Origin of the sequence: Candidatus Accumulibacter meliphilus (genome assembly GCF_036625345.1) — a bacterium.
Lineage (GTDB): Bacteria > Pseudomonadota > Gammaproteobacteria > Burkholderiales > Rhodocyclaceae > Accumulibacter > Accumulibacter meliphilus.
In genome coordinates, this window is record NZ_JAZKTZ010000014.1 from 1 (window position 1) to 57,671 (window position 57,671).

General features: G+C 60.3%; 49 protein-coding genes and 1 pseudogene (1 of these 50 running past the window's edge). 47 read left to right on the plus strand and 3 right to left on the minus strand.

The genetic code is table 11. The features are described 5' to 3' along the window. Nucleotides 1–209 precede the first annotated feature (209 nt). The 7 genes from V5B40_RS21780 (at nucleotide 210) to V5B40_RS21810 (ending at nucleotide 5,273) form a co-directional block, all read left to right on the plus strand. Nucleotides 210–1,382 (plus strand): aspartate aminotransferase family protein, encoded by a 1,173-nt coding sequence (locus tag V5B40_RS21780; RefSeq protein WP_332356521.1) that lies wholly within the window; start codon nucleotides 210–212, stop codon nucleotides 1,380–1,382. A gap of 12 nt (nucleotides 1,383–1,394) precedes the next feature. Beyond that, complete coding sequence (gene argF / locus V5B40_RS21785; protein ID WP_332356522.1) at nucleotides 1,395–2,330, plus strand: ornithine carbamoyltransferase; 936 nt, start codon at nucleotides 1,395–1,397, stop codon at nucleotides 2,328–2,330. A 95-nt stretch (nucleotides 2,331–2,425) separates the two neighbouring features. Next, nucleotides 2,426–3,655: an argininosuccinate synthase gene (locus V5B40_RS21790; protein WP_332356523.1), complete on the plus strand. Its 1,230-nt coding sequence runs from the start codon at nucleotides 2,426–2,428 to the stop codon at nucleotides 3,653–3,655. A gap of 18 nt (nucleotides 3,656–3,673) precedes the next feature. Continuing rightward, nucleotides 3,674–3,883 carry a DUF2788 domain-containing protein gene (locus V5B40_RS21795; protein ID WP_169067089.1) on the plus strand — a complete coding sequence of 70 codons (210 nt, stop codon included), beginning with the start codon at nucleotides 3,674–3,676 and terminating at the stop codon, nucleotides 3,881–3,883. Continuing rightward, the gene (locus tag V5B40_RS21800; protein ID WP_332356524.1) at nucleotides 3,880–4,197 is read left to right on the plus strand and encodes a pyrimidine/purine nucleoside phosphorylase; all 318 of its coding nucleotides are present in this window, start codon (nucleotides 3,880–3,882) and stop codon (nucleotides 4,195–4,197) included. Before V5B40_RS21795 ends, V5B40_RS21800 begins: the two co-directional genes overlap by 4 nt. Nucleotides 4,198–4,450: 253 nt before the next feature. Beyond that, nucleotides 4,451–5,035: a cysteine hydrolase family protein gene (locus V5B40_RS21805; RefSeq protein WP_332356525.1), complete on the plus strand. Its 585-nt coding sequence runs from the start codon at nucleotides 4,451–4,453 to the stop codon at nucleotides 5,033–5,035. Continuing rightward, a complete protein-coding gene (locus V5B40_RS21810; RefSeq protein ID WP_332356526.1) occupies nucleotides 5,028–5,273 on the plus strand; it encodes a DUF1272 domain-containing protein in 246 nt (81 codons plus the stop codon). The genes V5B40_RS21805 and V5B40_RS21810 overlap by 8 nt, the downstream gene beginning before the upstream one ends. Before the next feature lie 107 nt (nucleotides 5,274–5,380). Here V5B40_RS21810 and V5B40_RS21815 read toward each other — a convergent pair whose 3' ends face one another. Next, nucleotides 5,381–6,136, minus strand: coding sequence for an SIR2 family NAD-dependent protein deacylase (locus tag V5B40_RS21815; protein WP_332356527.1), 756 nt, complete (start codon nucleotides 6,134–6,136; stop codon nucleotides 5,381–5,383). Between the two features lie 390 nt (nucleotides 6,137–6,526). Here V5B40_RS21815 and V5B40_RS21820 point away from each other — a divergent pair, with 390 nt between their 5' ends. The 8 genes from V5B40_RS21820 to V5B40_RS21855 all read left to right on the plus strand — a co-directional run bounded on the left by V5B40_RS21820 (nucleotide 6,527) and on the right by V5B40_RS21855 (nucleotide 12,638). Then, nucleotides 6,527–7,174, plus strand: coding sequence for an OmpA family protein (locus tag V5B40_RS21820; protein ID WP_332356528.1), 648 nt, complete (start codon nucleotides 6,527–6,529; stop codon nucleotides 7,172–7,174). Nucleotides 7,175–7,256: 82 nt separating this feature from the next. Then, nucleotides 7,257–8,570 carry a TRZ/ATZ family hydrolase gene (locus V5B40_RS21825; protein ID WP_332356529.1) on the plus strand — a complete coding sequence of 438 codons (1,314 nt, stop codon included), beginning with the start codon at nucleotides 7,257–7,259 and terminating at the stop codon, nucleotides 8,568–8,570. A gap of 76 nt (nucleotides 8,571–8,646) precedes the next feature. Then, nucleotides 8,647–9,312, plus strand: a complete 666-nt coding sequence (locus V5B40_RS21830) for an OmpA family protein (RefSeq protein WP_332356530.1) — start codon at nucleotides 8,647–8,649, stop codon at nucleotides 9,310–9,312. 138 nt (nucleotides 9,313–9,450) lie between these two features. Further along, complete coding sequence (gene ubiG, locus V5B40_RS21835) at nucleotides 9,451–10,152, plus strand: bifunctional 2-polyprenyl-6-hydroxyphenol methylase/3-demethylubiquinol 3-O-methyltransferase UbiG (protein ID WP_332356531.1); 702 nt, start codon at nucleotides 9,451–9,453, stop codon at nucleotides 10,150–10,152. Next, entirely contained in the window at nucleotides 10,145–10,801 is a 657-nt protein-coding gene (locus V5B40_RS21840) for an HAD-IA family hydrolase (RefSeq protein ID WP_332356532.1), read from the plus strand. The genes ubiG and V5B40_RS21840 overlap by 8 nt, the downstream gene beginning before the upstream one ends. Before the next feature lie 36 nt (nucleotides 10,802–10,837). After that, nucleotides 10,838–11,212 (plus strand): sirohydrochlorin chelatase, encoded by a 375-nt coding sequence (locus V5B40_RS21845; RefSeq protein ID WP_332356533.1) that lies wholly within the window; start codon nucleotides 10,838–10,840, stop codon nucleotides 11,210–11,212. 82 nt (nucleotides 11,213–11,294) lie between these two features. After that, nucleotides 11,295–12,005, plus strand: a complete 711-nt coding sequence (gene tsaA / locus V5B40_RS21850) for a tRNA (N6-threonylcarbamoyladenosine(37)-N6)-methyltransferase TrmO (protein WP_332356534.1) — start codon at nucleotides 11,295–11,297, stop codon at nucleotides 12,003–12,005. 180 nt (nucleotides 12,006–12,185) lie between these two features. Then, on the plus strand, nucleotides 12,186–12,638 hold the full coding sequence (locus tag V5B40_RS21855; protein WP_332356535.1) for a hypothetical protein: 453 nt from the start codon (nucleotides 12,186–12,188) through the stop codon (nucleotides 12,636–12,638). Nucleotides 12,639–12,730: 92 nt separating this feature from the next. Here the strand turns inward: V5B40_RS21855 and pdxH are convergent, their stop codons facing one another. Together pdxH and V5B40_RS21865 are read right to left on the minus strand one after the other, a co-directional pair. Beyond that, nucleotides 12,731–13,369, minus strand: coding sequence for a pyridoxamine 5'-phosphate oxidase (pdxH, locus tag V5B40_RS21860; RefSeq protein ID WP_332356536.1), 639 nt, complete (start codon nucleotides 13,367–13,369; stop codon nucleotides 12,731–12,733). A gap of 81 nt (nucleotides 13,370–13,450) precedes the next feature. Beyond that, complete coding sequence (locus V5B40_RS21865) at nucleotides 13,451–15,277, minus strand: M61 family metallopeptidase (RefSeq protein ID WP_332356537.1); 1,827 nt, start codon at nucleotides 15,275–15,277, stop codon at nucleotides 13,451–13,453. 225 nt (nucleotides 15,278–15,502) lie between these two features. On the opposite strand from V5B40_RS21865, the gene V5B40_RS21870 reads away from it, so the two are divergent. From V5B40_RS21870 to V5B40_RS22025, 32 genes and pseudogenes are all read left to right on the plus strand, one after another. Beyond that, nucleotides 15,503–16,534: a glutamate/aspartate ABC transporter substrate-binding protein gene (locus V5B40_RS21870; RefSeq protein WP_332356538.1), complete on the plus strand. Its 1,032-nt coding sequence runs from the start codon at nucleotides 15,503–15,505 to the stop codon at nucleotides 16,532–16,534. Nucleotides 16,535–16,879: 345 nt separating this feature from the next. Then, a complete protein-coding gene (locus V5B40_RS21875) occupies nucleotides 16,880–21,553 on the plus strand; it encodes an NAD-glutamate dehydrogenase (RefSeq protein ID WP_332356539.1) in 4,674 nt (1,557 codons plus the stop codon). A gap of 194 nt (nucleotides 21,554–21,747) precedes the next feature. Then, a complete protein-coding gene (locus tag V5B40_RS21880; protein WP_332356540.1) occupies nucleotides 21,748–22,299 on the plus strand; it encodes a DUF2889 domain-containing protein in 552 nt (183 codons plus the stop codon). 84 nt (nucleotides 22,300–22,383) lie between these two features. Next, entirely contained in the window at nucleotides 22,384–23,544 is a 1,161-nt protein-coding gene (sucC, locus tag V5B40_RS21885) for an ADP-forming succinate--CoA ligase subunit beta (protein ID WP_291997746.1), read from the plus strand. Nucleotides 23,545–23,553: 9 nt separating this feature from the next. Continuing rightward, nucleotides 23,554–24,447, plus strand: coding sequence for a succinate--CoA ligase subunit alpha (gene sucD, locus V5B40_RS21890; RefSeq protein ID WP_332356541.1), 894 nt, complete (start codon nucleotides 23,554–23,556; stop codon nucleotides 24,445–24,447). 209 nt (nucleotides 24,448–24,656) lie between these two features. Then, complete coding sequence (locus V5B40_RS21895) at nucleotides 24,657–25,616, plus strand: ornithine cyclodeaminase family protein (RefSeq protein ID WP_332356542.1); 960 nt, start codon at nucleotides 24,657–24,659, stop codon at nucleotides 25,614–25,616. Nucleotides 25,617–25,764: 148 nt separating this feature from the next. Continuing rightward, nucleotides 25,765–26,565 carry a Stp1/IreP family PP2C-type Ser/Thr phosphatase gene (locus tag V5B40_RS21900; RefSeq protein ID WP_332356594.1) on the plus strand — a complete coding sequence of 267 codons (801 nt, stop codon included), beginning with the start codon at nucleotides 25,765–25,767 and terminating at the stop codon, nucleotides 26,563–26,565. Between the two features lie 14 nt (nucleotides 26,566–26,579). Further along, nucleotides 26,580–27,269 carry an FHA domain-containing protein gene (locus tag V5B40_RS21905; RefSeq protein WP_332356543.1) on the plus strand — a complete coding sequence of 230 codons (690 nt, stop codon included), beginning with the start codon at nucleotides 26,580–26,582 and terminating at the stop codon, nucleotides 27,267–27,269. A 93-nt stretch (nucleotides 27,270–27,362) separates the two neighbouring features. Next, nucleotides 27,363–28,130: a 3',5'-cyclic-nucleotide phosphodiesterase gene (locus V5B40_RS21910; RefSeq protein WP_332356544.1), complete on the plus strand. Its 768-nt coding sequence runs from the start codon at nucleotides 27,363–27,365 to the stop codon at nucleotides 28,128–28,130. A gap of 349 nt (nucleotides 28,131–28,479) precedes the next feature. Continuing rightward, nucleotides 28,480–28,800: a hypothetical protein gene (locus V5B40_RS21915; RefSeq protein ID WP_332356545.1), complete on the plus strand. Its 321-nt coding sequence runs from the start codon at nucleotides 28,480–28,482 to the stop codon at nucleotides 28,798–28,800. A gap of 145 nt (nucleotides 28,801–28,945) precedes the next feature. Further along, nucleotides 28,946–29,578 carry an XrtA/PEP-CTERM system exopolysaccharide export protein gene (locus V5B40_RS21920; RefSeq protein WP_332356546.1) on the plus strand — a complete coding sequence of 211 codons (633 nt, stop codon included), beginning with the start codon at nucleotides 28,946–28,948 and terminating at the stop codon, nucleotides 29,576–29,578. Nucleotides 29,579–29,690: 112 nt separating this feature from the next. Continuing rightward, a complete protein-coding gene (locus V5B40_RS21925) occupies nucleotides 29,691–31,253 on the plus strand; it encodes an XrtA system polysaccharide chain length determinant (RefSeq protein WP_332356547.1) in 1,563 nt (520 codons plus the stop codon). A 9-nt stretch (nucleotides 31,254–31,262) separates the two neighbouring features. Then, nucleotides 31,263–32,238 (plus strand): annotated as a pseudogene (locus V5B40_RS21930) (XrtA-associated tyrosine autokinase). Between the two features lie 121 nt (nucleotides 32,239–32,359). After that, nucleotides 32,360–33,838, plus strand: coding sequence for a TIGR03016 family PEP-CTERM system-associated outer membrane protein (locus V5B40_RS21935; protein WP_332356549.1), 1,479 nt, complete (start codon nucleotides 32,360–32,362; stop codon nucleotides 33,836–33,838). Between the two features lie 9 nt (nucleotides 33,839–33,847). Beyond that, nucleotides 33,848–34,942, plus strand: a complete 1,095-nt coding sequence (locus tag V5B40_RS21940) for an XrtA/PEP-CTERM system-associated ATPase (protein ID WP_332356550.1) — start codon at nucleotides 33,848–33,850, stop codon at nucleotides 34,940–34,942. A gap of 11 nt (nucleotides 34,943–34,953) precedes the next feature. After that, on the plus strand, nucleotides 34,954–36,123 hold the full coding sequence (gene wecB / locus V5B40_RS21945) for a non-hydrolyzing UDP-N-acetylglucosamine 2-epimerase (protein ID WP_332356551.1): 1,170 nt from the start codon (nucleotides 34,954–34,956) through the stop codon (nucleotides 36,121–36,123). 80 nt (nucleotides 36,124–36,203) lie between these two features. Further along, on the plus strand, nucleotides 36,204–37,067 hold the full coding sequence (locus tag V5B40_RS21950) for an XrtA system polysaccharide deacetylase (RefSeq protein ID WP_332356595.1): 864 nt from the start codon (nucleotides 36,204–36,206) through the stop codon (nucleotides 37,065–37,067). Beyond that, complete coding sequence (locus tag V5B40_RS21955) at nucleotides 37,067–38,152, plus strand: FemAB family XrtA/PEP-CTERM system-associated protein (protein ID WP_332356552.1); 1,086 nt, start codon at nucleotides 37,067–37,069, stop codon at nucleotides 38,150–38,152. Before V5B40_RS21950 ends, V5B40_RS21955 begins: the two co-directional genes overlap by 1 nt. A gap of 122 nt (nucleotides 38,153–38,274) precedes the next feature. Then, a complete protein-coding gene (gene xrtA / locus V5B40_RS21960; protein ID WP_332356553.1) occupies nucleotides 38,275–39,828 on the plus strand; it encodes an exosortase A in 1,554 nt (517 codons plus the stop codon). Next, a complete protein-coding gene (locus V5B40_RS21965) occupies nucleotides 39,825–41,045 on the plus strand; it encodes a TIGR03088 family PEP-CTERM/XrtA system glycosyltransferase (protein WP_332356554.1) in 1,221 nt (406 codons plus the stop codon). The genes xrtA and V5B40_RS21965 overlap by 4 nt, the downstream gene beginning before the upstream one ends. 9 nt (nucleotides 41,046–41,054) lie before the next feature. Continuing rightward, entirely contained in the window at nucleotides 41,055–42,995 is a 1,941-nt protein-coding gene (locus V5B40_RS21970) for an XrtA/PEP-CTERM system amidotransferase (RefSeq protein ID WP_332356555.1), read from the plus strand. A gap of 16 nt (nucleotides 42,996–43,011) precedes the next feature. Then, nucleotides 43,012–44,202 carry a TIGR03087 family PEP-CTERM/XrtA system glycosyltransferase gene (locus V5B40_RS21975; protein ID WP_332356556.1) on the plus strand — a complete coding sequence of 397 codons (1,191 nt, stop codon included), beginning with the start codon at nucleotides 43,012–43,014 and terminating at the stop codon, nucleotides 44,200–44,202. A gap of 103 nt (nucleotides 44,203–44,305) precedes the next feature. After that, a complete protein-coding gene (locus V5B40_RS21980; protein WP_332356557.1) occupies nucleotides 44,306–45,514 on the plus strand; it encodes a TIGR04063 family PEP-CTERM/XrtA system glycosyltransferase in 1,209 nt (402 codons plus the stop codon). A 71-nt stretch (nucleotides 45,515–45,585) separates the two neighbouring features. Beyond that, nucleotides 45,586–46,635, plus strand: a complete 1,050-nt coding sequence (locus V5B40_RS21985; RefSeq protein ID WP_332356558.1) for a glycosyltransferase family 4 protein — start codon at nucleotides 45,586–45,588, stop codon at nucleotides 46,633–46,635. 668 nt (nucleotides 46,636–47,303) lie between these two features. Next, nucleotides 47,304–48,683, plus strand: a complete 1,380-nt coding sequence (locus V5B40_RS21990; protein WP_332356559.1) for a phenylacetate--CoA ligase family protein — start codon at nucleotides 47,304–47,306, stop codon at nucleotides 48,681–48,683. Beyond that, nucleotides 48,676–49,998, plus strand: a complete 1,323-nt coding sequence (locus V5B40_RS21995) for a putative O-glycosylation ligase, exosortase A system-associated (RefSeq protein ID WP_332356560.1) — start codon at nucleotides 48,676–48,678, stop codon at nucleotides 49,996–49,998. Before V5B40_RS21990 ends, V5B40_RS21995 begins: the two co-directional genes overlap by 8 nt. 98 nt (nucleotides 49,999–50,096) lie before the next feature. Further along, nucleotides 50,097–50,972 (plus strand): polysaccharide deacetylase family protein, encoded by an 876-nt coding sequence (locus tag V5B40_RS22000; RefSeq protein WP_434735902.1) that lies wholly within the window; start codon nucleotides 50,097–50,099, stop codon nucleotides 50,970–50,972. A gap of 263 nt (nucleotides 50,973–51,235) precedes the next feature. Beyond that, the gene (locus V5B40_RS22005) at nucleotides 51,236–52,738 is read left to right on the plus strand and encodes a lipopolysaccharide biosynthesis protein (protein ID WP_332356562.1); all 1,503 of its coding nucleotides are present in this window, start codon (nucleotides 51,236–51,238) and stop codon (nucleotides 52,736–52,738) included. 721 nt (nucleotides 52,739–53,459) lie between these two features. Beyond that, nucleotides 53,460–54,458, plus strand: a complete 999-nt coding sequence (locus V5B40_RS22010) for an FAD-dependent oxidoreductase (protein WP_332356563.1) — start codon at nucleotides 53,460–53,462, stop codon at nucleotides 54,456–54,458. An 86-nt stretch (nucleotides 54,459–54,544) separates the two neighbouring features. Continuing rightward, nucleotides 54,545–55,618: a DegT/DnrJ/EryC1/StrS family aminotransferase gene (locus V5B40_RS22015; protein WP_332356564.1), complete on the plus strand. Its 1,074-nt coding sequence runs from the start codon at nucleotides 54,545–54,547 to the stop codon at nucleotides 55,616–55,618. A gap of 17 nt (nucleotides 55,619–55,635) precedes the next feature. Further along, entirely contained in the window at nucleotides 55,636–56,778 is a 1,143-nt protein-coding gene (locus V5B40_RS22020; RefSeq protein WP_332356565.1) for a hypothetical protein, read from the plus strand. A 98-nt stretch (nucleotides 56,779–56,876) separates the two neighbouring features. Beyond that, on the plus strand, nucleotides 56,877–57,671 hold the 5' portion of the coding sequence (locus V5B40_RS22025; protein WP_332356566.1) for a tetratricopeptide repeat protein. Its footprint extends 225 nt past the window's final position; 795 of the gene's 1,020 nt are visible here — the first part of the coding sequence; the start codon lies at nucleotides 56,877–56,879; its stop codon lies beyond the right edge, outside the window.

Consider the following 57,671-nt stretch of genomic DNA (forward strand, 5'->3'; position numbering starts at 1 on the left):
AAAACACTGGCCTTTTCTATACAGCAGAGTCTTTTTCCAGTAAAATCCATGCCCTTGTAAGACGGTGTGTGAACCCCTGTTAAAGCATGCCGGAACGGACCGATGCTGGTTTCTGTGCGGATCTCGTTCATTTCGTTTTTCTCGTTTATTTCGTTATTCGGCGGCGCGAGCCGCCGTTTCAGTTTCAAGTGCTTTGCAATGGGTGATCCATGTCGCACCTGATGAATACCTACGCTCGCTTGCCCATCGCCTTCAGTCATGGCGATGGCAGCTGGGTGACCGATACCGACGGCAAGGTCTATCTCGACGCGCTGTCGGGAATTGCCGTGTCGACGCTCGGGCATAACCACCCGGCGCTGGTCGCGGCGATTGCTGCCCAGGCCGGGCGCATGCTGCATTCGTCGAACCTCTACCGCATTCCGCAGCAGGAGCAGTTGGCCGACAAGCTGGCGGCACTGGCGGCGATGGACGAGGTCTTCTTCTGCAACTCGGGTTGCGAAGCCAACGAAGCGGCGATCAAGCTGGCGCGCTATTACGGCCACAAGCGGGATATCGAGCGGCCGGCGATCGTGGTCATGGAGAATGCCTTCCACGGCCGCACCATGGCGACGCTTTCGGCGACCGGCAACCGCAAGGCGCAGGCCGGCTTCGAACCGCTGGTCTCCGGCTTCGTGCGCGTGCCCTACAACGACCTCGAAGCCATTCGGGCGGTGGCCAAAGCCAACCAGAACGTCGTTGCGGTGATGCTCGAAATCGTCCAGGGCGAGGGTGGCATCAACATCGCCGACGTCGATTTCCAGCGCGGTCTGCGCGCCCTCTGTGACGAGAACGGTTGGCTGCTGATCTGCGACGAGGTGCAGTGCGGTACCGGTCGCACCGGCACCTGGTTCGGTTTTCAGCACGCGGGCATCCAGCCGGACGTGGTGACGCTGGCCAAGGGGCTGGGCGGCGGCGTGCCGATCGGCGCCTGCCTGACGGCCGGCAAAGCGGTCGGCCTGTTCAAGCCCGGCAAGCATGGGTCGACTTTCGGTGGCAACCAGCTGGCGTCGACCGCTGCGCTGACGACCATTGCGGTCATCGAAGAGAACGGCCTGATCGACAACGCGGTGGCCATCGGTGGGCTGATCCGTGAAGGTCTGGCGCAGGCCCTGGCAGATTGCGAGGGAGTGGTCGAGATTCGTGGTCGGGGCCTGATGATCGGCATCGAGCTCGATCGCCCCTGCGGCGAGCTGGTCACCCGCGCGCTCGACGTCGGGCTGTTGATCAACGTTACTGCCGACAAGGTCGTGCGCCTGCTGCCACCGCTGACCTTCAGCGCCGACGAAGCGCGTGAGCTGGTGAGTCGCCTGGGCGGAGTGATTGGCGAATTTCTCGCCTCCTGATAGAGATTGGTGATGGATAGCGTCAAACATTTCCTGCAGTTCAAGGACTTCACGCGTGCGGAGTTCGACCACCTCTTCGAGCGTTCGCGCTGGATCAAGGGGCAGTTCAAGTCCTACCAGAAATACTGGCCGCTCAGCGACCGTACGCTGGTGATGATTTTCGAGAAGGCCAGTACGCGTACCCGCCTGTCGTTCGAAGCCGGCATGCAGCAACTCGGCGGTTCGGCGATCTACCTCAACAGCCGCGATTCGCAGCTGCAGCGCGGCGAGTCGGTCGAGGACGCGGCGCAAGTGATTTCGCGGATGAGCGACGTGGTCATGATCCGCACTTTCGAGCAGGCGATGATCGAGCGCTTTGCCGCCAATTCGCGGGTGCCGGTGATCAATGGCCTGACCAACGAGTATCACCCCTGCCAGATCGTCGCCGATATTTTCACTTTCATCGAGCATCGCGGTCCGATTCAGGGCAAGACGGTGGCCTGGATCGGCGATTCGAACAACGTCTGCAATACCTGGTTGCAGGCCGCTGAAGTGCTCGATTTCAACGTCCATGTGTCGACGCCGCCGGGTTACGAAGTCGAGCCGGCACGCGCCGGCCTGTATGGCACCGACCACTTCGAGAGCTACGCCGATCCGATGGAAGCCGCGCGGGGCGCCGACCTGGTGACCACCGACGTGTGGACCTCGATGGGTTTCGAAGCCGAGAACGACGAGCGCCGACGGCACTTCGCCGACTGGCAGGTCGACCTCGAAATGATGCGTGCGGCCGGGCCCGAGTCGCTGTTCATGCACTGCCTGCCCGTGCATCGCGGCGAGGAAGTCGAAGCGGCGGTCATCGACGGTGCGCAGAGCGTCGTCTGGGACGAGGCCGAAAATCGCATGCACACCCAGAAGGCGCTCCTCGAGTACCTGCTCCTGGGCCGGGTCGAGGCGCCGAAAGCCAAATAGCTGAAGCGACACGATCAGCCTCCTCAGCAGAATCAGCGCAATCAGCACAATTAGAACAATCTCAGAACAATCAGCAAGATCAGCAGGGAAAACTCATGAGTGACGTCAAGAAAGCGGTACTGGCCTATTCCGGCGGTCTCGATACTTCGGTGATCCTGAAGTGGTTGCAGGATACCTATCAATGCGAGGTGGTGACTTTTACCGCCGACGTTGGCCAGGGCGACGAGCTCGAGGCGGCGCGGCCGAAAGCGCTGCAGTTCGGCATCAAGCCGGAGAACATCTACATCGACGATCTGCGCGAAGAATTCGTGCGCGACTTCGTCTTCCCGATGTTTCGGGCGAACACCGTCTACGAGGGCGAGTATCTGCTCGGCACGTCGATCGCGCGGCCCTTGATCGCCAAACGGATGGTCGAGATCGTCGAGATGACCGCTTCCGACGCCGTGGTGCATGGGGCCACCGGCAAGGGCAACGACCAGGTGCGCTTCGAACTCGGCGCCTACGCGCTCAAGCCGGACATCCGGATCATCGCGCCGTGGCGCGAGTGGGACCTGCTGTCGCGCGAGAAGCTGCTCGCCTACGCCGAAAAACATGGCATTCCGGTCGAGATGAAGCACCGCCAGGGCGGCTCGCCGTATTCGATGGACGCCAATCTGTTGCACATCAGCTACGAAGGCCGCCACCTGGAAGACCCGGCGGCCGAAGCCGAAGAGTCGATGTGGCGCTGGACGGTGTCGCCGGAAGCAGCGCCCGACGCGGCCGAGTACATCGATCTGGAGTTCGAGAAAGGCGACCTGGTAGCCATCAACGGCACGCGCATGCCGGCACACGAACTGCTGGCGCTGCTCAATCAATTGGCCGGCAAGCACGGCATCGGTCGCATCGACCTGGTCGAGAACCGCTACGTCGGCATGAAGTCGCGCGGTTGCTACGAGACGCCCGGCGGCACCATTCTGCTGCCGGCGCACCGAGCCATCGAGTCGATCACCATGGATCGCGAAGTCGCCCATCTCAAGGACGACCTAATGGCGCGCTACGCCAGCCTGATCTACAACGGCTACTGGTGGAGCCCCGAGCGGCTCGCTTTGCAGACCCTGATCGACCACACCCAGCAGCCGGTCAATGGCTGGGTACGGGTCAAACTTTACAAGGGTAACGTGATCGTCGTCGGCCGCGATTCGAAAACCAACTCCCTGTTCGATTCGACCATTGCCACCTTCGAGGACGATGCCGGCGCCTACGACCAGAAGGACGCCGGTGGCTTCATCAAACTCAACGCCCTGCGCATGCGTATCGCGGCAAAGCTGGCGCAACGCCCACATTAATCTGGAGATGAGCCCGCCATGTTTGGGCTGACGGAAGAGCAGATAGCGGAATTTGGCATGACCTTCGGGATCGGTGCCTTCATGCTCTTCATGTTGTTCATCATCGGCGAGATTGCGTGGAAAGCGAAAGCCGGAAGGACAGGAACGATTGTCCTGTTCTTCGTCCTGTCCTTCGGGATGCTTGGCTTCATAGCCAAGACGATCATGGAGAAAGTCTGGGGATTATGAGTAGCTCGCAGTTCGACAACGTCAGTGTGGTCAAGCAGGCCAACATCTATTTCGACGGCAGGTGCGTCAGCCACACCGTGCTCCTGGCAGACGGCAGCCGCAAGACGATCGGCGTCATCATGCCCTCGTCGCTGACCTTTACCACCAGCGCTCCGGAAGTCATGGAATGCGTCGCTGGCTCGTGCCGCGTGCGTCTCAACGGCAAGGAGCAGTGGACTACCTACGCCGCCGGCCAGTCCTTCGCCGTCCCCGGCGACGCGTCGTTCGACATCGCCTGCGACGACGCTTTTCACTACGTCTGCCATTTCGAGTAGTTCGCGTCTGCGGGCCTTTGAGTGTGTGAGTGTCTGAGCGTCTGAGTGTCTCCGCGTATCTGGCAATAATCCGAGCCTGAACCCGGGCGCTGGCACCGCTTGCCTGGCCCTCGCTGGCTAATAGGCGGCGCGGCGCTGCCGCTCGCCGCGCCGCCGAGCGGTGCTTTCTGTCCCCTTGTGGTCCGTCTTGGCTATCGTTCCGCTCAGGAAAAAGCCTTACGATGGCCGCACGCTCAACATAGGAGATCCGGGAATGTCCGCGAACGAAATCGAAAACGTCAGCCGCTGCGCACTTATCGTCATCGACGTGCAGGAGTCTTTCCGTCAGATGCCTTTCTGGTCCGAGACCGAAGTGCCCGCCTTCAAGGCGGCGCTGCTCGCGCTCGACGACGGTTGCCGCGCGCGCGGCGTGCCGGTGGTGCACATTTTCCACGTCGGCCAGGCCGGTCCCTTCAGCGAGGGATCAGGCGCGGTGCGCGGGCTCGACTGGCTGCCGGGCTCGCCCGACGTGTCCTTCTTCAAACACACGCACAACGCATTTTCGGATACCGGCCTTGATCTGTGGCTTCGCCGCCACGGCGTCGAGCGGCTGATCATCGCCGGTATCCGCACCGAGCAATGCTGCGAGACGACCACCCGGGTGGCCTCGGATATCGGCTATCAGGTTGATTTCGTCAGCGAAGCGACGCTCACGTTCTCGATGACGCATCCCGTCAGCGGTCGGGTGTATCCGTCGCACGAGATCAAGGCGCATACCGAACTGGTGCTGGCCGGGCGCTTCGCACGTATCGCCAGCGTCGACGACTGCCTGGCCAGCCTCGGAGCCGTACATGCTTGAATTGCGACCGAATTGCGAATGCTGCAATTGCGAGCTGCCGCCGCAGTCGCGCGAGGCGATGATCTGCTCCTTCGAATGTACCTTTTGCGCCGATTGCGTCGAGCGGCGACTGCTCGGTCGTTGCCCTAATTGCGGCGGCGAGCTCGTGCGGCGGCCGATCCGCCCGGCGGGCGAACTCCTGCGCCATCCGGCCTCGACACAACGCGTGTTCAAGCCGCTTGGCTGTGCTTCGTCGTGAAGCCGAAGCTGCTGCTGCAGCCGGCTTGGCCTCGGTCCGGGATTTTCGGCGGCTTTGTCTACGCTGCGCAAGCGCTGCGCCCATCGCCGGGTGGCAAAGCGGACGCCTCAGTCTTGCTGCTCCTCGATCTTGGCGCTCAGCGCCGTGAAAAACTCGGAGGCGCCACTGCGGATCGAGTAATCGGCGACCGTAGATAGCGAGGTCGGATGTGGATTGACTTCCACCACCGTTACCCCGGCGCGTTTTGCCCACACCGGCAGGAGCGCGGCCGGCTGGACGGTGAACGAGGTGCCGACGCAAAAGAAGAGATCGGCCGTCAGGCTGCACATTTCGGCGGCGGCAAAGACCTCTTCATCAAGCACTTCTCCGAACAGGACCAGATCCGGCCGCACCGGCGCGCCGCAGTGGGGACAGGAAAAAGCTTCGACGGCACTTTGCTCCCAGTCGGCCGAGAAGCCGCAATGCTGGTGGCAGCGGAGGCGGTGGATAGTGCCGTGCACTTCGAGCACGGGCGCGTTCCCGGCACGGCTATGGTAGCCATCGATATTCTGCGTAATGACCGTCAGTCGCTTTCCCCGACAGCTTTCCTGTAATCGAGCGAGAGCCTGGTGAGCGGCGTTCGGTTGCCGTTCGTCGACCAGCTTCTTCAACTCCAGCAGCCAGCTCCAGACGCGTGCCGGATTGCGCAGGAAGCCCTCAATACTGGCGACCTCGTCAGGATCGACCGTGTTCCAGAGTCCGGTTGCGCCATCGCGGAAAGTTGGAATGCCACTATCGGCGGAAAGACCGGCACCCGAGAAGACGACGATTTCCTTCGCCTTGCGCAGCAGGGAAGCGACCGAGTCCAGGCTGTTTGCTTGCATCTTCCTCTCCTTTGCCGTGCTCACTCTGGATTGCCAGAACCCGCCTCCGGGGAACTGGCCTCCGCGACCTTCACTGGCCTGATGATTGTCGCATGTTCCGAGCTGGCGAGGGGCTGGCCAGTGGGTGTGCAGCCGCTCCGGCGTGCCGCTGGCTGCTCTCCAACGGCGGCAGGGGGGAGTGGTCCGCAGGGCCTGCGTCGGCGTCGTGGAAAGCCTGTCGGCGCTCGTTGCGGGGCATCGCTGACGGTCAATCGTTGTATAAAAGCAACACAATGCCAAACCAATGCTTGAAGCCGCCGAAGTTTGTATGCTTAAATCCGCCGACTGCGCAAAAATCGCATCGCGTGACACGCATTCGGACCTAACAGAGATTAATCGAGGAGGAATATCTTGAAATCGAAAATCATTACTACCCTACTGGCCTCAATCGGCCTTTTTGCTGCAGTTGGCGTCGCACAAGCGCAAACTGCAGTTGATCGCGTTTATGTGATCGACTCACGCGGTGAAGTCGCGATGAGCGGTGCCGGCCTCTGCTGGCGGACCGGTTTCTGGACGCCTGCAGGCGCTGCCAAGGACCCGGCTGGCTGCAAGTGCGACAAGGACCTGCTGCCGAAGGAAGTCTGCGAGCCGCCGATGGCCAAAGCCGGGCCGAAGCCGTCCGGTGACAAGGTGACCGTCGCTGCCGACGCGCTGTTCGACTTCAACAAGGCAACCTTGCGTCCGGCCGGCAAGGCGAAGCTCGACGAAGTCGTCGCCATGTCCAAGCAGATCAAGCTGGAAGTGATCATTGCCGTTGGTCACACCGATCGTATCGGCTCCGACGCGTACAACCAGAAGCTGTCCGAGCGGCGTGCCGCGTCGGTCAAGAGCTATGTGGTCAGCAAGGGTATCGAAGCCAACCGCGTGTACACCGAAGGCAAGGGCGAGAAGCAGCCAGTTACCCAGCCTGGCCAGTGCGCCGGTCCCAAGAGCCCGAAGGTCATTGCCTGCCTGCAGCCTGACCGTCGTGTCGATATCGAACTCATCGGCACCAAGTAATTCTGGCAAGGCCTAAGAAAACCCCGCTTCGGCGGGGTTTTTTTTCAGCTTGTACAAACCTGTTTATACGGCGACCCTGCCCATGGAAGTTGTCGATCTGCTCATCGAGGCGCGCTGGATAGTTCCGGTCGACCCCGCCGGCGTGGTTCTCGAAAATCACGCTGTCGTGGTCGATAAGGGCCGTATCCTGGCCGTCCTTTCTCAGGACGAGGCGGCGAGCCGCTTTTCGGCCAGGAACCACAAGCGGCTGGAACAGCATGTGTTGATTCCGGGACTGGTCAATCTACATACGCACGCCGCAATGAGCCTGTTGCGCGGTCTTGCCGACGACCTGCCGCTCATGGAGTGGCTGCAGCATCACATCTGGCCGGCTGAGGCGCAGCATGTCTCGGAGCAGTTCGTCTATGACGGTACGCTGCTGGCTTGTGCCGAAATGCTGCGCGGCGGGATTACCTGTTTCAATGACATGTATTTTTTCCCCGGCGCGGCGGCTGACGCCGCCTTGGCCTCGGGGATGCGCGCCGCAATAGGCCTGATCGCGGTCGACTTTCCGAGTAGCTACGCGACCGATGCGGACGACTATCTGGCCAAGGGGCTGGCCATCCGCGACCAACGGCTGGACGAGCCGCTGCTGTCCTTCTGCCTGGCGCCTCATGCGCCCTACACCGTCAGCGACGCCGGCTTTGCCAAGGTGCTGACCCTTGCCGAGCAGATAGAACTGCCGATACACCTGCATCTACATGAAACCGTCCAGGAAATTGAGGAAAGCGTGCAGCGCTTCGGGATGCGCCCGATTGAGCGCATCCGTCGCCTGGGATTGCTGAGCCCGGCACTAATCGCGGTGCACGGGGTGCACCTCGATGCGCATGAAATCGAACTGCTCGCCGAGCACGGGTGTTCGCTCGCACACTGCCCCAGCTCCAACCTCAAGCTTGCCAGCGGGATTGCTCCGATTGGCGAATTGGTGGCGAAAGGGATCAATATTGGTCTGGGTACCGACGGCGCGGCCAGCAACAACCGCCTCGACCTTTTACAGGAGATGCGGCTGGCCGCATTGCTGGCCAAGGAACAGAGTGGCCGCGCCGACGCCTTGAATGCCCATCAAGTCCTGCACATGGCAACGCTTGCCGGCGCCAGAGCACTGGGCCTCGAGGCGCAGATCGGCTCGATCACGCCCGGCAAGGCGGCGGATCTGTGCGCTGTCGCTCTCGACGATCTCGTACTTGCGCCTTGTTACGAGCCCGTTTCACACCTCGCCTATGCCGTAGGCCGAGAGCATGTTTCTGCCGTGTGGGTCGCTGGTCGGATACGCGTCGAGGATGGGCAACTGATTGAAAGCAACGAAACTGGATTGATAAAACTGGCGCTCTTGTGGCAAAATAAAATCCGTCCGTGACGAGTTCAGTGAACAACGAGGCATAACAGGCCATGTGGACCCGCTCCGCAGCCTTAAATTAACGAGGGAAACCTAGATGAAAAGAATTGTAAGAACAAGCACCATCGTGGCCGCGTTCGCTGCCGCCACTCTCGGCTTCGGCGCCTCGCTGGCTCAAGCACAGACTTCGATTCCCCTGGATCGTGTCTATGTGATCGACTCCCGCGGTGAAGTCGTGATGAGCGGTGCCGGCCTCTGCTGGCGGACCGGCTTCTGGACTCCTGCAGGCGCTGCCAACGACCCGGCTGGCTGCAAGTGCGACAAGGACCTGCTGCCGAAGGAAGTCTGCGAGCCGCCGATGGCCAAAGCCGGACCGAAGCCGTCCGGTGACAAGGTGACTGTCGCCGCCGATGCGCTGTTCGACTTCAACAAGTCAAGCTTGCGTCCGGCCGGCAAGGCGAAGCTCGACGAAGTCGTCGCCATGTCCAAGCAGATCAAGCTGGAAGTGATCATCGCTGTTGGTCACACCGATCGTATCGGCTCCGACGCTTACAACCAAAAATTGTCCGAGCGACGTGCTGCGTCGGTCAAGAGCTATCTGGTCAGCAAGGGTGTCGAAGCCAACCGCGTGTACACCGAAGGCAAGGGCGAGAAACAGCCGGTTACCCAGCCTGGCCAGTGCGCCGGTCCGAAGAGCGCGAAGGTCATCGCCTGCCTGCAGCCTGACCGTCGTGTCGATATCGAACTCATCGGCACCAAGTAATCCGCTTGTGTTACGGAAGAAGCCCTGCTTCGGCAGGGCTTTTTTGTTGCTGCGCCCGGCAATGCGCATTTGCTTTTGCGCGCCACGAAGGTCGCGCACTAGCACTTGCTGCCCGCCTCTTGTCACGGAAACCGCTTCATGATGATCAACGCCGACCCAAACGAACTCGAAAAATTTAGCCAGCTAGCCCATCGCTGGTGGGACCCGAACAGCGATTTCAAGCCCTTGCACGACATCAACCCCTTGCGCCTGGAGTGGATCGACGGTCATTGCCAGCTCGCCGGCAAGAGGGTGCTCGACGTCGGTTGCGGTGGTGGCCTGCTTTCCGAAGGCATGTGCGAAAAAGGCGCGACGGTGACCGGCATCGATCTTTCCGACAAGGCGCTCAGCGTGGCCCGACTGCATTTGCTCGAAAGCGGTCGACAGGTCGACTATCGGCAGATTTCGGCCGAAGAACTGGCTGCCCAGCAGGGCAGCAGCTTTGACGTCGTCACCTGTATGGAAATGCTCGAGCATGTCCCCGATCCGGCGAGTACCGTCGCCGCTTGCGCGGCTCTGGTTAAACCGGGTGGGCATGCTTTTTTCTCGACCATCAACCGCAATCCGAAAGCCTACCTGTTTGCGGTTATTGGCGCCGAGTATGTGCTGCAGATGTTGCCCAAGGGCACTCACGACTATGCGAGATTCATCAAACCGTCAGAACTCTCGCGCTGGCTGAGAAATGTCGGTCTCGATCCGGATGAGCTGCGTGGGATGACCTACAATCCTTTCAGCAAGCATTACGCGCTGGGCCGCGACACCGACGTGAACTACCTCCTGCACAGCGTGAAGAATGTTTGAAGCGGTATTGTTCGATCTTGACGGCACTTTTGCCGATACCGCGCCCGACCTGGCCGCCGCCCTCAACCGTTTGCGTGCCGATCTGGGGATGGCGCCGGTGCCGCCAGGGCAGCTCCGCCCTTTAACTTCGCAGGGCGTACGGGGCATGCTCAAGGCCGGGCTGGCGATGCTGCCGAGTGATGCCCGCTACGTCGAATTCTACGATCGCTTCCTGCACTACTACAGTCAGGACATTTGTGTCGAAACGACGCTCTTTCCCGGCATTGAGCGACTCCTTGATGGACTTGAGGGGCGCTGTTCGCCATGGGGTATCGTCACCAACAAGGCGCAGCGCTTCACTCTGCCGCTCCTGGCCCGGCTTGGCTACGCCAAGCGCGCAGCCTGTGTCGTCAGCGGCGATTCGGCGCGCCGCGCCAAACCGGCAGCACACCCGATGCAGTTGGCGTGCTCGCTGCTTGCCAGGCGTCCCGAGAGTTGCCTCTACGTGGGTGACGATCTGCGTGACATCCAGGCCGGCCGTGCCGCAGGCATGGTAACCGTGGCCGTGCGCTATGGTTATCTCGGAGATGGCGACCCGATAGAGAGCTGGGGCGCCGATCATGTTGTCGATCACGCTCACCAAATTGCCGCCCTGGCTGGTATACACTGAGCGCGCGCGACCTTCGTGACCCCTGCGAGACAAGCTATGCCCAAGACCGCTCTGATCCTGTTTGCTCATGGCGCACGTGACCCCGACTGGGCCGATCCCATGCGCCGCGTTTGCGCCTTCCTGCGCGAACAGGCTCCCCATCGGCGCGTCGAACTGGCTTTCCTCGAGTTCATGAAGCCCGAGTTGCGCGACTGTGCCGAGTCGCTGCTCGCCGAGGGCTTCGAACGGATCATCGTGCTGCCGATGTTTATCGCCCGCGGCGGACATCTGAAACGCGATGTGCCCTTGCTGCTCGACGAGTTGCGGCGTAGCCATCCGCAGGCGCATTTTGAATTGGACGCTGCGATCGGCGAAGCCGAGAGCGTCGTGCAGGCCATGGCCGGGTACGCGCTGACGCTGGTTGACGGCTAGTCGCTAGTGGTCAGCGCGTGCCCGGCGCGCGTCGCGCGTGCTCGATGTCTGTGCGCTACCAGGGCTGGCGCGGAGCCATGCGGTGCCTGAGTTCCGCTTTTCTCCGATCGGATTTCTGGCAACGCCGTTTCGCGATCGCTTCGGCATTCCACGGCAGGCGCAGCTGGCGCCCCATGCCCGCGGCCAGTTGCGCTTGCTGCGCCCGTATGCTCGACCGGAAGCGGTGCGAGGGCTGGAGGCGTTCTCGCATGTCTGGCTCAGTTTCGTTTTCCACCGCAGTGCCGATCAATGGAGCCCGACGGTTCGTCCGCCGCGCCTTGGCGGCAATGCGCGGGTCGGCGTATTCGCTAGTCGCAGTCCTTTTCGCCCCAACCCTCTGGGCTTGTCGCTGGTCGAGTTGCTGGCGATCGATACGTGCGACGGCGTGCTGCTCACGTTCGGTGGCGTCGATCTGCTCGACGGCACTCCGGTTCTCGATATCAAACCGTACATCCCCTTCGCCGAGAGCCAAGCGGCCGCACGCGCTGGTTTCGTTGCTGGCCCGCCGCGGCAACTGGCCGTCGAATTTAGTGCGCAGGCGGCGGCTCAACTGTCTCTCCACGAGCAGCGCTGGCCGGATCTGGCGGCCTTGTTGCGCGAGGTCCTGGCCCAGGATCCGCGTCCGGCGTACGCCGAGGATCCCCTGCGCCAGTACGGCTTTCGTCTCTACAATTTGGAAATAAAATGGCGCTGTACGGCGACGAGGGCTATTGTCGAGGCGGTTCTTGGGCCGCAGGACGAGGTATCTTCCTGATCTGAAGACCGGGAAGGTGGTCAGCCTGTCAGCCGTGTCGCGGCCGCTGCGTTACTATGGAATCATCGTCAAGAGCCAAGCGTTGCCTCTTCTCCAGGCAGGCATCGTCATCTGGCCGGCAAGCAATCCTGCGACTACCGGCCAGCGCTCTGGAAAATCATCACATTTGGAGACGATTTCATGAAAACCTTGATCGGCGCGCTGTTGCTGCTGGCCTTCGTGCAACCGAACACCGTTCTTGCCGATGGCCGTGGCCGTGGCGCCTATCCGGTGGCCGGCGCTGTGGTCGTCGGTGGTGGCGGTGGCTATCGCGGCCCTTATCGCGGCGGATACCGGGGAGGGTACGGGGGCAGGGGCTATGGAGGTGGCTCTGTGGGGGTCTATTTTGGCGCCCCCCTTGGCTGGGGTTGGCCGTGGGGTCCGCCAGTCTACTATCCGCAGCCAGTCTATCCGCCAGTCATCAACGTTCCCCCGCCGGTGGTTTACGTCGAAAGGGAGCAGGTCTCCGCAGCGGCGAGCGGCCAGGCGCTCGAGCCCGGCTATTGGTATTACTGCCGGGAACTCGCTGCCTACTACCCGGTAGTGACCCAGTGTCCCGGCACCTGGGAGCAGGTTGCGCCGCGTGCCGAATAGCCGAGGCGGGTTGCCGTGAGGGCTGATGGCGCAAGCGTCGGCGCGCACTTGCCGCGAGTCGCTGCGCTTACTAAATTTTCGCGCCTCGGTATTCAGGGAGCGAGTCGCTCGCGAATCCATTGCTGATCACTCCCAAGCCGGTAGCGCAAGCGGTCGTGTAGTCGGCTCTTGCGCCCTTGCCAGAACTCCCAGCAATCCGCTTGCAGGCAGTAGCCGCCCCAGTGCGGCGGGCGCGGCGGCTGCAGCAGAAACTTGGCGCCATAGCGAGCGGCGTTGGCGACCAGCACCGCGCGGCTGGAAATAACCTGGCTTTGCGGGCTGGCCCAGGCGCCGATTCTTGAGTCGAGCGGGCGGCTGGCGAAGTAGGCGTCGCTTTCTGCTTCGCCGATCTTGTCGACCCGGCCTTCGATACGCACGACGCGCTCCAGTTCGACCCAGTGGAACTGCAGCGCGGCCCAGGGATTGGCGGCCAGCTCGCGGCCTTTGCGGCTTTCATAGTTACTGAACCAGGTGATGCCCTGCGCATCGAAGCCCTTGATCAGGACGACCCGGGTGGACGGGCGCATGCGCTTGTCAACCGTGGCCAGGGTCATCGCATTCGGCTCGGGTACTTGTGCAGCAATCGCTTCGGCGAGCCATTTCGAAAACTGCTCGCCGGGGTCGGCATGCGACGCCTCCTCGCTGAGTTCGGCACGCTCGTAGCTTTTTCGAAGGTCGGTAAGTTGGGTCATCGTCGGTGTTTGGGTTAGATGGGGATTGAAGGATGGTGGCGCTCCGCAACCGGGATGCGCACGGCAAATGAGGGGTGGTGGTCATGACTCTGATGAGCTTGCGGTATCTCGCGAGGTCATGACCCCTAGCCAGCCTTCGCGCAGGACATTGCGCTTCTCTTTCACGACCAGTTGGTGTTTGTCGCTTGCGGGCGATTCGAGGCGCAGGGAGAATTCCATCAGTTCGTCGCGTCGGAAAGCGACTATGCGGATGCTTTCTCCCGCTTGCCGCCGGCACAACAGGCGTTCGAGAGAATCGGGCGTAACCCGCAGGCCGTCGATGGCTATCAACAGGTCGCCGGCCGAGAGGCCCGCCGTCTGAGCGGGGCTTCCTGCGTACACCGTCGCCAGGCGCACTTCCCGGCCGTCAGTACTGATTTTTGCGCCAAGCGTCGGCGTCGTCGACGCGTTCTGGCGTAGCATCTGGATACCGAACGGTTTCAGCAGTGGCGCCAGCGCGAGCTCGCTTGTGCCGTGTATCGCCGCGGCGAAAAACTGCGCCAGGTCGAGGCCGGACAGCTCTTCGGCGAGCAAGCGGATGTCATCGTCACCGACACCGACGCCGCCGTAACCAGCGCGTTCACCGTGCCGTAGCCAGAGCGCACGCATGACGTCGTCAAGCGATACCCGGTTCCTGGTGCCGGCACGCAGCCTGAGGTCCAGAGCCAGGGCGACCAAAGCGCCCTTGGCGTAGTAGCTGACGACCGCGTTGGGTGTGTTCTCGTCCGGTCGGTAGAACTTGGTCCAGGCGTCGAAACTCGACTCGGCCAGCGTTTGCCGCTTGCGGCCCGGGTCGCGGAGGACCTTGTCGATCGTTCGCGCGACCAATCCCAGCCACTCCTCCGGTTCGATCAAGCCGCAGCGCAGCAGCGCCAGATCGTCATAGTACGAGGTGAAGCCTTCGAAGGCCCACAGCAGGGTGGTGTAGTTCTCTGCATCGAGATCGCAGGCGCTGAATGCGGCGGGGCGGATGCGCTTGATGTTCCAGCTGTGAAAGTACTCGTGGCTGCACAGGCCCAGGAAAGTACGGTAGCGCTCGGGCGTTCCCTGCATGCCCGGGTAGGGCAGGTCGTCGCGGGCGCAGAGCAGCGCCGTCGAGGCGCGGTGTTCGAGACCCCCGTAGCCGTCGCCGATGGCGGTGATCAGAAACAGGTAGTGCGGCATCGGTGCGGGCTCGCCGAAGAATCGGATCTGCCATTCACAAAGGCGCGTCAGATCGGCCGTGAGCCGTGCCAGGTCGCAGTCGTGGCGCCCGCTGATGACTACCTCCTGCGGCACTCCGCAAGCGCTGAACGTAGCCAGCGTGAAGCCGCCCATCTCCACCGGATGGTCGATCAATTCGGCGTAGTTGGCCGCCCGGTAGACGCCGAAGCCGTGCCGGTCGGCGGCACCTTTTTCGCCTTCGGCAGACGCTAGCGCGGTCGCCACACGCCAGTCGCGATAGCGCTTGCCAAGCGGCCGCTGGATATCGACCAGGCAGAGTAGATGCTCGTGACCAAGGGCGCGCAGGAAAACGCTGCTGCCGTTGAAAAAAGCGTGTGTCTGGTCGAGGTGCGCGCCGCGTACCGAAAGGTCCCAGGCGTAGACTTCGCAGATAACCGTCAGCGCGGACCGTTTTTTGCCCGTCGGCATGGCCTGCCAGCTGTGCTTGTCGATCTTGTCGAGACGTACTGGCTTGCCGGCAGCCTCGGCGCGGATCGACACGATGTGGCGCACGAAGTCCCGAATCAGGTAGCTGCCGGGGATCCAGGCGGGCAGGGAAAAGCGCTGGCCGCTTGGGTCGGCGTTAGCCAGCGTGCAGCGCACTTCGAAAATGTGCGCCTCCGGGTGGCTCGGGCGGATGCTGTAGACGATGCTCGCGGGCTTCATCGGGCGTTTTCTCTTATCGTAGGGTGGTACGGAAGGAATTGTAAGTCTTCTGTACTGTTCGCCAAGCAGTCGTCGCCTTCTCGGCTACGCAGCAGAGGACGTGTCGCTACGCCTAGCCGGCGTCTGTTGGGCAATCTGCTGACGCTTCGACGACCTGAGCAACGCTAGGATCCCGGCGCAAGTCGTGCCACAATGATTTCACTGGGAATAGGCCCGAAGAGAAATTTGTTTGGCTGGAGCGGAAGGGGATTTGAGCGAGACATGAAGGTGATTGGAAATTCAAACGGCCTACTTTTCGCAGTAGCTTTGGCGACTGTATTGCTGTCTTCCCCCGCCATGGCCGAGGCGCAGAGCAAGTCTCAGGCACAGGTAAAGTCCCAGGCACAGAGCAAGTCCAAGGCCCAGCCCAAGGCGCAGGCGCAGCCCCGCGAGCTGGCGGGGATGCTGAAGAAAATCAAGGATAGCGGCGTGATTTCGCTCGGGCATCGAGCAGCCTCGATTCCCTTCTCATACTATGACGGCGAGCGGCAGGTCATCGGCTATTCACAGGAGCTGATGCTGAAGGTGGTCGAGGCGATCAAGGCCGACTTGAAGATGGCCACGATCGATATCAAGTTGGTGCCTGTTAACTCGTCGAACCGCCTGGAAATGGTCGCGGACGGCTTGGTCGACATCGAATGTGGTTCGACCACCAACAACAGCAAACGCCAGAAAAAGGTCAGCTTCTCGACGACGATTTTCATCATCGGTACGCGTCTTCTGACCAACAGGGATTCCGGAGTCCTGGACTTTCCTGACCTGTCGGGCAAGAACGTGGTCACCACCAAGGGAACGACCTCGGAACGTTTACTGCGCGAGATGAACGACAGCAAGAAAATGAACATGAGTATCATCGCCGCCAGGGATCACGGCGAGGCCTTCCTGATCCTCGAAACGCGGCGCGCGGCCGCGTTCATGATGGATGACGCACTGCTGTACGGGGAATTGGCCAAGGCCAAGAAGCCCGAGGACTGGGCAGTGGTCGGCACGCCACAATCGTTCGAGGCCTACGGCTGTATTCTGCCCAAGGATGACTTGCCCTTCAAGGAGGTCGTCGATCGCGCGCTGACCACGGCGATGACCTCGGGAGAGGCGGAGAAGATTTACGCCAGATGGTTCCTGCAGCCGATTCCGCCGAAAGGTCTGAACCTCAACTTCCCGCTGTCCGATGCCATGAAGGAACTTTACAAGGCGCCCAACGATAAAGCTTTCGATTAAAGGCGCATCGCCCGGGGGCCGTACGCTCCTCGGAATCGCAACTGAAGGAAAAGCCCATGTTGAACAAAGCGCTTTCATGTGTCTGCTTCGGTCGTTTCGTTGCTCGTTCTCAGTGCTGCGTCACTTGCGGCCGAAAAGCCGAATATCCTGATCCTCGCCCCTGGCGGCACCATGCTTTCGTTTGGTGCCCGGCTGTTTTTGCGCACGGGAGCAGTGTCTGCCGCGCCGCAGAAGTGCGAGGCTAACGTGGTCTGTTGCACAGTTCAGGCGTAGATTGCCTTTTCTGACGTCCGGTCAAGGCGAGCCGAGTAGCATTAGATAAATAAAGAAAAATAGGAGAGCGGCATGGTATTGACCAATGAATCCATCCTCAATCTGCGGCGCAACCTGCGCGAGATCGCCGAGCAGCAGAATCTGCCCGCGCGCATCGACGAGTACCTCGAATGCTACTTCGGAGATGGTGAGCTGAGCGACGTCAGTGACGCCAGCCCGGAAGAGCTTCTCGGTGCGGCCGTGCAGCATTTTCGCCTGGGCGAAGCGCGACCGCCGGAAAAAGCGATTGTCGCTCTGTACACCCCGGATTTTGACCGCCACGGCTGGCACTCACCGCACACGGTGATCGATGTCGTGACCGATGACATGCCCTTCCTGGTCGATTCGATCACCATGGTCGTGTACCGGCATGGTCTGGTCATCCATCGCTTGCTGCATCCCCTGCTGGCCACCGAGCGAAACGCCGAGGGGCTGTTGCAACACACTCTGCCGCGCGGTGCCACCGGCAGCCAGCCGGAATCGTGGATTCACCTCGAGATCGACCGCGTTGGCGACGCTCAGCTGCTCGAACAGTTGCGCCAGGAGATCGCCAGCGGTCTCCTCGATGTGCGCGCGGCGGTCGAAGATGTCGCCGCCATGCAGAGCTGCATGCAACAAGCATACGACGAGATGATCACCATTCCCGGTCCCGAGTGCGATGAAGCCGGGGCTTATCTGCACTGGATCGGGGTCAACAATTTCGTCTTTCTCGGTTATGCCGACTACCTCGTCAGTCCGGAAAGCGGCACGCTCGCGCGTGTTGCGGACAGCGGACTCGGTATCCTTCGTCACGCCGACCACCAGGGTTTTGGCCATTGCCTGGCCGGATTTCAGGGTGCCGTCGCGGCGCTGGCCGGAGATCCCTCGCCGCTGATCCTGGTCAAGACCGACGCGCGTTCGACTGTTCACCGTGCGGCCTACCTCGACTTCATCGGCGTCAAGCGTTATGACGCTGCCGGCCAGGTCATCGGCCTGCGTGCTCTGGTCGGTCTGTACACGGCGCATGTCTATCACGTGGCGGCAACCGACATTCCGATCCTGCGCCGCAAGATTTCTGCAGTCAGGGAGGCCATCGGCTTTATCCCGCGCAGTCACCGCGAAAAAACCCTGCTCAATGTCCTCGAAACCTATCCCCGCGATGAGTTGATCGAGATCGCGCACGGCGACCTGATGGCCGCTGCGCATGGCATCGTTTCGCTGCACGAACGCGAGCAGGTGCGCGTGTTCATGCGTAACGACGCCTGGGGGCGCTACGTGTCGGTGATGGTGTACATGCCGCGCGATCATTTCGACACCCGCTTGCGCAAACGAATCTCGGCGTTGCTGAATGAAACCTTGGTCGCCGAAAGTGTCGATTTCTTTATCATGCTCGGCGAATCGCGGCTGGCGCGCATCCACTTCATCGTCCACACCCCGCTTGGCACCACCTACGACTACGATGCCGAGGCCATCGAGAGACAGGTTGCGCGCATCGTTCGTGGCTGGGCCGACGAACTGAAACACAATCTCATCGGGCATTATGGCGAGGAGCGGGGTAATGCCCTCTTGCGCCGCTACGGTTCCGAATTGCCGCAGTTCTATCAGGAGCGTGTCACGCCCGCTTCTGCGGTGTCCGACCTGGAGCGTCTGGAAGCGGCCGAAAGCAGCGGCCGGGTCGAAGTGAAGCTTAATGCCGCGCAAGGCGACGATGGCTCGCACCAGCACGTGAAACTGTTCCGCCGCGGTCGCCCGCGGCCGCTGTCGGCGATCCTGCCCATTCTCGAAAACCTGGGGCTGACGGTGCTTTCGGAGCAACCGTTCAAGTTGCCACAGAGTGATCTGCACGTCGCAGATTTCGCTGTCCAGCTACCTGACCCGGCGGCACTCGATGACGACAGCACGCGGCGAGCCTTTGTCGAATTGCTCGAAAGCCTGCTCCGCGACGAGGCCGAGAACGACGGCTTCAACCGGCTGGTTCTGCTCGCCGGCCTCAACGGCCGGCAGATCGGCATTCTGCGCGCCTACCGACGCTATCTGCTGCAGGCCGGTCTGCCCTTCAGCCAGGCTTACATTGAGCAATGTCTGGCAACGCATTTCAGCATTACCCGTGGTCTGGTCGAGCTCTTCGAAGCGCTGTTTTCGCCGGCCGCCGACGATGCGCGTGCGAAAGCCATTTCCGAAGAACTGAACGCGGCCTTGCTGCAGGTCAGCAATCCCAACGACGATCGCATTCTCGCCGCCATGCAGACGGTCATCGAAGCCACCCTGCGCACCAATGCCTATCAGTCGGCCATCGACGGAAAAGCTCGCGACTACCTGTCCCTGAAGCTTTCGTCGCGCGATATCCCCTTCCTGCCCGAGCCGACGCCGCTCTACGAGATTTTTGTCTATAGCGATCGCGTCGAAGGGGTGCACCTGCGCGGTGCGCGGGTGGCGCGCGGCGGTTTGCGCTGGTCCGACCGGATGGAAGACTTCCGTACCGAGGTGCTTGGTCTGGTCAAGGCCCAGATGGTCAAGAACGCGGTGATCGTTCCGCTGGGTTCGAAAGGTGGCTTCGTCTGCAAGCGGCCGCCACCGGCCAGCGACCGGGAAGCTTTCCAGGCCGAAGGGATTGCCTGCTATTCGACTTTCATCCGCGGTCTGCTCGATCTGACCGACAACCTGGTGGACGGCCAGGTCGTTCCGCCACGCGGCGTGCGCCGTCGTGACGGTGATGACGCCTACCTGGTGGTCGCCGCCGACAAGGGGACAGCGACCTTTTCGGACATCGCCAACGGCATCGCCATCGAGTACGGCTTCTGGCTTGGTGATGCTTTCGCCTCGGGCGGTTCGGTCGGTTACGACCACAAGAAAATGGGTATCACCGCCCGCGGCGCCTGGGAAGCGGTTAAACGGCATTTCCGGGAGCTGGGCCTGGATACGCAAACGCAGCCGTTCACGGTCGTCGGCATTGGCGACATGTCGGGAGACGTCTTTGGCAATGGCATGTTGCTCTCGCCACAAATCAGGCTGATTGCCGCTTTCGATCACCGCCACCTGTTCCTCGATCCGAATCCGGATCCGGCGCCGAGCTACGCCGAGCGGCAGCGGCTGTTCGCGCTGCCGCGTTCGTCGTGGGCGGACTACGACCCGGCACTGATTTCCACGGGCGGCGGCATCTGGTCGCGCAGCGCCAAGGCCATTCCGCTTTCGCCAGAAGTGCGTTCGTGGCTGGGTACTGCAGCGATCCAGCTGCCTCCGCACGAGTTGATCAAGATCATCCTGCAGGCACCGGTCGATCTGCTTTACAACGGTGGTATCGGGACCTACGTCAAGGCCAGTAGCGAGAGTCATCAGGAAGCCAATGATCGTGGTAACGACGTTTTGCGGGTCGATGCCAGCCAACTGCAGGCGCGGGTGATTGGTGAAGGCGGCAACCTCGGGCTGACTCAGCCCGGCCGTATCGAGTTCGCGCTGCACGGCGGCCGCATTTTCACCGACGCCATCGACAACTCGGCGGGGGTGGACTGCTCCGACCACGAGGTCAACATCAAGATCCTGCTCGCCGGCCTGATCAGTCGTGGTGACGTGACCGGCAAGCAGCGCGACACCCTGCTCGCCTCGATGACCGACGAGGTCGGGCGCCTGGTGCTGGCCGACAACTATCAGCAGACGCAGGCGATTGCGCTTGAAGCGGCGGCGGGCGTTGAGCTGATCGAAGCGCACGGACGTTTCATCCGCACTCTGGAAGCCAAAGGTGCTTTGCGCCGCGCCATCGAGTCATTGCCTGACGACAAGCGCCTGGCCGAGCGTGCGCAGCAAGGGCGGGGTCTCAGTGCACCGGAGCTCTCGGTTCTCCTGGCCTATGCCAAGATCACGCTGAAGGAAGCCATTCTGGCTTCGGAGCTGCCCGACAACAAGGATGTTTACGAGTTGCTGGTGAACTACTTCCCTGCCGCTGTGCTCGGACAGTGCAGCGATTTGCTGCCGGCGCACCCCTTGAAGCGTGACATCATCACCACCCAGCTGGTCAATCGTCTGGTTAACCGAATGGGGACGATCTTCGTCATGGAAGTCAGTGACGAGACCGGCGCTTCACCGGCGCAGGTCGCCGGCGCCTGGTACGCCGCCAGCAGTGTGCTCGATACTGAAGCACTATGGCGTGAGGTCGAGTCCCTGGACCTGGCAGTCGACGCGGCTGTGCAGATGGCCCTGATGGTCGAGTTGCGGACGATGACCGGCGCCGCGACACGGCTGATGGTGACGCAGCATGTCGGCGGCGCTTCGATCGGCGAAATGGTTGCCGAGTACCGGCCGGCGGTCGTCAACTGCATGGACAGTGTTCGAGCCGCCGGGAGCGGGGCGCAGGGCCTTACAGCATTGCTCGAAGCACGTGCGCAGATCGTCGCCGCGTTCGAGTTGGTGAATCTTGCGCGTGCCTGTGCCTTCCCCTTGGCTCAGGTTGCCGGCGCACTCCGCGAACTGGCCGAGAAGCTCGACCTGGACTGGCTGGGTGCTGCGATTAATCGACTTCCTGCCGGCAACCGCTGGCAGGCACGGGCACGTGCTCAGCTCTCGGCCGAGTTGACCGCTCTGCGCCAGCAGCTCTTGCAGCAGGTGTTGGGCGGCTGCATGCAGCCTACCGAGCAGGCGAGTGCCGTGATTGACGAACTGAAGAGCAACGTGCCGCAGGATCTGGCCATGCTCTCGGCGGGTCTGGCAGAAGCCAGGCGCCTGCTGGCTTCCTGAAGCGATCGAGGCAGGTGCTCCCGTGCGTGTTGCGGGAGCGCCTGCCTGTGCCTTGCTTGCCCGGCAACGGGGTCCATGCACCGTTCTGGCGGCCATAATTATGAATTGCGCCGCGACCCGGGAAGGGTTTTGGTGTAGAATTGCTTGCCCGCTGCGAGGCCTTCACGGGCTCGCAAATCCCCTCAGGATCCTTGATGCCGCTGCCCGCACCCACTGCCGAACGCACCCGTATGCATGTCCGCAGCGTCCAGCTCGACGGCTACAAGCGTAATGATGGTTGTTGGGATATCGAGGCACGACTGGTGGACGTCAAGGATCACGACTATCCGCTGTCGTCGGGCCTGCGCAAGCGGGGCGAAGCGGTGCACGACATCTCGGTGCGGGTGGCCATTGATGCCCAGATGAATATCCTGGAGGCGGTGGCCTGTATCGATGCGATGCCGTATAGCGGATATTGCGATCAGATTGCTCCCGATTACTCGCAGCTGATCGGCCTAAATCTCTTTCATGGCTTCCGGACGGCAGTCAAGAATCTATTCCGTAGCACGCGTGGGTGCTCGCATATCAGCGAGCTGGTGAGCTTCTTGCCGACCGCGGCGCTGCAGACCTTCGCCAGTGATGTGCGCGACAACGACGATAGCGGGCATAAGCCCTATCAGCTTGATCGTTGCCACGCCCTGGAGTCGCATTCGGACGCGGTTCGGCGCTATTACCCGCGCTGGTACCGTGGTCAGAAGCCCGGGTAGGATGTTCTGCCTGCGGTTCGTTACTTTCGTTCCACTCGTTACACTGGTTACACTTCGCAACCTTAACTCAAGCAAGGAAAGCGCATGAAAATTCACGAATATCAGGGTAAGCAACTCCTGAAGAAATTCGGCGTTGCCGTTCCGCGCGGGGTCTTCTGCCAATCCGTCGATGAAGCGGTCAAGGCAGCCGAATCCCTGGGAGGCAATCTCTGGGTCGTCAAAGCCCAGATTCACGCTGGCGGTCGTGGTAAAGGCGGTGGTGTGAAGGTCGCCAAGTCGCTGGACGAAGTCCGCGAGTTTGCCGGCCAGATTCTCGGCATGCAGTTGGTGACGCACCAGACCGGTCCGGTCGGCCAGAAAGTCCGCCGCCTGCTGATCGAAGAGGGTGCCGACATCCGCAAGGAGTACTACGTTGCCGCGCTGACCGATCGTACAACGCAGACGGTGGCGATAATGGCTTCTTCCGAAGGCGGTATGGATATCGAGAAGGTCGCTCACGATACCCCCGAGAAAATTCTCAAGGTGTTCGTCGACCCAGAGGAAGGTTTGAGCGCCAAGCAGGCAGCTGAACTCGCCACGGGCATTGGCGTTCCCGCCGCATCGGTCGACAGCGCTGTCAACGCGCTGCAGGGGCTCTTCAAGTGCTACATGGAAACCGACGCCTCGCTGGCCGAGATCAATCCGCTGATTCTGGAAGGTGATGGCAACATCAAGGCCATCGACGCCAAATTCAACTTCGACTCCAATGCCCTCTATCGGCAGCCCGAGATCATGGCTTTCCGCGATCTCGACGAAGAGGACCCTGACGAGCTCGAGGCATCCAAGCACGATCTTTCGTACATTTCGCTTGACGGCAATATCGGCTGCCTGGTGAACGGTGCGGGTCTGGCCATGGCGACCATGGATACCATCAAGCTCTTCGGTGCCGAGCCCGCCAACTTTCTCGACGTTGGTGGTGGTGCAACCACCGAAAAAGTCACCTCGGCGTTCCAGATCATGCTCAAGAATCCCAAGGTCAAGGGAATTCTGGTCAACATCTTCGGTGGCATCATGCGCTGCGACACGATCGCCACGGGCGTCGTTGCGGCAGCCAGGGAAACACACATCGCGGTTCCGCTGGTGGTGCGCATGAAGGGAACCAACGAAGATATCGGCAAGAAGATCCTGAGCGATTCCGGTCTGCCAATCATCACTGCGGATTCAATGGCTGATGCCGCCACCAAGATCGTTGCTGCGGTCAAGTAAGGAGCCAACATGTCGATTCTGATCAACAAAGACACCAAAATCATCACCCAGGGCATGACCGGCAAAACCGGGCAGTTCCACACCGAGAAGTGCCAGGAGTACGCCAACGGCAAGAATTGCTTCGTCGCCGGCGTCAACCCCAAGAAAGCCGGCGAGAGCCTGATGGGTATCCCGATCTTTGGCACGGTCAAGGACGCTGCTGCCGAGACCGGCGCCACTGTTTCGGTGATCTACGTACCGCCGCCAGGTGCGGCGGCCGCGATCTGGGAAGCTGTCGAAGCCGACCTTGATCTGGTGGTCTGCATTACCGAAGGCATTCCGGTCCGCGACATGCTGATGGTTCGCAACCGGATGAAGAAACGTGAAGCCGCCGGCGGCAAGAAGACCCTGTTGCTTGGTCCGAACTGCCCTGGCGTGATCACCCCGGATGAAGTCAAGATCGGTATCATGCCCGGTCACATCCACCGCAAGGGTCGCATCGGCGTTGTTTCGCGTTCCGGCACGCTGACCTACGAGGCCGTTGCACAGCTGACCGAAATCGGTCTGGGTCAGACCACCGCCGTGGGTACCGGTGGTGATCCGATCAACGGTCTCAAGCACATCGACATCATGCGTCTGTTCAACGACGATCCTGATACCGATGCGGTGATCATGATCGGTGAAATCGGCGGTCCCGACGAAGCCGACGCTGCCGTGTGGTGCAAGGCGAACATGAAGAAGCCGATCGTTGGCTTCATCGCCGGCGTTACCGCTCCTGCAGGCAAGCGCATGGGACACGCTGGTGCGCTGATCTCCGGCGGCGCAGATACCGCTGACGCCAAGCTCGCGATCATGGAAGAGTGCGGCTTCACGGTGACCCGCGATCCGTCGGAAATGGGCAAGCTAATCAAGAAGCTGATCTAGGCACAGCCATCTGGCGGAAGTCCAGCCAAGAAAAAAAGGCAGACTGCGGTCTGCCTTTTTTCTTGGCGATTGCCTTGTGCTGATTGGTGCAGGCCATTTCCCGGTAGAATCGGCGCTGCAGGCTTTCTGCTAGTTTGATGTTGCGGGCAAGACGAGCCTGCGCAGCGTCAAATTGCCAGTATTACGCGTGTTACCGATGTGAGAACAAAATGGCCCTGTTCCTGACTGAAAAAGAGGTTGAGCAGCTGTTGACCATGCCGCTGGCGTTGGCGGCGGTCGAGGCTGCGCACCGCCAGCTTTCGACCACGGCGGCCTGCGATGTGCCGCGGCAGAGGACGCGCCTGCCGCAGACGACGCTGCATATCCTGCAGGGGGCCTTGCCGCAGCTCGACGCCATTGGCTACAAAGCCTATACCAGCAACCGCTCGGGCGTGCGCTTTCTGGTCCACCTGTTCCAGGCCTCGACCGGCCGCCTGCGGGCGGTGATCGAGGCTGACCGCCTGGGTATGATGCGTACCGCTGCCGCGGCCGGCGTTGCCACCCGCTTTCTGGCCCGAGGCGATGCGCAGGTCGCGGGTATCTTTGGTGCCGGCTGGCAGGCGGAGGGACATATCGAGGCGATTGCCGCCGTGCGCCAGTTGCGACTCGTCAAAGTGTACGCCCGTCGCGCCGATCGGCTGGCTGAATTCTGCACGCGCATGGCAGACCGTCTCGGTATCGAAGTCGTCGCGGCGGTGTCGCCCGAAGCGGTGGTGCGCGGTAGCGATATTGTCAGTACCATCACCACCGCATCGACGCCGCTATTCGACGCCGAGTGGCTATCGCCCGGAACGCACATCAATGGCGCTGGCTCCAATTCGCTGATCCGCCGCGAAATCGGCGAAGATGTTCTGAAGCGTTGTTCGCCGATCATCGTTGACAGTGTTCAGACGGCACTTCTTGAAGCCGGAGACCTCTTGCCCTTGTTCGAGAAAGGGCGCCTACAGGCGCGTTCCCTGGTCGAACTCGGGGACGTGATCTGTGGTCGGCATCTGGGACGTTCGACGGCTGCCGAGATCACGCTCTTCGAATCACAGGGCATGGCCGTTCAGGATCTGGCGCTCGCCGTCCGTATCGAGGCGCTTGCACGTGAGCGTGGTCTGGGTCTCGAATTGCCTTTTGGAGGCTAGTGTTGGCACAATGTCTGTGCTCGGGAGCGCCTGAGCGCTCGAAGCGTTTCTCGCAGCACGAGCGGTGAGTGAAGTGTAGCCGCGTTGGCATGCTGAGCAGTGGTTATGGGGAGAAGACGTGACAAACAGTCTCTTGGGTGCGCTGGAAATGGCTACGCGCACCGACCCTGGACTGGTGCGGGGACAGAACGAAGATTCGGTTTTTGCCGACGCTGAACTGGGCCTGGCAATCCTGGCCGACGGCATGGGTGGCTACCAGGCGGGTGAAGTAGCCAGCAGCATGGCGACGGAACTCCTGTCGAGCGGGCTAGCACGAGCATTCAAGGCCTGCGCGGCGCATACCGCTGATCCTGACACGGGGCAATTGTTTGCCGAGCGAGCGCTGCTTGAACAGGTCACCGTGGTCAACGCGGCCATCTATAGTGCCGCTGAGGGTCAGTCGCGCTTCGGCGGCATGGGTACTACCTTGGTTGCCGCTGTCTTTTGCGACGACCAGATGGTGGTTGCGCATATTGGTGACTCGCGCCTGTATCGCCTACGCGGCGAGGAGTTCGTTGCTTTGACGCACGATCACTCCTTTCTGCAGGAACAACTCGACTGCGGTGAAATCTCGGCCGAAGAAGCGCGCTACTCGGTCAACCGCAATCTGGTGACGCGTGCCGTTGGCGTCGACCCAGAGGTGGAGACAGAGATGCATTGGCACTCGGTTTACCCGGGCGATGTTTACCTGCTGTGCTCCGACGGCCTCTACGACATGCTCGACAAGGGTGAGATTCAGAACTTGCTGGAGAGGTTTGGCGCCAATCTTGAACTCGCTGCCACGCAGTTGCTACAGCTCGCCAACGACAACGGTGGGGACGACAATATTTCGGTAGTGGTGATCAAGGTCTTGCGCGAGTTTCCAGCTGCTCCGGGGCGCTGGGCGAAGCTCTGGTCGTGGTTTAAATAAGGACGAAACAGGCGATGGCAAAGCTCATTCTCAGCATGGATGGTCTGGTACTAAAGGAAATCCCGCTGCTCAAGGAGCGCATGAGTATTGGCCGCAAGGGGCACAACGACATCCAGATCGACAACATGGCAATCAGCGGTGAACATGCAGCGGTGGTGACCATTCTCAACGACTCTTTCCTTGAGGATCTGAACAGTACCAACGGCACTTTGGTCAATGGCCAGTCGGTCAAGAAGCATTTCCTCAAGGACGGCGATGTCATCGAACTGGGCAAGTACAAGATGAAATACCTTGTCGCAGCGGTGGCTCCTGGCGAAACGGCAGACTACGACAAAAGCATGCTGTTTCGCTCAGGGCGGCTGCCCGATGTGGCCACGCTCGGCGATTCGATGGTTGCTGCCGCGGGACGGCCGGTCGCTGCAGTGCTCGGCGCAGCCACTCCTGCTGCCGCCATCCAGTTGCTCAGCGGCTCCAACGCTGGCCGCGAACTGCTGCTCACCAAGACCCTGACCACGCTGGGCAAGCCTGGCTTGCAGGTCGCCGTGATTGCCAGGCGGCCGCATGGCTACTTTCTGACACACGTCGAGGGCGCCAGCTTTCCGACCGTGAACGGGCAGGCGCTTGGCGCACAGGCGCATCGTCTCGAAGACCATGATGTGCTCGAAATTGCCGGCGTGCGAATGGAATTCTTTATCAAGGCCTGACGGGTGTCGTTGGCTGCTTGCGTGGAGCGCCTGGCGCCCTCACGCTGGCAGCCAGGCGGCAGAACCGAGCACGGAGGGTGCAGCGGAGCGCTCATGAAAGTCAGGATTCTGGGCTGTAGCGGTGGAATTGGCGGCTGCCATTTACGAACCACGTCAATGCTGGTCGACGACGACATCCTCGTCGACGCGGGAACCGGCGTCGCGGACCTGTCGCGTGCGCAGCTGGCCGGCATCGATCATGTCTTTCTGACCCACTCGCATCTCGATCATATCGCTTCGCTGCCCCTGCTGATCGATTCGGTCAGCGATCTGCGCGAGAAACCGCTGCGGGTCTATGCGACGGCGGCAACCCTGGCGATCATTGCCAAGCACATTTTCAACTGGGCCATCTGGCCTGATTTCAGCGTTATCCCGAGTCGTGAGAACGCAGTCATGCAATACCAGACGATCGATCTTGGGCGCTCGGTCCGCCTCGGAGAGCGAACGATTACCGCGTTGCCCGCCGAGCATACTGTTCCTGCGGTGGGTTATCAGCTTGACTCGGGGTCGGGCAGTCTGGTGTTTACCGGTGATACAACGGTCAATGATTCCTTCTGGCCGGTGGTCAACCGCATTGCCAATCTACGCTATCTGTTGATCGAAACGGCCTTCGCAAACCGCGAACAGAGGCTGGCCGAGATTTCCAAACACCTTTGCCCGAACATGCTCGCCGACGAGTTGCACAAACTGACGATCAAGCCGGAGATTTATATTAGCCATCTCAAGCCCGGCCAGGCCGAATTGACCATGGCTGAAATCCAAGCCTGCGCCAGCGACTTCCGGCCAACGAGGCTGCAGAACAATCAGATTTTCGAATTCTGATGTTCTGAGGTTCTCAACAGCCGGCGGCGACTGGCAAATGGCTTGCTGTGAATCGGGCGGCTGCGGGGATGATATCGTCAAGCAGAAGTGGTTCTTGCGCCTGCGTAATGGGCAGGGAATGCGGGCCTTTCGTGGCGGAGGTCGGCGCGCCGCGCTGATTCCCTCTTGGCGGGCGCCAGTTGCTGGCTTTACGGGCGCTTCTCGCCAAGGCCGGTTGTGGGCGGTGCTCGGCAACGTCAATGCTCCTCGATGACGGCGCTTGTCGCAAGCTCCTGCTCGTTGTTGTGGCGGCCGTGAGCATGCAAAGTCGGATGCGTGATTTTCATGGTCAGAGGTGTCTCAAGCTGTGATGACCGCCTGGCTGCGGGGCGAGCGAAATCCGGCGATTTTTGTCGATATATATCAGAGTGTTATAGAATTCCCCATCTTTTTGTGCGCGCGGACCCTAAAGAAATGCCGCGAACTGTGCGTTATTCCACTTGTTGAGCGCACTGAAGCAAGTATTCTCCTTCCGTCGCAGGGGCTTTGCGACGATCAACAGCTTGAGCGCTGCCTGCCGCCAGGCAGCACCACCGCCTGCGGTCGTTGTCATGGTGCGGGCATGAGGCGTGGCGGCGGTCTGCGCCGCGTTACCGAGGAGCTGTGGCACGCGAACGTGGACCAGAAGTAACAGGCAATGCTGGCCGGGCGCGAGGCTTTCGCGGCTCGGGACAATTCAACTATACTGTGGCGCGCTTTACGATACCCGTCAGCGCAATGTCGTGGGGATTTGCCGCATTCCGCTTCCAGGCCGGCGGCTATAAAAGGAGAGGGTCATGGTTTCACGCTTGCATCATGTTGTTGGCGCTGCATTGCGTTGGCTTGTGTTGGGCGCCGTCGGCGCACTTGCCGTTGGCTGCGCGTCGTCCGACTTTCCGCCCGCCCCGGAGGTCGCCGCTTCACCGGATTATCGCTACCTTATCGGGCCTGGCGACAACGTGAATATCATCGTCTGGCGCAACCCCGAGCTTTCCATGTCGGTTCCCGTACGCCCTGACGGGATGATTGCCGGTCCCTTGATCGAGGATATGCCGGCGATGGGCAAGGCCCCGACGACGCTGGCGCGTGATATGGAGAAGGCGCTCGGTGTCTTCATTCGCGATCCGGTGGTGACGGTCGTGGTCACCGGTTTTGTCGGCAGCCAGAGCGAGCAGATTCGCGTCGTTGGAGAAGCATCGAAGCCGCAGGCCCTCCCATATCGCCAGAAGATGACGCTGCTTGACGTGATGATTGCGGTCGGCGGCTTGACCGATTTTGCCGATGGCAACAGCGCGACCTTGCTACGCGCGTCCGACGACAATAAACAGTACGCCGTTCGCCTAACGGATCTGATCCGCCGGGGCGATATTTCGGCCAACGTTGATGTCAAGCCTGGCGATGTGCTGATCATTCCTCAGAGCTGGTTCTGATGATGACCTGGGATGTCCGTTGATGCCTGCCTTGACATGTTTCCTCCGCTGCCGGTGACTTTCGCAATCTCGCCGACACTCGTCAAACCGATACCGATAGAGTCTGAATCCGATGGATGAACTGCTTCGACAAGCGACAACAATATTGCTCGGCATGTGGAAGCGTCGTTGGCTGGGGGTCATCGTCGCCTGGATCGTTGCTCTGGCGAGTGTGACGGCGGTGCTGGCGATACCCGACAAGTACGAGGCTTCGGCGCGCGTTTTCGTCGATACCCAGACGATCCTGCGCCCGCTGATGTCCGGGCTGGTTACGCAACCCAATATCGACCAGCAGGTGATGATGCTGAGCCGCACGCTGATCACCCGGCCCAATGTGGAAAAGCTGATCCGCATGGCAGATCTCGACCTCGGAGTCGAGTCGAGGGCCGAGCGCGACGCGCTGGTAGAGAAGCTGATGGCGTCGCTCAAGATTGCCAATACCTCGCGCGACAATATCTATAACATCAACTATCGCGACACGCAGCCAGAGCATGCGAAGCGCGTGGTGCAATCGTTGGTCTCGATTTTTGTCGAATCGAACCTCGGTGACGCCCGCAAGGACTCGGAATCGGCGCGCAGATTCATCGACGAACAAATCACGATCTACGAAAAAAAGCTCCGCGAGGCGGAGGCCAGGCTGAAGGAGTTCAAGTTGCGCAACCTGGAAACCCAGAGTACCGAGGGCAAGGACCACTTCACTCAGATGAGCGAGGCGGGCAGGCTTCTCGAGCAGAGCAAACTCGCTTTGCGTGAGGCCGAACAGTCCCACGAAGCGCTCACCCGCCATCTCCTCGGCGACGAGCCGTCACTCGTCCCTGCCCCAGCAGTGCAGGAAAACATCTCCGGAGTGTCGATCCCCGAGATCGACAGCCGACTGGACGCCATGCAGCGCAATCTCGACGCCATGCTGCAGCGGTTTACAGAAAAGCACCCGGATGTCCTCAGTGCCCGACGCCTGATCAAGGAGCTCGAAGAGCAGAAACGGGAGCAGATCAAGGCCCGGCGTCTGGCGGCAGCGTCGAGCCCCTCAACGCCGATGTCGACCAATCCGGTGCACCAGCAACTGGCAATTTCGGTATCCGAGGCCGAGGCGACCATTGCCGCCCTGCAGACCCGCGTCGCGGAGTATCAGGCGCGCTACGACCGCATGCAAGAGGCGGTCAAGCTGATGCCGCAGATCGAGGCAGAGTTTGCCCAACTCAACCGTGACTACGAGATCAACAAGAAAAACTACGAGCAACTGGTTCAGCGTCGTGAGTCGGCCAACATGGGTAGCGAGATCACTAACACCGTCGGGGTTGATTTCCGACTGATCGACCCGCCGCGTGTTTCACCGAAGCCGGTCGCGCCGAATCGTAGCCTGTTCCTGCCGCTGACGCTGCTTCTTGCCCTGGCTGCTGGCGTGACTGTGACCTTTGCCGCCAGTCAGCTTCGGCCGACGTTCTTCGATTCGCGCACCCTGCGGGAAGCCTGCAGCCTGCCTCTTCTGGGGACGGTGTCCCTGCTTACCAATGAAACAACGAAGCGTAGCCAGCGCCGCGATCTGATCCGTTTTTCTGCGGCCTGTATTTCGCTGGTCGGTGCCTATGCTGCGGGGCTTCTTGCCTTGTTCCTTTTTTCCGTCCGTACTGCCTGAGGAAAAGCGATGAGCCTCATTGAACAAGCGGCGACGCGTCTGGCACAGCTGCGCAACGCGGGTGTGGAACGCAGCGACTCCTTCGCCAATGCCGAGCCATTGCCTTTGGCCGCCCAGGCCGAGGCTGCGGCTGTAGCGCGAGTCGAGGCGGTTGCGGACCTCAAACGTCAGCGTGCCGAGATGTCGACAAGCAAGGCTCCGCTAGCGAATGTGCCGGCTTCGCGGCGTATCGAAATCGACCTGAATGCGCTGGCATCCAGCGGTCTGATCAGCCCGGATGCGCCGCGCTCGCAGATTGCCGATCAGTATCGGGTGATCAAACGGCCCTTGATTGCCAACGCCATGGGTAAGGGTGCCACGCCGGTCAAGCGCGGCAACCTGATCATGGTCACCAGCGCGGTTGCCGGTGAAGGCAAGAGTTTTTCGGCGATCAATCTGGCGATGAGCATCGCCATGGAGATGGACAACACCGTGATGTTGGTTGATGCCGACGTGCCGAAGCCTTCGGTGCTCAAGATGCTTGGTTTGCCGCCATCGCGCGGCCTGCTCGACGTGTTGACCGACGACGCGGTTGATCTCTCGCAGGTGTTGATGAAGACCAATGTCGAAACACTGACTATTTTGCCGAGCGGTACGCAGCACGCGCGGGCGACCGAGCTCCTGGCCAGCGGCGGGATGATCGACCTGCTCGATGAGATGGCTAACCGCTATCCGGATCGGATCATCATCTTTGACTCGCCACCGCTGTTGATGACCACCGAATCGCGAGTGCTGGCTACCCACATGGGGCAGGTGGTGGTGGTCGTGAAGGCAGAAAGCACGGCTTGCAGAGACGTCAAGCACGCCCTGGCTGCCATTGAGTCGTGCCCGGTAAAGCTGATGCTGCTCAACCAGGCGCGCGCTAGCAGCCAGGATGGATGGCTACGGCTATGGCTATGGTTATGGTTATGGTTATGGGTACGGTTATGGTTCAGACAGTGCTTGAGCAAGGCCCGGCTGCGTGCGTCGCACATGGCCAGAGGCGACAGACGCTTGCTCTTGATGGTGACGCTTTACTCGCCTGGGGTCGGCGTGCGCTTCGGCGCCCGGGCTTGGTTTCGCCGCTGGTGATCGCCCTGGCCTGCGCCGCCACACCGGCGCAGGCAGCGAACTGGACGATACAGCCGTCGATTCAGGTCATGGAGACCTTGACAGATAACCTCTACCTCTCTTCATCGTCGGACAAGACGGGCGATCTGGTGACCGGCATTACGCCTGGCATCTCAATCAAAGGCGAGGGTAGTCGCGCCAAGCTGCGTCTGGCCTACGGTTATACCGAGCAACTCTATCTCAGGGAGAGCAACCAAAGGAATGGACAGAATTCCCTGCTGGCCATCGGCGCGCTTGAGGCCGTTGAGGACTTCTTCTTCATCGATGCCACGGGGACCATCTCGCAGCAGTATCTGTCAGCTTTCGGTGCCGCTTCGCCGAGCACGGCCAACGTCAATAACAACCAAACCGAGACCTCCAACTACTCCCTGTCGCCGTACGTCCGGGGCACCATGCTGGGGTGGGTGGATTACCTCGTACGCTACCGCCGGGCCACGACAAGCTCGCGGTCAAACCTGGCCTCGGACTACGACGTCAGTGAGTGGACCGGTGTTCTCGATGGTACGACACGCTGGAGTCACATCAGCTGGGCGCTCGATGCGAGCCACGTGCAAAACACCTATTCGCGTGGCCGCGACACCGATGGATCGCAATATGGAATTACCCTGTCGTACCGCTTCAGTCCGCAGTTTCAGGTCTCTCTTCTTGGCGGGCGCGAATCGAATGACTATGTCAGTCTGGATCAGGAGACCAACTACACTCGCGGTTTCGGTGTCGACTGGACACCCGATTTGCGCACCCAACTTGCTGCGACGGTCCAAAACCGTTTCTTCGGAACAGGTTACGACGTCAATTTCCGTCACCGCATGCGCCGTTCCTTGGTGACTTTTCTGGCCAGCAGGAATGTTACATCGCAGCCGTCAGGGGTCTCGAATACAGGGCTGGGCAGTAACTACGACGCCAGCTATGCGCTCATCGCGGCAAGTAATCCCGAGCTCTCTCCCAGCGAGATCGCGGCGCAGACGACCGAGTCTCTGCAAAGCAGAGGGCTACCGGCGGATGGTACGGTGGTCAATGGTTACCTGACGGATCGCCAGCAAGTACAGGAGTTGCAGCAGCTCTCATTCGCCATGCTGGGTGTTCGAAATACGGTCACGCTGACGGCGACGCGCAGTGAGCAACAGCCTTTGGGCCTGGTCAACGGTGTGACCGACGATTTTTCGCTTCCGGACAGGGTGCTTCAGCAAGGCGTTGGCATTTCCTGGGGGCATAAGCTCACAGGTTTGTCATCGTTGTCCCTTTCTCTCAGCCAACAACGGAGTACGGGCTATACGGCCGGTTCGCCTGAAACCGAAACGCAGTATGCGAATCTGGTGTTTTCTACCCGTCTTGGGCCGAATACCGGCGCCAATGTCGGTGCGCGTCGGGTGATTTCCAGTGGTGTAAGCAGTTACACAGAGAGTGCGCTGACCGCTGCACTCTTCCATAGTTTTTGATCGGTCGTCATGTACGAATCTTTCTATGGCTTGACCAGCAAGCCTTTCCAGCTGAACCCTGACCCCAGCTTTTATTACGCTTCCAAGCAGCACCGGCGGGCCATGGCCTACCTCGAGTATGGCCTGAATCAGAACGAAGGTTTCATCGTCGTCACCGGCGAGATTGGTGCCGGCAAGACGACGATCGTCCGCGGTCTGCTCAATGACCTCGACGCGGACAAGGTGGTCGCTGCGCAGCTGGTCAGTACCCAGCTCGACGCCGAGGACACGCTGCGCATGGTGGCGGCGGCCTTTGGCGTCGGCGGCAAGAACGTTGGCAAGGCGGAGCTGCTGCTGGCCCTGGAAGCTTTTCTGGTCGAGGTGACGAGCGAGGGAAAACGCTGTCTGCTGATTGTTGATGAAGCGCAGAACCTGACGCCGCGTGCGGTTGAGGAGCTGCGCATGCTGTCAAATTTCCAGTTTGGGACGCAGGCGCTGCTGCAGAGTTTCCTGATCGGGCAGCCGGAGTTTCGCAAGGTCATGCAGAGCCCGCAAATGAAGCAGTTGCGTCAGCGGGTGATCGCCGCCTGTCACATCGGCCCGATGGCTCAGGACGAAACACTGGCTTACATCGAGCACCGGCTGAAGTGCTCCGGAGCACAAGGTTCGCCGCGTTTTGATGCCGGTGCGTTCGAGGCGATCTTCGAGGCCAGTGGTGGCATACCGCGGCGCATCAACGCGCATTGTGATCGCCTGCTGTTGTCCGGCTTCCTGGCCGGCAAGAGTGAATTCACCCGTGCCGACGTCGAGGAAGTGGCCAGCGAGCTCAAGGAAGAAACGCAATCGGTTTCGGTCATCGCAGCGAACAGCCCCGGCGATGGCAGCGAGAGCGCGGTGCATTCACAACTGACCGAGAGCGGCATCCTCGATATCGACCTCTCGCGTCTAGAGCTTGAGCCCAAAATCGCGGAGCGCGCGTCACGCGCCATTGCCGAGCTGAAAAGTGGCCAGGCCGACCAACGGATGATCCGCATCGAGCGCAGCATCGTCCGCCTTGAACGCAGCAATGCAGCGGTTCTTTCGCTGATTCAACAACTGGTCGATGCGGTTCGGGCCAAACAATGAAGGAGAGTGTGATGGCTGACGAGCTGTGGCCTGCCGAGCTCGGCCCTGTCGTCTGTGTGGTTGGCGCGCGACCGAATTTCATGAAGATGGCGCCGATCCTGCGCGCTTTGAGTGCCCACCAGCCGGCCGTGCCGGCGCTTCTGGTGCACACCGGCCAGCACTACGACAATGACATGAACGACCGTTTGTTCGTCGATTTGCGTCTGCCCCATCCGGACATCAACCTCGAAGTCGGTTCCGGGACCCACGCCGTGCAAACAGCCGACGTCATGACGCGTTTCGAGCCGGTGCTGGACAGCCATCGGCCGTCCTGTGTTCTGGTCGTCGGTGACGTGAATTCGACCCTCGCCTGTTCGCTGGTGGCGGTCAAGAAGAACGTGCCGGTAGTGCATGTCGAAGCCGGTCTGCGTAGCCATGATCGCGCGATGCCCGAGGAAATCAATCGCCTGCTGACCGACCAGCTTGCCGATCGCCTGTACACCACCGAGCGTAGCGCCCTGGGCAACCTGACCCGCGAAGGGGTCGCCGAGGAACGCGTGTGCTTCGTTGGCAACGTGATGATCGACTCGCTGCTCTCGAATCTCGAGCAGGCGCATCCGCCAGCGAGGACGCTGCAGATGGCGGGCCGCGATGCGGCGCTGCTCGACGACGCCAACGGCTACGGAGTGGTAACCCTGCACCGTCCATCCAACGTCGATCGGGTCGAGACGCTGCAGCCGCTGCTGGCGGTGCTGCGCGAAATTTCCGAAGCGCTGCCGTTGGTCTTTGCCCTGCATCCGCGGACGCGTGCCAACCTCGAGCGTTTCGGCTTGAGCGAGCTGTTGAGCAGCCCGCGCATCGTTTTGCTACCGCCGCAGGGCTACCTGGAAATGCTCGGCCTGATGGCTGGAGCCAAGCTCGTTCTTTCCGATTCCGGGGGGCTGCAGGAGGAAAGTACCGCACTCGGCGTTCCCTGCCTGACGATCCGGGAAAACACCGAACGTCCGATCACCATTGAGCAGGGGACGAATACTCTGGTCGGCTGCGACCCGCAGGCGATTCGCAAGGGGGTTGCCGAGATTCTCGCTGGCGCCGGTAAACGCGGTCGCATTCCCGAGTTCTGGGATGGCCAGGCGGCGCCGAGAATCGTCGCCGACCTCGCTACCTGGCTGCTCGCGCGGCACACGCTGCGTACCGCGTAACGCTCATTACCTGTTGCGACCCACATCATCATGGACGGTCTGACCGTTTCCCTCATGGTAAATTGGACAACAAGCACAAAATGCCCGGCCTGCCGATAACCAACGCCCTGACGATCGACGTCGAAGACTATTTTCAGGTCTCCGCGCTGGCCCCGTATATTCCTCGCGAGCAGTGGGAGTCGCGCGAGTGCCGCGTCGAACGCAATGTCGAGCGAATTCTTCTGATGCTTGACGAAGGGCAGACCCGGGCGACCTTCTTCACGCTCGGCTGGGTTGCTGAACGCTACCCGCAGCTGGTTCGCCGTATCGTCGCCGGTGGGCACGAGCTGGCGAGTCACGGTTACGGACATCAGCGTGCCAGCGATCTCAGCGAAGCCGAGTTTTCGGCCGATATCAGTTCGGCCAAAAAGTTGCTGGAAGACATCTCCGGGGAGGAAGTCAAGGGCTACCGCGCGCCGAGTTTTTCGATCGGCGAAGCGAATCTCTGGGCCTTTGACTGTCTCGCCCGCGCCGGCTATCGCTACAGTTCGAGCATCTACCCGATTCGCCATGACCACTACGGCATGCCCAATGCCCCGCGTTTTGCGCATCAGGTGCGTGACGGACTACTTGAGTTGCCGGTGACCACCCTGCGCTATTTCGACCGCAACTGGCCGGCCAGCGGTGGTGGTTACTTTCGCCTGCTGCCCTACGCGCTATCGCGCTGGTTGTTGCGGAAAGTAAACCAGCGTGATCAGCAGCCGGCGATCTTCTATTTCCATCCCTGGGAAATCGACGCCGAGCAGCCACGCGTCGCCGGCATCAGCACCAAGACCCGCTTTCGTCACTACGTCAATCTGCAGTACACCGAGGCTCGTATCAGGCGCTTGCTCGGTGACTTCAGCTGGGGACGAATGGATGAGGTATTTCTTGCTTCAGCGGTGCGGCCGCCAATGGTGAATTGATGGAAACGACAATCGAGGAAGTGGCCAGGCTGGTCGCGGCGAGTGCGCCCTTGCTCGTCAAGACACTGGATCCCGCCGACCGGCCTGCCGTTCGCCGGTGGGATGCTTTCGTCGACGCCTGCCCGGAAGCGACATTCTTTCACAAGTCCGGTTGGCAGCAAGTCCTCAAAGAGTCCTTCGGGCATCGCACGCATTTCCTTTATGCCGAGCGTTCCGGGACGATCGAGGGTGTTCTGCCGTTGGCGCAGGTGAAAAGTGTGCTTTTCGGAAATTCCCTGGTCTCTTTGCCGTTTGCCGTCTATGGCGGGGTCGCGGCAATCAGCCCGGCCGCGGTCGAGGCGTTGGAGCGCGAAGCGCAGGCAATCGCTACGCGCCTCGGTGTCGAGCATCTTGAGCTACGCAACCTGCAGCATCGTCATCCGGAGTGGCCGCGGCAGGATCTCTACGTGCGCTTCCGCAAGGAGCTCGAACCCACGCTTGAGGCCAACATGCTGGCCATCCCACGCAAGCAGCGAGCGATGGTCCGCAAAGGGATCAAGAACGGCTTGCGCAGCGAGATCGACAAGGATCTGAGTCGCTTCTTTGCGCTCTACGCCGACAACGTTCATCGGCACGGGACGCCGGCACTTCCCAGGCGCTATTTCGAGATCTTGCAGCGCGTCTTCGCTAGCGACTGCGAGGCGCTTACCGTGGTGGACAGCAGTGGCCGGCCGCTGAGTGTTGTGCTTAGTTTTTATTTTCGCGACGAAGTCCTGCCTTACTACGCCGGCGACGATGTTTCGGCGCGCCAGCTGGCGGCCAACGATTTCAAATACTGGGAGTTGATGCGCCGCTCCTGCGAGCGCGGCCTGAAGATCTTTGATTACGGTCGCAGCAAGCAGGGTACCGGCTCGTATTCCTTCAAGAAAAACTGGGGCTTCGAGCCGCAACCCCTGTTCTACGAGTATTGCCTGTACAGCCGTGATTCGATCCCGCAAAACAACCCTGCCAACGCCAAGTACCAGTTGTTGATCAAGACCTGGCGGCGGATGCCGATTCGCCTCGCCAACTGGCTTGGTCCGTTCATTGTGCGCAACCTGGGTTAGCCGTAGCGCGGAGGCCGCAGTCGTGCCAGGCCCGAGCAGCCTTGAATTGATGAAAACATGAACTCGCCAACTTTAATACCTTCGATGACTCTTGAGTGTTGCCGCCTGTTGGAAGCCACGCCATGAACCAAGCCGTACTCGGTCCGACCTCGCTTGCCGCTGATCCGGCCTGGCGTGTCGCTCTTCCCACCCTGGTCTTGACCTTACTGCTGATCCTGCTGCTCTTTCGCGAGACGGCGTTGACGATGGCCGGTATCTGGGAGCGCTCGGACACCTACGCGCATGGTTTTATCGTGCCGCCGATCACGCTGTGGCTGATCTGGCGGAGTCGTTCCAGTCTGGCCGTGCTGGCGCCCCGGTACAGCTTTCTGGCGGTGCTCCTGTTTGCCGGCGTCGGCTTTGCCTGGCTGCTGGGCGAGGTCGCAGCGGTCAATGCGCTGTCCCAGTTCGCACTGGTGGCAATGCTGATTCTGGCCGTTCCGGCAGTCCTCGGCTGGGAAGTCGCACGACGCATTGCCTTTCCGCTGTTTTTCCTGTTCTTTGCCGTCCCGTTCGGCGATTTCACGATGCCCAAGCTGATGGAATGGACCGCGCATTTCACCATTCTAGGCTTGCGTTCCTCCGGTATCCCGGTACATGCCGAAGGCCTGAGGTTTGTGATTCCAACGGGCAGTTGGTCAGTGGTCGAGGCCTGTAGCGGCGTTCGCTACCTGATCGCTTCGGTCACCGTCGGGACGCTGTTCGCCTACCTCACCTATCGCTCGCTAACGCGGCGGCTGCTTTTCGTTCTCGTTTCCTTCCTGGTTCCGATCATCGCCAACTGGGCGCGCGCCTACATGATCGTCATGATCGGCCATCTGTCGGGCAACAAGCTGGCGGTCGGCGTCGACCATCTGATCTACGGCTGGCTCTTTTTCGGTATCGTCATCCTGGCCATGTTCTGGATCGGTGCGCGCTGGCGCGAGGACGAGTTCGAGGACCCGCCGCAGGCGACGGCGATCACCGCGGCGCCCGCAGTTGCGGCGACTTCGCGTTCCCTGGTCGCGGCCGTAGCCACCGTCCTGGTGGGCGGCTTCTGGAGTTTCGCGCAAGTGCAGATCGAGGATCATCGTGCACCGCAGATCGGTCAGACGGCGCCCGTGGGCGCGATTCCTGGCTGGCAGGCGAGCGATTCTCGCTTGTACGGCTGGCAGCCAAGCTACGAGAATTACGCGGCGAGCAGCCAAGCCAGCTTCGAGAAAGACGGGCACCTTGTTGGGCTCTTCCTCGCCTACTACCGCAACCAGGACGAGCAGCACAAGCTGGTCAGTTCGACCAATGTCCTGGTCAGCAACAACGATCCGCGGTGGGCGAAAGTGGGCGGCGGAACGCGTGCGATTCCTTTTGACGAACAGGAACTCAAGGTGCGCACGGTAGTGTTGCGCGGACTGCCGTCGCTACGGATGCTGGTTTGGCAGTGGTACTGGGTCAACGGGCGCTGGACTGCCAGCGAGGTCATGGCCAAAGCCTACCTGGCGCTATCGCGCCTGACCGGCAATGGCGATGATTCGGCGCTGATCGTCCTGTACACGCCGCTGGATGGCGGCGATAGCGGGGAGGCGCTACTTGAAGACTTCGTGCGTACCGCCGGACCAGCCATCAATGCCGCGCTACGGCAGACCCTGGACGGCCAATGACGGTCGCTGCGGACCGACGTCCGCTGGTGGTCCATGTGGTGTTCCGCTTTGACGTTGGTGGTCTCGAGAACGGAGTGGTCAATCTGATCAACCACATGCCGCGCGAAGCTTATCGTCACGCGGTCATTTCACTGACCGAGATCACCGACTTCAAGCGCCGCATCGTTCGTGACGACGTCAGCTTCATTGCGCTGGGCAAGCCGCCCGGTCACGCGCTCTGGATCTATCTGCGCTTGTGGCGACTGTTACGTAGTTTGCGCCCGGCCATTGTGCACACTCGCAACCTGGCCGCGCTGGAAGTGGCCATTCCGGCCTTGGCGGCTGGTGTGCCGGTACGGATCCACAGTGAGCACGGCCGTGATATCGGTGACCTCGACGGTTCGAACAGGAAAAACCAGTGGCTGCGCCGTTTGTATCGTCCGTTCGTGAACCATTACATAGCGCTGTCGCGTGACCTTGAAGACTATCTGACTTGCCGGGTCGGTATGTCGCCGACCCGTGTCGCGCAGATTTACAACGGCGTCGATGTGCAGCGTTTTCATCCCCTCAGCTCACGCCAGGCGATTGCCGGCTGCCCGTTTACCGATGCGGACTGCTGGCTGGTCGGTAGTGTGGGGCGTATGCAGTTGGTCAAGGATCAGACGACATTGGCGCAGGCGTTCATCCGCGTACTTACGGACTTTCCCGAACTGAGGAGTCGTCTGCGGCTGGTGATGATCGGTGACGGCCCGCTGCGAGCGCGGGCGCAGGCGATGCTCGCAGAGGCCGGCGTAACCGGTTTGGCGTGGTTGCCGGGACAACGTGACGATATTCCCGAAATACTGCGTGGTCTGGACTGTTTCGTACTGCCCTCGCTGGCCGAAGGCATCTCGAATACCATCCTCGAAGCGATGGCCAGCGGTCTGCCGGTGATCGCGACGAATGTCGGCGGCAATGCCGAATTGATCGAAGCAGGCCGCTCTGGGGAACTGGTTGGTGTCTCCGATGCGGCGGCGATGGCGCAGAAGATCGCCCGTTACGCGAACGATCCGCAGCAGGCGCGTGCCGCCGGGGTGGCGGGGCGGGCCAGAGTCGAGCAGCACTTCAGCCTGCAAGCGATGAGCGGGCGTTACCAGGGTCTCTACGACCAACTGCTGAGCGCGAATGCCGGCAAGGGCCGGCCGCAAGGCTTTGATTCACCCCTAGGCGACGGCCGAAAAAAGCGACAAGGAAACTGAAGCAAATATATGTGCGGAATAACTGGAATTTTCGATACCCGTGGCCGGCGTGACATTGATCGTCGTGTCCTTTCGCGGATGAACGAGTCGCAGCACCATCGCGGCCCCGACGAAGGGGGCTTGCACCTCGAAGCGGGCGTCGGCCTGGGCCATCGCCGGCTCTCGATCATCGACCTTTCCACTGGCCAGCAGCCGCTCTACAACGAGGATCAGAGCGTTTGCGTGGTGTTCAACGGCGAAATATACAACTATCAGCAACTGATCCCCGAACTGCAGGCGCTGGGTCACGTTTTCCATACGCGCAGCGATACCGAGGTCATCGTCCACGCCTGGGAAGCCTGGGGCGAGGACTGCGTGCAACGTTTTCGCGGCATGTTCGCTTTTGCCCTCTGGGATCGCAACCGCGAGACGCTTTTTCTGGCGCGCGACCGGCTGGCGGTCAAGCCGCTCTACTACGCCTTGCTGCCCGATGGCATCTTACTCTTTGGCTCCGAGCTCAAGTCGCTGCTGGCGCATGGTGGGCTGGCGCGCGATATCGACCCCCTGGCGGTCGAGGAATACTTCGCTCTCGGCTATGTCGCCGAGCCGCGGACGATCTTTCGTCAGGCCAGGAAACTGCCGCCGGCACACATGCTCAGCGTCCGTCGCGGGCAGCTGCTGGCCGAGCCGAAAGCCTATTGGGATGTGCGCTTCAGCCTCGAATCGTCAGTCGATATCGAGGAAGCCTGCGCGCAGCTCAACGACAAGCTGCGCGAGTCAATTCGCCTGCGCATGATCTCGGAAGTGCCGCTTGGCGCCTTCCTGTCGGGCGGCGTCGATTCGAGCGCGGTGGTGGCATTGATGGCCGGCCTGTCGGCTGAGCCGGTCAATACCTGCTCGATTGCTTTTGACGACCCGGCCTTCAATGAAGCCGCCTTTGCCCAACAGGTGGCCGATCGCTACCGCACCAACCACCACTGCGAACTGGTCGCCAGCGATGATTTCGATCTCATCGACACCCTTGCCCGGCTGTACGATGAGCCCTATGCCGACAGCTCGGCGATCCCCACCTACCGTGTGTGCCAATTGGCACGCAAGCACGTGACCGTGGCTCTTTCGGGCGATGGCGGCGACGAGACTTTCGGTGGCTATCGTCGTTATCGAATGCACCTGATGGAAGAGCGGCTGCGTTCGGCGCTGCCGCACTGCGTGCGGCGGCACGTCTTTGGCGTGCTCGGGCGTGTTTACCCGAAGGCCGATTGGGCGCCGCGCGTGTTCCGCGCCAAAACCACTTTCGAAGGCATGGCCAGAACCTCGGTCGAAGCTTATTTCCATTCGGTGTCCATCCTGCGCGGGCCGATGCGCACGCAGCTGTTTAGCGATCGCTTCCGCAGCGAGCTGAGCGGCTACAGCGCTGAAGAGGTCTTCCGCTCACATGCCGGCCGGGCTGACACTGATGATCCCCTGGCGCTGATCCAGTACCTTGATCTCAAGACCTACCTGGTTGGTGACATCAACACCAAGGTGGACCGCGCGAGCATGGCGCACTCGCTGGAAGTGCGCGAACCCCTGATGGATCATGAGCTGGTGGAATGGATGGCGACGCTGCCTGCTGCGTTGAAGGTGAGTGGTCAGGAGGGGAAGTATCTGCTCAAGAAGGCGATGGAGCGCAAGCTGCCGGAAGACATCCTGTATCGTCCAAAGATGGGTTTTGCAGTGCCACTCGCCCGCTGGTTCCGCGGCCCCTTGCGCGAGCGCGTCCGGGAGGCAGTGCTCGGTCCGCGTCTGGAAGCAACCGGCTGGTTCAATCAGGATTACCTTAGACATCTACTAGATGCTCATCAGTCGGGAGTGAGCGATTACAGCGCACCGCTGTGGACGATTCTTATGTTCGAGGCCTTTCTGCGCAATGTGCTTGACGCGCCGGTCGAGCAAATTGTCATCGCCACAGAAGCTCAAGCATCGAGATGAGCCCACGATTTGTTCCATGAGCAATATTCTCTATCTCGTCCACCGCCTCCCGTATCCGCCGAACAAGGGCGACAAGGTCCGCTCGTACCACTTGCTCAAGCACCTGGCTGCACGCCACCGGGTGTTCCTCGGTACCTTTGTCGACGACCCGCAGGACGAGGCTTATGTCGATGTCGTTGCGGAGTCTTGCGCGCAGATGCACGCCGTCCGGCTCTCTCCCAGGATCGCCAAGCTGCGTAGTTTGAGCGGCTTGCTGACCAAGCAGCCGCTGACGCTTTCCTATTACCGCAATGCCGACTTGCAGGCCTGGGTTGATCGCACCCTGCGCGAACAGCGAATCGACGCGGTGGTCATCTTTTCTTCGGTGATGGCGATGTTTGTCCAGAGGGTGTCACAGCACAAGCTGGTCGATTTTGTAGACGTCGACTCGCTGAAATGGACGCAGTATGCACCGCGACACCGCTGGCCGATGTCCTGGCTCTACCGACGGGAGGGGGAGCGATTACTGGCTTTTGAACGTTCGGTGGCCGCCCACGCTGCGCGATCGTTCTTTGTCACCCAGGCCGAGGCCGACTTGTTTTGCAGCTTTGCGCCGGAGTGTGTGGGTAGCGTCGAAGCGATGTGCAACGGCGTCGACGCCGATTATTTTTCGCCGCAACATGACTTGCCGGTCCCGTTCGACTCGCAAGAATTGCCCCTGGTGTTCACCGGCGCCATGGACTACTGGCCGAACATTGACGCCGTGACCTGGTTTGCAAAGGATATATTGCCGCCTTTGATGCGGATTTTGCCGACCGTGCGCTTCTATGTCGTTGGACGCAGTCCTACCGCAGAGGTACAGGCTCTGGCCAACCATCAGGTTGTGGTGACCGGAACCGTCCCGGATGTGCGGCCGTACCTGCGGCATGCCGCGGTGGTCGTTGCTCCCTTGCGTCTGGCGCGTGGCGTGCAGAACAAGGTTCTTGAAGCCATGGCCATGGCCGTGCCGGTGGTCGCTTCGCAGGAATGCTCGACGGCCATTGACGCCGTTCCCGAGCGCGACTTCCTGACGGCAGGGACTATTCCACAGTTCCTTGCGCAGCTTAAGGCGATACTTGGGGAGCCAGACCGTGCGCGAGCAATAGGAAAGGCGGCACGAGAACGCATCCTGGCGCGCTACAGTTGGGATGCCCATCTGTCCATCATTGATCACTATCTTGAGCCGTGAAATCCTTGTCGTTACTCAGTACACTGCGCTGCTCGCCTGATTTCTCCGGAGCACCCGGCAGTTGCCTGCTTCCTGTTTGGCGGGGCAGCATGGGGGCGCGGCGATGAGCACACGCGTCCTGCACATCCTCGATCACTCAATCCCACTGCACAGTGGCTACACTTTCCGGACGCTTTCACTTCTGCGTGAGCAGCGCCGGCTGGGCTGGCAGACCTTTCATCTCACCTCTCCGAAGCAGGTCGACTGCCAAGTGGGCGAGGAAACGGTGGACGGCTGGCACTTCTACCGCACGGCGGCTCCGTCGCTTGCCGGTGTGCGCCTGCCCGGCATTGACGAACTGGCGATGATGCGCCAGATTGAGCAGCGCTTGATGGTAGTGGTCAAGCTCGTCAAACCGGATATCCTGCACGTCCACTCGCCGGTACTGAATGCCATTCCAGTGTTGCGAGTTGGCAAGCGCCTGGGATTGCCGGTGGCCTATGAGGTCCGCGCCTTTTGGGAAGATGCGGCAGTGGATCATGGAACCACCACCGAGGGCAGCCTCCGCTATCGCCTCACGCGGTGCCTCGAAACACATGCCCTGAAGCGCGCTGACCATGTGTTCACGATTTGCGAGGGCCTGCGCAAGGACATCGTGGCGCGCGGCGTCCCGGCGGAGAAAGTGACCGTGATTGCCAATGCCGTCGATATCGACTCGTTTTCTGTCGGCGGCGAGCCCGACCTGGCGCTCAAGGAGCGTCTGGGCCTGCAAGGCGCGACCGTCATTGGCTTCATCGGTTCCTTCTACGCCTATGAAGGGCTTGATCTCCTTCTCGATGCGCTGCCCCGGATTCTCCGCGAGCGCCCGGAAGTGCGCGCGCTGCTCGTCGGCGGCGGCCCTCAGGAGCAGGCCCTGAAGCAGCAGGCCGCCCGACTTGGTTTGACCAGGCAGGTGGTGTTTGCCGGTCGCGTCCCACACGCCGAAGTGCAGCATTATTACGATCTGGTCGACGTCCTGACCTACCCTCGCCATTCAATGCGCCTCACCGAACTGGTGACACCGCTCAAGCCGTTGGAGGCCATGGCCCAGGGACGTATCCTTGCTGCCTCTGACGTCGGAGGGCATCGGGAGTTGATCAAGCATGATGAGACTGGAATGCTTTTCAGCGCAGGTGATGCAAGAGCTCTCGGCGACACGGTTCTCGAACTGCTTGACAAGCGCCAGGACTGGCCCCGTTTGCGTTCTGCCGGACGGCAGTTCGTTGAAAGCGAACGCAGTTGGCGGCGTTCCGTCGAAAGCTATGTGCAGCCTTTCCAACGGCTGCTCGGGTGAACCCGGTGGACGTGACTAAGCCCATATATCGTGTTGGGTTGGTCGGGCCTCTGCCACCACCTTCTGGCGGCATGGCTAACCAGACCAGGCAGCTCGCCGAACTGCTCAGGGGGGCCGGTGTTGATGTTCGCTTGGTGCAAGTGAACGCGCCCTATCGACCGGCGTGGCTTGGACGGATACCGCTACTGCGTGCGTTCTTCAGGCTGATCCCTTATCTGGTCGCACTTTGGCGGCTTGCTGGCGGCTGCAATGTGATGCATGTGATGGCCAATTCGGGATGGTCTTGGCATCTTTTTGCGGCCCCTGCGGTGTGGATCGCCTATTTGCGCGGAGTTCCCGTCGTGGTGAATTATCGTGGTGGAGAGGCCGAACAGTTCCTCCACCGCTCCGCCGGCTTGGTGCGATTGACCATGGCGCGTGCGGCAATTCTCACCGTCCCGTCCGGCTTTCTTCAGGACGTCTTTGCTCGTTTCGGCATCCGCGCCGAAGTGGTGCCAAATATCGTCAATGTTGACCGCTTCAGGAATGACGAGCGAAGCAAAGGGGTTTCTGGGAGCTCAGGCTGTCGTCTTCTGGTGGCCAGGAATCTGGAGAAGATCTATGACAACGAGACGGCTATTCGTGCTTTTGCCTTAGTGCTTGCGCGTTACCCCGAGGCGACATTGACCATTGCCGGTTCGGGTCCGCAAGGCGAAGCGCTGAAGAAGCTGGTTGATGGCCTGGGCTTGGCGGCGGCGGTTGTCTTCAGCGGTCGCCTCGAACCTTCGGCGATGGCGGATCTTTACCGGCATGCTGACGTGGCGATCAACCCGAGCCTGGTAGATAACATGCCCAACTCCGTACTCGAGGCTTTGGCTAGCGGCGTGCCGGTGGTAAGCACCCATGTTGGTGGCGTGCCCTATATGGTGCGCGATTCCCATACGGCATTGCTGGTGCCAGCTCGTTCACCAGAGTCGATGGCTGACGCTATTCTGCGCGTGATCGAAGACCAGCCCTTGTCAGCGCGTCTGATCGTGAATGGCTTGAACGAGGTACGGAAGTACACGTGGGAGTCAGTCTGGCCGCTCTGGGCGGATATTTATCAACGGGCGATCAGCCGCAGCGCTTGCCGAAAGGGCTGAGATGAACGTCCGCATGTCGCTGGCGCCGGTGACGCGGAAGTCGTGACACAGTTCCTCGTTACCGATGCGCCACGGGAATACTCTGTGGCGGCCCTTCGGGTTTTTCGCAAATTTTCTAGACGGTCGTCGTGATGTGTCAAGTCCGTGCGCGGGCGCCGATACGGCAGTCGCGAAAAGCTGGCAGGCGATGAAAGTCATTTGACAGTGCTATCGAGTCGGTATTGACGATTGCTGGCAAGACGTCAGCCATCGAGAACGGTATGGCCTAATGGCACGAGGAGAAGTCAGCGGAAGCGTGGTGTTCGCTGACGATCACAACTGCCCCTTGATCCGAATTGCAGGTAAGCTGATATGACTCGCTTTTCCGAAACATTGCTGCGCAAGTACTCCGAAAACATAGCGTATCCCTACCGACTTCATGGAGAGTGCGTTGACTCCATGCAGCGCCCAGATGCTACGCCTCTGGACGCTGCAGGCGGGCACGCGGTGTCGGTTCTGAAGAAATGCTTCGAAGGTGCACAGTGCCTGATTGGCGCCCAACTTGTGACCACGTTCAACGCGGTCTCTAGTGGCATCGAGAGCCGCGACGCCATTCCGCGAGCAACAGGCTGCGTTGTTGCACGCAGGCTTCGTGCCGGCCACCGACCCTTTGCAGCGAGGAGAAGCTCTTGAGTCTTTACACAACGATTTGCGCCGGACTGCTGTTCCCACTGCATGAACGCCTGAAAGGGCACGACACCGTCGCCGTGCGCCGCAGGCTCGAAGACAGTCAATGGTGGTCGGCGGAGAAAATCGCCGACGATCAAGCAAGGCGCTTGCGGGAATTCCTGGTCGATATCGGGCAGCGTGTTCCCTATTATCGCGAACAGTTCAAACGTCTCCACTTTGACCCGCGGGGGCTACGTACAACAGGCGACTTGTCGGCGCTGCCGCTACTCAGCAAACCGGATATTCGCGCCAATGTCGAGCGCCTCAAGGCGGACGGCCATGGTCCACTGGCCCGCTTCAACACCGGTGGCTCCTCCGGCGAGCCGCTGATTTTTTACATGGGGAAAGGGCGAACGACTCACGACGTGGCTGCCAAATGGCGCGCTACACGCTGGTGGGATGTCGATATCGGTGATAAGGAGTTGGTCGTCTGGGGTAGCCCGATCGAGCTTGGCGCGCAGGATCGTATTCGGCGGCTGCGCGATGGCTTGCTGAGAAGCCATCTCCTACCGGCTTTTGAAATGTCGCCGGTAAACCTTGATCGGTTCGTCGACGCAATCCGTGCTGCTCGCCCATCTATGTTGTTTGGATATCCGTCGAGTCTTTCGCTGATTGCTGCGCATGCCCGGCAGAAGGACATGGATGTGAGCAGGCTGGGTATCAAGGTCGTTTTTGTTACGTCCGAGAAGCTCTACGACGATCAACGGGCGGTTATCAGCGCGGTTTTTGGCTGCCCTGTGGCCAACGGCTACGGTGCTCGCGATGCGGGATTTCTTGCTCACCAATGCCCGTCCGGAAGCCTGCATATCAGTGCCGAAGACATCCTTATCGAAACGCTGCGCCTGGATGGCACGCCGACCGGACCCGGAGAGGCCGGGGAGATCGTTGTTACGCATCTGGCGACCGCAGATTTCCCGTTTGTTCGCTACCGTACCGGCGATGTTGGAATCCTCGGTAACGAGAGCTGTGCCTGCGGTCGCGGCCTGCCGGTCCTGCAAGAAATTCAGGGGCGAAGCACCGACTTCGTGGTTGCCCATGACGGCACCATAATGCACGGACTAGCGCTGATTTACAGCGTTCGCGATCTTCCAGGAGTCGAACGTTTCAGGATCGAGCAGCTATCGATCGAGCAGACCGTAGTCAAGGTCGTTGCAGGACCAGCATTTGACCGGGCTGCAGAGGCGCGCATTGTGCGGGACTTCAAGGCGCGCTTGGGGGATGCGGTGGATATTCGGGTAGAAAAATCTCACGGCATCGCTAGCGAAGGCTCCGGGAAGTTCCGCTACGTTGTCAGTCACGTGAAGACGCCCGGGGTTGCTCAGGAAGTCACACGTGCGTGATCTGCTGATACTCGGCATCGTCTTTGGCGCCCTGCCGTTTGCACTTCGTCACACATGGATCGGCGTCATGTTGTGGACCTGGATCAGCATTATGAATCCTCATCGGCTGGCCTTCGGTTTTGCACACGACGCGCCACTGGCCGCCGTAGCGGCGGGTTCAGTTCTCGTTTCGTTGGTATTGACGCGCGACAAGCTGCGCATGCCGTGGACTCCTCCCGTCGTCGTCTTATTCCTTTTCGTTGGCTGGATGTGTCTGACTACGGTGTTTGCGTTTGATCCCGCCGGATCTTGGCAGCAGCTTGACAAGGTTTTGAAGATCCAGTTGATGACTGCCATTGCTTTGCTGGCTCTTCAGGAGCGGCGACATATTGAAGTGTTTATCTGGGTCAACGCTTTATCCTTAGCGTTTTTTGGTGTTAAGGGTGGGTTGCACACTATTATCAATGGAGGGGTTTCTACGGTTTGGGGCCCTGCCGGGTCATTTATCGAGGATAATAATCACCTTGCGGTTGCTCTTATAATGGCTATTCCACTTCTTAATTTTTTGCGGATGATTGCTACCCGTCGAGCTGTACGTCTCGGACTCCTCGCTGTTATGGTGTTAACAGCTGTTAGCGCAATTGGGTCTCAGTCGAGAGGGGGGTTGTTGGCAATCGTCGCCATGAGCATCGTTCTTTGGTATCGATCCAAGAGAAAGCTGTTCTTTGGGGTGGTTATGGCGATTGTCGCTGTCGGGATTGTTTCTTTTATGCCTGATTCGTGGGATAGTCGAATGTCAACGATAGGGGAGTATGCGGAGGATAGATCTGCGATGGGTCGTATTCACGCTTGGCTATTTTGCTTCAATTTGGCCAACCATAACCTCACAGGAGGAGGTTTTAATATTTACAATCCCGGTCTTTTCACGATATATGCTCCTCCCGAAGCCGTAGGATTCAGAGTTGCGCACAGCATCTACTTCTCTGTGCTTGGCGAGCATGGTTACATCGGCCTGTTCCTCTTCGGGCTGATTTGGTGGCTATTGTTTCGCGTGTCTGGAAGAGTGCGCCACGAAGCCAGAAAGCGGTCAGAGACAGAGTGGGCATATGATCTCGCCGGTATGTGCCAGGTTTCCTTGGTTGGTTATATGGTAGGTGGCGCATTCTTGCAGCTTGCCTATTTTGACCTGCCCTACAACATTCTTGTCATTCTGGTGGTTACGCAGCGTTGGTTGAGTGAATATTCCGAGAAGAGTGATAATTCCGGCGCGTTTGCTCGGGCCAATCCGATCCAGCCACTGGGGTCAGTGACGGCCACTCAGGACGCATTGAAATGATAGTGAAAACTTTGACGCATCTTTTGTCCCCTGCAGGGCCAGGGGGGCGATTGTCGATATTGATCTTTCATCGTGTACTGGCACGCAAGGATCCGGTCTTGAACTGGGATCTGGATGCGGTCGAATTTGACCAGATTCTTGGATGGCTAAAATCGTGCTTCAATGTCCTGCCTCTTGATCAAGCAATTTCTCGGCTCAATGACCGTTCGCTTCCGGCGAGAGCTGCGGCGATCACATTTGATGATGGTTATTCCGATAATTTCACTGTCGCTATGCCGATCCTAAGGTCGCACGGTTTAGTGGCGACATTCTTCGTTGCCACGAGTTATGTCGACAGTGGGCGAATGTGGAACGATACGGTTATTGAAGCGGTTCGGCGTTGCACTAAGGAAACGCTTGATCTTTCGAGCGAAGGTCTTGGCGTCCACGAGTTGAATTCGCCAAACAATATCCGTCAGGCAATTACAAGCATTCTCGGCAGTATCAAATATATGAGCCCGAAAAAGCGATTGGCGACCGTCGATTACATCGCAGCAACGAGCGGCAGACCTTTGCCAGTGGACTTGATGCTCTCGTCTGACCAAGTGAGGATGATGCGGCGAGCAGGTATGGGCATTGGAGCACATACCGTCACACATCCAATTCTTGCCAAACTGGAGTCCGACGAGGCGCAGGCCGAGATTCTTGAGAGCAAACAATTCCTGGAGTCGTTGCTACAGGAACGCGTCGGGTTGTTTGCCTATCCTAACGGGAAACCAAATGTCGACTATTGCGTTCGCGATGCGGAGTTTGTGCGACACTTGGGCTTCGACGCTGCCGTCACAACGGCCCCAGGCGTGGCTGATTTCAAAAGCGATCGGATGCAGTTGCCACGTTTCACTCCGTGGGATCGCACCCGTTTTCGCTTCGGTGCGAGGCTCTTAAAAAACCTGGCGCAGAACTCAAGCTTGCGATCGAGACAGTGTGTCGATTAGCATAAGTCATGGCGCTTTGAGCGATACCACAAAGGCGAAGAGTATCGCCATGTGGACTGGATTTTCTATCACGACCGTCTCTCGAATACGGGTGGCTGTTCTAAATGGCGCCCTTGCGCTTAGGGCGCATGATGCACCTGTTCATATTTAATCTCCGACTGGCCGCATGTCTTTAGGCCACAGATACTCTTTGGTGAAGCTACGTTGCTATTTGTCATTCTCCGCTTGTTTCCCCCATTGTTCCTCTGCCGCGAGCGTGTGCGATGACCGATGACCTGAGGAGCCGCGTCGTGAGAGCGGTCGGTGCGACCAGCGTGGGCGGTTGGCTCGCCAAAGTGGTCTCTTTGCTTTCCACTCTTGTGCTCGTACGCTTGCTGACCCCCGAGGACTTCGGCTTAATGGCTATCGCGACCACCGTCGCTGGCTTTGTCGGTTTCTTCAACGAGGTCGGGATTGGTGCCGCTATTGTTCAGCGCAAGGAGGTTGGTGAGGGGGAAATCAATGGCTGCTTCGGGATCGCCTTGCTTGCGAGTGCCGCGCTTTGTGGGATCACCATAGCGATGAGTTGGCCTGCCGCGAGCTTTTTCGACATGCCCAAGTTGCAACCGGTATTGGCAATACTGGGGTTCGGCTTCTTTTTCGGCGCGCTGAATACGGTGCCAAGTGCATTGTTGCGGCGACAGCTGCGGATGCAGGCAGTTATGTGGAGAGGCGTTGTCGGCGCGATATTGCAGGCCATCGTTGCCATTCCTGTCGCCTGGCTTGGCTGGGGCTACTGGGCATTGGTATTCGCTTTCTTTGTTGGACAGACAGTGACGATGATTTGGCTGTGGCTCGCTGTCGACTGGCGCCCGACATTCCCGATGCGACTACGCGAGGGCGCATCATTGCTCAACTACGGCCTCAGCGTGACCTACACGCGAGTGCTGTGGCACCTGTATATGAACGTCGATAAGATAATTGTTGGCAAGCTGCTCGGCGCCCAAGCGGTCGGCGTCTATGATGTTAGTCGCTCGCTGGTTAGCCTGCCGACTTCGCAGATAACAGGCTTGGTGACCAGCGTTGCGTCGCCGGTTTTTGCGCGGGTACAGAACGACGTAGAACGTCTGGGCGCAGTGTTGTTGCGCTTCACCGGCGGACTTACCTATCTGACTGCCCCGGCGCTTCTCGGTATCGCTGCCACTGCGCCAGAGTTGGTCTCGGTGTTTCTGGGCCCGAAATGGGTGGCAGCCGTTCTGCCAATGCAGGCACTGTGCGTCAGCGAACTTGTTGCGGCTACCGTCAGCAATCTACAAGCGCAGGTTCTTATTTCAACCGGTCGCGTGAATGAACTTGTTCGCTTCACCTCGCTATGTGCGGTCGTGATGCCGTTGGCGTTAGGAGTTGGTGCTTGGCAGGCTGGCCTGGTTGGAACCGCGCTGGCTTGGGCGTGTGTGTATCCGCTTTTAAGTGTTCTGCTTGTGAGGAAGGCGCTGCGTGCTTGCGGACTCAAGGCCGGGCAATTGTGGCGCGTCATGCGACAACCACTGTTCGGCGCATTGTTGATGGTAGCCTGCGTGCAGGCAAGTCGTGCAGGGCTGCACGTACTGAATGCGTCAGATGTCGTGGTGCTAGGTGTGAGTATCTCTACCGGGGTTCTGACCTATCTGGGTTACGTGGCGTTCTTTGATCTTCGCGGCCTGGCTGAAGCCCGGCAGGTGCTAACCGACTTCGGTGTCCCAACTCGATACCTTGACCGCTGGCCCTTTAACCGCGCGCTTCCTTGATGTTGGTGAGGGAGATGTTGAGTTGCCCAAGCCGAACAACTTCATCGACTCCCGGCAAGCGTTGTGCTGCATATTTCAGGCTGGCATCTACATAAGTACTAAGTCCGCGCAATTTCTCACGAGCGACCACGCATGCAAGTCGATAGAATACTGTTTGGCGCCGGGCTGGATTGGTGCACGCAGCAGGATCTCCGCATTCGAAATCCATACTGCAATAAGTTATTAATATTGATATTTTTGGCTTTTCATAGATTCTCAGATGGTTCCTGGGCGGTTCCGATAGAATATACACTAACGGCCTGAGAAATGGCGCGGCGGAGACGAGGAGTTTTTGCTATAAGGAAGTGCATGGAAATTATAGAGTTGACTCATCTTCTGGCATATGATGGCCAACCGCAGCGGCGCTGGGGTGCACGGCTAGTGTTTGGTGCCACTGTTAATGCTGAAAGCCAGGCAGGGTTGATGAGCCGTGGTCAGGAGTGGATCGATATGGCTTCCTTCGGCGAATGCTCCGAAGGTCTGTCTTGGCCTTCGGGTCGGTTCGCTTTGGGGGCGGGGGGCTGAGCGCGCTATGGAATGGGCGATTGTGGTTGGCGGTGGTCTGAACGCGCTTGGTGTCGTGCGCAGCTTGGGGAGTGCAGGCGTTCGGGTGGCTGTGATGTCAAAGGGGGCGTCGTCGCTCCCGATGCGGTCACGCTTTGCGCGGCGCTGCGTGGGTCGAGTGGACTACGAGAAGTTACCGGAGCGTCTCGTAGACCTTGCAAATGACTTGGGTGGCCGGCCCGTCCTGTTTCTTACAGAGGAAGAAGCGGTGCACGTCGTCTCGCGGGCGCGCGATGAGCTTGCCCCTTTGCTACGTCTGCGTTTTGGCTCCCACGATGCCATGCTGGCGCTGACCCATAAGGATGGAGTGCAGCAATTGGTCGATCGGCATGGTCTGCCGATTCCGGGCGCCTGCCGGCTACGCGAGGCAGCCGACCTGACGCAGCTCGACGCGCTGCGATACCCCTGTGTTCTTAAGCCGGGCTTCAAACACGCTGGTTACGGCGCGCGCTTCAAGAAGGCCTATATCGTCCTGACGCCCGCCGAAGCGAGGGTCTTGTTCGACCAGATATCCCCGGTTCTACCCGACTTGATCGCCCAGGAATGGATCGAAGGCGGTGACGATGCCATCTACTTTTGCCTGCAGTACATTGGGGAGAATGGCCAGGCGGTGGCAAGTTTTGCCGGTCGCAAGCTGCGCGCCTGGCCACCACAGGTCGGTGGTACAGCCAGCTGCATTGCCGCCCCCGAGGTTGATGAGGAGCTCGGCGCGTTGACGGAGGGTTTCTTTAGCGCCGTCGGCTTTCGGGGCATGGGCGCCATGGAGTACAAGCGCGACACTCGCGATGGACGCTTCTATGTCGTTGAGCCTACTGTCGGGCGCACCGACTTTCAGCAAGAGGTAGCAACGATCAATGGCAATAACCTCCCGTATGCTGCTTATTGCTACGAATGCGGCCTACCTGTTTTGGCGCCGCGACCTATGCCCCCGACGATCTGGCGTGAGCCAGTCACCGATCGCTGGTCGCAGCAGGTCCAAGGCACTCATCCGGCCTTTGCTGAGCACAAGGTGGTCGACGCTTACTGGCGCCCGTCGGATCCCGCACCCTGGTTGCGTGTGATGTGGTCGCGCGTTTGGCAGCGTTTGGCGCGAGCCAAACCAAGAAGCCGACAGTGACAGCGCGCTTGGGCTTGGGATTGCGTGAATGGGGGTTGGCGGAACTGTTGGCGGGCCTGCGCGGCGCATGCGGCTTGATCAATCGCTTGGCGGCCGAGCAGGCCTTGGCACAGTGGTTTGGTAACGCGTATCAGCGTCATGTGGTGGTCCTGAACGCTGGTCGGAGCGCGTTGCAAATGGCATTCGATTGCCTGAAAGCCGAGTTCCCTAACCGAACCCAGGTTGTCCTGCCTGCGCTGGGCTGTCCCGCACTTACGCTGGCTGTTCGGGCTTGCGGACTGCAGCCGGTGTACGCGGACATTGGCAGCGATCTCAACACGCCGACGGCCAGTGTGAAAGCGTGCCTAGGCCCGAGGACCCTGGCCTTGGTAGTGGTGCATGCGTACGGTTTTGCCGCCGATGTCGGTGGCCTGAGTGCACTTTGCCGAAGCGCAGGCGTTGCGCTGATCGATGACTCTGCGCAGCGCGTGGACCCCTTATCAGGGCTGGGGGCCGGCGGCGACTTCGGCGTATTCAGCTTCGCGCAGTCGAAGAGCGTGGTTAGTGGTATTCGCGGTAGCGGTGGCGTGCTGTTGGTAAACGACGAGCGCTACCTGTCGGCAATTACCGCTCGCTACCGACTGCTTCCGACGGCATCAGGTCGAAGGCTGGCTTGGCTCGAATTCCTCGTGTCGCCACATGCGCACGGCCTGGCGTACTACCTTGCGCGCTTGGACTGGATGCTTGGTGGCGGTGCAACGCTCGTCCCAACGCGTATTGGCGCGCTGGATGCGTCCATTGCTCTGCAACAACTCGCTACGCTGGAAACCCGTCGCGGCCGACGGCTTACTCAGCTTCAATGGTACAGCCGGGCACTGTGTGCGGCTGGCATCCAGGCCCCGCAACTACCAAGCGGACGTGTTGCCGGGTATCTGGCCCGGCTCCTGGTGCGCGTCCCTGGCGACCAGCGCGCGGCGTGCCGCCGCGCGCTGCATGCGGCCGGCTTCGCTACCCGATTGCCCTATGCATTGCCGGAAGGCGCCGCCGCGGACAGCTACCCGGAAGCCGGCCGCGCCGCTGCCGAGTTGCTGGAGTTGCCCCTGAGCACGCGCTTGACCGAAAACGACGTTCAGTGCATTGTCGCCACGCTGGCGCCGATCCACTGTGCCTCCTCAATCTAGATTGGCAGGACCTACGCATGAAGCACTACTGGCAACTGATCCGCGACCACTTGGGCTGGTCGCTTGGACCCGAACGGCAGCTGGAAGAGCACCTGCGCGCCGCCATCCACTGGCTGTTGCGCGCCCAGGAGGCGACGCCGGACGATGGAGTGGCACATAGCTACGACCTGCGGCGGCGTAGGTGGCATGCCTCGTACCCGGAGACAACCGGCTACATCATACCCACGCTGATCGACTACGCCGAGCTTTTCGATGCACCGGAGTGTCTGATAGCCGCGGTTCGCATGGCCGATTGGGAGATTGCGGTGCAACTGCCCGATGGCGGCGTACGCGCGGGCACTATGGATGCCGAGGTGGTGGTACCGACCGTTTTCAACACCGGGCAGGTCTTGTTTGGCTTTGCACGGGCCTACGTCGCCACGCGTGAGCCTAGATTCGCCACCGCGCTGCGCCTCGCCTCTGACTGGCTGGTCGATGCCCAGGACGCTGACGGCTCCTGGCGACGGTTCCCATCGCCGTTTGCGCCGGGCTCCGACGTCAAGGCGTATAACACGCGGTCGGCGTTCGGTCTGGTTAGAGCTTGGCAGGCCCTGGGGGAAACACGCTGGCTACGGGCCGCGGATGCCAATGCTGCGTGGGCGTTGTCGACGGCACTGCCCAACGGTTTCCTGCCGCACAACTGCCTGACCGCCAACCCCGCGCCTCTAACACACACCCTGGCCTACGCGATGCGCGGGCTGATGGAGGTGGGCGTGGCGACGGACAACAGTCGCTATCTCGATCACGCCATTCGCATGGCGGAAGCAATAGCGCTGGGGCAACGCGCTGATGGCGCCGTGCCTGGCCGCTACGACACGAACTGGCAACCCGCCGCGACCTGGACCTGCCTGACAGGTAACTCGCAGTTGGCGATCAACTGGCTTCGTCTGGGACGTATCACTGGTGAGAGGCGGTTCGAGCAATACGCGCTGGCCGCCAACCGCTTCAACATGCGCGCACAGGATCTCGATCAGCGTGATGCAAACCGCGCCGGCGCACTCAAAGGCTCGCATCCAATTGACGGTGATTATTTAATGTGGAGGTACCCGAACTGGGCGACCAAGTTCTTCGCCGATGGCCTGATGCTGCAGCTGCGCCCCGACGTTGACAACCTAGGATGAGAACGGCGGGTAGAGTGAACGTGATAGTGCGGGTGGGATGACGTGATGCGTGTGCTGCTTCTCAATACGGTCAGTGGCCGCAACTTGGGCATCGTGCGATGCTGCCCAACGTCGTGCGTCTAGCTCGCCGCCATTACCCAGACGCTTTCATACGCGTGAGTGCCGACCCGCCAGCATGGCTCGTGAAAGAGTTCCATCTCGAGAGTGTTCCGGCGCTGATTTACCTGTGGGGCCGCTGGCACGCGGCAGCGGTCGCAAGTGGTAGTTTGTTTCAACGCTTTATGCAATCGGCTGCACTGCTCTATAGGTTAATACACTATCGCAACAAAGGATGCATGAAAATGTTTAAATATTTGAGACTGAGCCCATGCTCTCCCGCAATTTCCCTGTCACGCGTGGCGGTCATTCTGATTCTGCTGGCGGTGAGTACATCAGGCGTAGCCGCGGTCGGAAACCATACGGAAGCGGAAGTGGCGATGCTTCCCCCCTATTGCCGACTTGTATTTAATAATGGGAGGGGGACAGAAAACTCTCCATCGCCAGCTGCGAGACCATGGTTGGCAGTGATGGGAAATATGCTCTGGCATATACATCATTATTGCTATGGGCAGATCATTTGGATGCGTGCCATGCGACACAATACACCATCGCACACGAGACGGAATCTGCTAAACAGCGCTATCAGCGAGTACGATTACGTTATCAAGCACAGCCCTGACAACTTTATATTGCTTCCGGAAATCCTTACTCAAAGCGGTGACTTGGCTCTGCTTCTTTCCGATGCCGCGAAAGCCAATGAACTGTTTGCTCGCGCCCGAGCATTGAAGCCTGATTACTGGCCAGCTTATTCGCACTGGGCCGATTACTTGATTAGATCCGGAAAGCGGAGTGAT

Bases quoted from the DNA above. Each gene is read 5' to 3' on its own strand.
- V5B40_RS21780 (WP_332356521.1), top strand. From the start codon at position 210: ATGTCGCACCTGATGAATACCTACGCTCGCTTGCCCATCGCCTTCAGT.
- argF (WP_332356522.1), top strand. From the start codon at position 1,395: ATGGATAGCGTCAAACATTTCCTGCAGTTCAAGGACTTCACGCGTGCG.
- V5B40_RS21790 (WP_332356523.1), top strand. From the start codon at position 2,426: ATGAGTGACGTCAAGAAAGCGGTACTGGCCTATTCCGGCGGTCTCGAT.
- V5B40_RS21795 (WP_169067089.1), top strand. From the start codon at position 3,674: ATGTTTGGGCTGACGGAAGAGCAGATAGCGGAATTTGGCATGACCTTC.
- V5B40_RS21800 (WP_332356524.1), top strand. From the start codon at position 3,880: ATGAGTAGCTCGCAGTTCGACAACGTCAGTGTGGTCAAGCAGGCCAAC.
- V5B40_RS21805 (WP_332356525.1), top strand. From the start codon at position 4,451: ATGTCCGCGAACGAAATCGAAAACGTCAGCCGCTGCGCACTTATCGTC.
- V5B40_RS21810 (WP_332356526.1), top strand. From the start codon at position 5,028: ATGCTTGAATTGCGACCGAATTGCGAATGCTGCAATTGCGAGCTGCCG.
- V5B40_RS21815 (WP_332356527.1), bottom strand. From the start codon at position 6,136: ATGCAAGCAAACAGCCTGGACTCGGTCGCTTCCCTGCTGCGCAAGGCG.
- V5B40_RS21825 (WP_332356529.1), top strand. From the start codon at position 7,257: ATGGAAGTTGTCGATCTGCTCATCGAGGCGCGCTGGATAGTTCCGGTC.
- V5B40_RS21830 (WP_332356530.1), top strand. From the start codon at position 8,647: ATGAAAAGAATTGTAAGAACAAGCACCATCGTGGCCGCGTTCGCTGCC.
- ubiG (WP_332356531.1), top strand. From the start codon at position 9,451: ATGATGATCAACGCCGACCCAAACGAACTCGAAAAATTTAGCCAGCTA.
- V5B40_RS21840 (WP_332356532.1), top strand. From the start codon at position 10,145: ATGTTTGAAGCGGTATTGTTCGATCTTGACGGCACTTTTGCCGATACC.
- V5B40_RS21845 (WP_332356533.1), top strand. From the start codon at position 10,838: ATGCCCAAGACCGCTCTGATCCTGTTTGCTCATGGCGCACGTGACCCC.
- V5B40_RS21855 (WP_332356535.1), top strand. From the start codon at position 12,186: ATGAAAACCTTGATCGGCGCGCTGTTGCTGCTGGCCTTCGTGCAACCG.
- pdxH (WP_332356536.1), bottom strand. From the start codon at position 13,369: ATGACCCAACTTACCGACCTTCGAAAAAGCTACGAGCGTGCCGAACTC.
- V5B40_RS21865 (WP_332356537.1), bottom strand. From the start codon at position 15,277: ATGAAGCCCGCGAGCATCGTCTACAGCATCCGCCCGAGCCACCCGGAG.
- V5B40_RS21875 (WP_332356539.1), top strand. From the start codon at position 16,880: ATGGTATTGACCAATGAATCCATCCTCAATCTGCGGCGCAACCTGCGC.
- V5B40_RS21880 (WP_332356540.1), top strand. From the start codon at position 21,748: ATGCCGCTGCCCGCACCCACTGCCGAACGCACCCGTATGCATGTCCGC.
- sucC (WP_291997746.1), top strand. From the start codon at position 22,384: ATGAAAATTCACGAATATCAGGGTAAGCAACTCCTGAAGAAATTCGGC.
- sucD (WP_332356541.1), top strand. From the start codon at position 23,554: ATGTCGATTCTGATCAACAAAGACACCAAAATCATCACCCAGGGCATG.
- V5B40_RS21895 (WP_332356542.1), top strand. From the start codon at position 24,657: ATGGCCCTGTTCCTGACTGAAAAAGAGGTTGAGCAGCTGTTGACCATG.
- V5B40_RS21900 (WP_332356594.1), top strand. From the start codon at position 25,765: ATGGCTACGCGCACCGACCCTGGACTGGTGCGGGGACAGAACGAAGAT.
- V5B40_RS21905 (WP_332356543.1), top strand. From the start codon at position 26,580: ATGGCAAAGCTCATTCTCAGCATGGATGGTCTGGTACTAAAGGAAATC.
- V5B40_RS21910 (WP_332356544.1), top strand. From the start codon at position 27,363: ATGAAAGTCAGGATTCTGGGCTGTAGCGGTGGAATTGGCGGCTGCCAT.
- V5B40_RS21915 (WP_332356545.1), top strand. From the start codon at position 28,480: ATGACCGCCTGGCTGCGGGGCGAGCGAAATCCGGCGATTTTTGTCGAT.
- V5B40_RS21920 (WP_332356546.1), top strand. From the start codon at position 28,946: ATGGTTTCACGCTTGCATCATGTTGTTGGCGCTGCATTGCGTTGGCTT.
- V5B40_RS21925 (WP_332356547.1), top strand. From the start codon at position 29,691: ATGGATGAACTGCTTCGACAAGCGACAACAATATTGCTCGGCATGTGG.
- V5B40_RS21940 (WP_332356550.1), top strand. From the start codon at position 33,848: ATGTACGAATCTTTCTATGGCTTGACCAGCAAGCCTTTCCAGCTGAAC.
- wecB (WP_332356551.1), top strand. From the start codon at position 34,954: ATGGCTGACGAGCTGTGGCCTGCCGAGCTCGGCCCTGTCGTCTGTGTG.
- V5B40_RS21950 (WP_332356595.1), top strand. From the start codon at position 36,204: ATGCCCGGCCTGCCGATAACCAACGCCCTGACGATCGACGTCGAAGAC.
- V5B40_RS21955 (WP_332356552.1), top strand. From the start codon at position 37,067: ATGGAAACGACAATCGAGGAAGTGGCCAGGCTGGTCGCGGCGAGTGCG.
- xrtA (WP_332356553.1), top strand. From the start codon at position 38,275: ATGAACCAAGCCGTACTCGGTCCGACCTCGCTTGCCGCTGATCCGGCC.
- V5B40_RS21965 (WP_332356554.1), top strand. From the start codon at position 39,825: ATGACGGTCGCTGCGGACCGACGTCCGCTGGTGGTCCATGTGGTGTTC.
- V5B40_RS21970 (WP_332356555.1), top strand. From the start codon at position 41,055: ATGTGCGGAATAACTGGAATTTTCGATACCCGTGGCCGGCGTGACATT.
- V5B40_RS21975 (WP_332356556.1), top strand. From the start codon at position 43,012: ATGAGCAATATTCTCTATCTCGTCCACCGCCTCCCGTATCCGCCGAAC.
- V5B40_RS21980 (WP_332356557.1), top strand. From the start codon at position 44,306: ATGAGCACACGCGTCCTGCACATCCTCGATCACTCAATCCCACTGCAC.
- V5B40_RS21985 (WP_332356558.1), top strand. From the start codon at position 45,586: ATGGCTAACCAGACCAGGCAGCTCGCCGAACTGCTCAGGGGGGCCGGT.
- V5B40_RS22005 (WP_332356562.1), top strand. From the start codon at position 51,236: ATGACCGATGACCTGAGGAGCCGCGTCGTGAGAGCGGTCGGTGCGACC.
- V5B40_RS22020 (WP_332356565.1), top strand. From the start codon at position 55,636: ATGAAGCACTACTGGCAACTGATCCGCGACCACTTGGGCTGGTCGCTT.